The sequence below is a fragment of the Microbacterium sp. LWH12-1.2 genome, assembly GCF_040675825.1.
Classification (GTDB): domain Bacteria; phylum Actinomycetota; class Actinomycetes; order Actinomycetales; family Microbacteriaceae; genus Microbacterium.
The window spans coordinates 2,481,939-2,539,609 of sequence record NZ_JBEGIJ010000001.1 but is presented as its reverse complement, the minus strand read 5'-3'; the positions used below and the strand labels follow the sequence as shown (position 1 = coordinate 2,539,609).

General features: G+C 68.0%; 37 protein-coding genes (2 of these 37 cut by a window edge). 23 read left to right on the top strand and 14 right to left on the bottom strand.

Going from position 1 to position 57,671, the window contains the following annotated elements; all coding sequences use genetic code 11:
* The 3 genes from MRBLWH12_RS12060 to MRBLWH12_RS12050 all read right to left on the bottom strand — a co-directional run.
* A protein-coding gene (locus MRBLWH12_RS12060; RefSeq protein WP_341977361.1) for a carbohydrate ABC transporter permease crosses the window boundary here: on the bottom strand, positions 1 to 481 show its 5' portion. 467 nt of this gene lie to the left of the window's left edge; the window shows 481 of its 948 coding nt (coding positions 1-481); its start codon is at positions 479 to 481; its stop codon lies beyond the left edge, outside the window.
* Positions 478 to 1,824, bottom strand: coding sequence for an extracellular solute-binding protein (locus MRBLWH12_RS12055; protein ID WP_363549178.1), 1,347 nt, complete (start codon positions 1,822 to 1,824; stop codon positions 478 to 480). The genes MRBLWH12_RS12060 and MRBLWH12_RS12055 overlap by 4 nt, the downstream gene beginning before the upstream one ends.
* Before the next feature lie 151 nt (positions 1,825 to 1,975).
* Positions 1,976 to 3,022 (bottom strand): LacI family DNA-binding transcriptional regulator, encoded by a 1,047-nt coding sequence (locus MRBLWH12_RS12050; RefSeq protein WP_363549175.1) that lies wholly within the window; start codon positions 3,020 to 3,022, stop codon positions 1,976 to 1,978.
* Positions 3,023 to 3,093: 71 nt separating this feature from the next.
* Between MRBLWH12_RS12050 and MRBLWH12_RS12045 the strand changes: the two genes are divergently transcribed.
* On the top strand, positions 3,094 to 4,368 hold the full coding sequence (locus MRBLWH12_RS12045; protein ID WP_363549172.1) for a D-arabinono-1,4-lactone oxidase: 1,275 nt from the start codon (positions 3,094 to 3,096) through the stop codon (positions 4,366 to 4,368).
* 36 nt (positions 4,369 to 4,404) lie between these two features.
* Here the strand turns inward: MRBLWH12_RS12045 and MRBLWH12_RS12040 are convergent, their stop codons facing one another.
* The 6 genes from MRBLWH12_RS12040 to MRBLWH12_RS12015 are packed head-to-tail and all read right to left on the bottom strand — an operon-like array spanning position 4,405 to position 10,744.
* Positions 4,405 to 5,565 carry a Gfo/Idh/MocA family protein gene (locus MRBLWH12_RS12040; protein WP_363549169.1) on the bottom strand — a complete coding sequence of 387 codons (1,161 nt, stop codon included), beginning with the start codon at positions 5,563 to 5,565 and terminating at the stop codon, positions 4,405 to 4,407.
* Positions 5,562 to 6,344 (bottom strand): ThuA domain-containing protein, encoded by a 783-nt coding sequence (locus tag MRBLWH12_RS12035; protein WP_363549167.1) that lies wholly within the window; start codon positions 6,342 to 6,344, stop codon positions 5,562 to 5,564. Before MRBLWH12_RS12035 ends, MRBLWH12_RS12040 begins: the two co-directional genes overlap by 4 nt.
* Before the next feature lie 47 nt (positions 6,345 to 6,391).
* Entirely contained in the window at positions 6,392 to 7,276 is an 885-nt protein-coding gene (locus MRBLWH12_RS12030) for a carbohydrate ABC transporter permease (protein WP_363549165.1), read from the bottom strand.
* A gap of 9 nt (positions 7,277 to 7,285) precedes the next feature.
* Positions 7,286 to 8,206, bottom strand: coding sequence for a carbohydrate ABC transporter permease (locus tag MRBLWH12_RS12025; RefSeq protein WP_407359155.1), 921 nt, complete (start codon positions 8,204 to 8,206; stop codon positions 7,286 to 7,288).
* Positions 8,207 to 8,211: 5 nt separating this feature from the next.
* Entirely contained in the window at positions 8,212 to 9,465 is a 1,254-nt protein-coding gene (locus MRBLWH12_RS12020) for a sugar ABC transporter substrate-binding protein (RefSeq protein WP_363549162.1), read from the bottom strand.
* A gap of 58 nt (positions 9,466 to 9,523) precedes the next feature.
* Entirely contained in the window at positions 9,524 to 10,744 is a 1,221-nt protein-coding gene (locus tag MRBLWH12_RS12015) for a Gfo/Idh/MocA family protein (protein ID WP_363549160.1), read from the bottom strand.
* 181 nt (positions 10,745 to 10,925) lie between these two features.
* On the opposite strand from MRBLWH12_RS12015, the gene MRBLWH12_RS12010 reads away from it, so the two are divergent.
* The 5 genes from MRBLWH12_RS12010 to MRBLWH12_RS11990 all read left to right on the top strand — a co-directional run bounded on the left by MRBLWH12_RS12010 (position 10,926) and on the right by MRBLWH12_RS11990 (position 16,010).
* Positions 10,926 to 11,936 carry a LacI family DNA-binding transcriptional regulator gene (locus MRBLWH12_RS12010; RefSeq protein WP_363549157.1) on the top strand — a complete coding sequence of 337 codons (1,011 nt, stop codon included), beginning with the start codon at positions 10,926 to 10,928 and terminating at the stop codon, positions 11,934 to 11,936.
* 169 nt (positions 11,937 to 12,105) lie between these two features.
* Positions 12,106 to 12,762: a DedA family protein gene (locus MRBLWH12_RS12005; RefSeq protein ID WP_363551360.1), complete on the top strand. Its 657-nt coding sequence runs from the start codon at positions 12,106 to 12,108 to the stop codon at positions 12,760 to 12,762.
* Between the two features lie 296 nt (positions 12,763 to 13,058).
* On the top strand, positions 13,059 to 13,907 hold the full coding sequence (locus MRBLWH12_RS12000) for a sensor histidine kinase (protein WP_363549155.1): 849 nt from the start codon (positions 13,059 to 13,061) through the stop codon (positions 13,905 to 13,907).
* Positions 13,898 to 14,542 carry a response regulator transcription factor gene (locus MRBLWH12_RS11995; protein ID WP_363549152.1) on the top strand — a complete coding sequence of 215 codons (645 nt, stop codon included), beginning with the start codon at positions 13,898 to 13,900 and terminating at the stop codon, positions 14,540 to 14,542. The genes MRBLWH12_RS12000 and MRBLWH12_RS11995 overlap by 10 nt, the downstream gene beginning before the upstream one ends.
* A 202-nt stretch (positions 14,543 to 14,744) precedes the next feature.
* A complete protein-coding gene (locus tag MRBLWH12_RS11990; RefSeq protein WP_363549149.1) occupies positions 14,745 to 16,010 on the top strand; it encodes an HNH endonuclease signature motif containing protein in 1,266 nt (421 codons plus the stop codon).
* A 92-nt stretch (positions 16,011 to 16,102) separates the two neighbouring features.
* On the opposite strand, the gene MRBLWH12_RS11985 is transcribed toward MRBLWH12_RS11990, so the two are convergent.
* From MRBLWH12_RS11985 to MRBLWH12_RS11975, 3 genes are all read right to left on the bottom strand, one after another.
* On the bottom strand, positions 16,103 to 18,280 hold the full coding sequence (locus MRBLWH12_RS11985) for a family 43 glycosylhydrolase (RefSeq protein ID WP_363549147.1): 2,178 nt from the start codon (positions 18,278 to 18,280) through the stop codon (positions 16,103 to 16,105).
* Positions 18,274 to 21,174, bottom strand: coding sequence for an immunoglobulin-like domain-containing protein (locus tag MRBLWH12_RS11980; RefSeq protein WP_363549145.1), 2,901 nt, complete (start codon positions 21,172 to 21,174; stop codon positions 18,274 to 18,276). Before MRBLWH12_RS11980 ends, MRBLWH12_RS11985 begins: the two co-directional genes overlap by 7 nt.
* Before the next feature lie 91 nt (positions 21,175 to 21,265).
* Positions 21,266 to 24,220, bottom strand: a complete 2,955-nt coding sequence (locus MRBLWH12_RS11975) for an immunoglobulin-like domain-containing protein (protein WP_363549142.1) — start codon at positions 24,218 to 24,220, stop codon at positions 21,266 to 21,268.
* Positions 24,221 to 24,440: 220 nt separating this feature from the next.
* Between MRBLWH12_RS11975 and MRBLWH12_RS11970 the strand changes: the two genes are divergently transcribed.
* The 17 genes from MRBLWH12_RS11970 to MRBLWH12_RS11890 all read left to right on the top strand — a co-directional run bounded on the left by MRBLWH12_RS11970 (position 24,441) and on the right by MRBLWH12_RS11890 (position 55,171).
* On the top strand, positions 24,441 to 27,161 hold the full coding sequence (locus MRBLWH12_RS11970; protein WP_363549139.1) for a LamG-like jellyroll fold domain-containing protein: 2,721 nt from the start codon (positions 24,441 to 24,443) through the stop codon (positions 27,159 to 27,161).
* Positions 27,162 to 27,207: 46 nt separating this feature from the next.
* Positions 27,208 to 31,341, top strand: coding sequence for a beta-L-arabinofuranosidase domain-containing protein (locus MRBLWH12_RS11965; protein WP_363549136.1), 4,134 nt, complete (start codon positions 27,208 to 27,210; stop codon positions 31,339 to 31,341).
* Between the two features lie 204 nt (positions 31,342 to 31,545).
* Positions 31,546 to 32,190 carry a hypothetical protein gene (locus MRBLWH12_RS11960; RefSeq protein WP_102194537.1) on the top strand — a complete coding sequence of 215 codons (645 nt, stop codon included), beginning with the start codon at positions 31,546 to 31,548 and terminating at the stop codon, positions 32,188 to 32,190.
* Positions 32,191 to 32,256: 66 nt separating this feature from the next.
* A complete protein-coding gene (locus MRBLWH12_RS11955) occupies positions 32,257 to 33,309 on the top strand; it encodes a WxL protein peptidoglycan domain-containing protein (protein WP_363549133.1) in 1,053 nt (350 codons plus the stop codon).
* The gene (locus MRBLWH12_RS11950) at positions 33,306 to 33,569 is read left to right on the top strand and encodes an LPXTG cell wall anchor domain-containing protein (RefSeq protein ID WP_363549131.1); all 264 of its coding nucleotides are present in this window, start codon (positions 33,306 to 33,308) and stop codon (positions 33,567 to 33,569) included. Before MRBLWH12_RS11955 ends, MRBLWH12_RS11950 begins: the two co-directional genes overlap by 4 nt.
* 38 nt (positions 33,570 to 33,607) lie before the next feature.
* Complete coding sequence (locus MRBLWH12_RS11945; RefSeq protein WP_363549128.1) at positions 33,608 to 35,782, top strand: family 43 glycosylhydrolase; 2,175 nt, start codon at positions 33,608 to 33,610, stop codon at positions 35,780 to 35,782.
* Positions 35,783 to 35,827: 45 nt separating this feature from the next.
* A complete protein-coding gene (locus MRBLWH12_RS11940) occupies positions 35,828 to 38,494 on the top strand; it encodes an immunoglobulin-like domain-containing protein (RefSeq protein WP_363549125.1) in 2,667 nt (888 codons plus the stop codon).
* Positions 38,495 to 38,508: 14 nt separating this feature from the next.
* Positions 38,509 to 41,871: a family 43 glycosylhydrolase gene (locus MRBLWH12_RS11935; protein WP_363549122.1), complete on the top strand. Its 3,363-nt coding sequence runs from the start codon at positions 38,509 to 38,511 to the stop codon at positions 41,869 to 41,871.
* Between the two features lie 113 nt (positions 41,872 to 41,984).
* The gene (locus tag MRBLWH12_RS11930) at positions 41,985 to 43,004 is read left to right on the top strand and encodes a LacI family DNA-binding transcriptional regulator (RefSeq protein ID WP_363549120.1); all 1,020 of its coding nucleotides are present in this window, start codon (positions 41,985 to 41,987) and stop codon (positions 43,002 to 43,004) included.
* Between the two features lie 112 nt (positions 43,005 to 43,116).
* Positions 43,117 to 45,657 (top strand): glycoside hydrolase family 43 protein, encoded by a 2,541-nt coding sequence (locus MRBLWH12_RS11925; RefSeq protein ID WP_363549117.1) that lies wholly within the window; start codon positions 43,117 to 43,119, stop codon positions 45,655 to 45,657.
* A 152-nt stretch (positions 45,658 to 45,809) separates the two neighbouring features.
* Positions 45,810 to 47,543, top strand: coding sequence for an AbfB domain-containing protein (locus MRBLWH12_RS11920; protein ID WP_363549115.1), 1,734 nt, complete (start codon positions 45,810 to 45,812; stop codon positions 47,541 to 47,543).
* 69 nt (positions 47,544 to 47,612) lie between these two features.
* The gene (locus tag MRBLWH12_RS11915) at positions 47,613 to 48,632 is read left to right on the top strand and encodes a LacI family DNA-binding transcriptional regulator (RefSeq protein WP_363549113.1); all 1,020 of its coding nucleotides are present in this window, start codon (positions 47,613 to 47,615) and stop codon (positions 48,630 to 48,632) included.
* Positions 48,632 to 50,176, top strand: a complete 1,545-nt coding sequence (locus tag MRBLWH12_RS11910) for a sugar ABC transporter ATP-binding protein (protein WP_363549111.1) — start codon at positions 48,632 to 48,634, stop codon at positions 50,174 to 50,176. Before MRBLWH12_RS11915 ends, MRBLWH12_RS11910 begins: the two co-directional genes overlap by 1 nt.
* 190 nt (positions 50,177 to 50,366) lie before the next feature.
* The gene (locus MRBLWH12_RS11905) at positions 50,367 to 51,365 is read left to right on the top strand and encodes a substrate-binding domain-containing protein (protein ID WP_363549109.1); all 999 of its coding nucleotides are present in this window, start codon (positions 50,367 to 50,369) and stop codon (positions 51,363 to 51,365) included.
* 88 nt (positions 51,366 to 51,453) lie between these two features.
* The gene (locus MRBLWH12_RS11900) at positions 51,454 to 53,061 is read left to right on the top strand and encodes a sugar ABC transporter ATP-binding protein (RefSeq protein ID WP_363549107.1); all 1,608 of its coding nucleotides are present in this window, start codon (positions 51,454 to 51,456) and stop codon (positions 53,059 to 53,061) included.
* Positions 53,058 to 54,137, top strand: coding sequence for an ABC transporter permease (locus MRBLWH12_RS11895; RefSeq protein WP_363549104.1), 1,080 nt, complete (start codon positions 53,058 to 53,060; stop codon positions 54,135 to 54,137). The genes MRBLWH12_RS11900 and MRBLWH12_RS11895 overlap by 4 nt, the downstream gene beginning before the upstream one ends.
* Positions 54,134 to 55,171 (top strand): ABC transporter permease, encoded by a 1,038-nt coding sequence (locus MRBLWH12_RS11890; protein WP_102194521.1) that lies wholly within the window; start codon positions 54,134 to 54,136, stop codon positions 55,169 to 55,171. Before MRBLWH12_RS11895 ends, MRBLWH12_RS11890 begins: the two co-directional genes overlap by 4 nt.
* A gap of 61 nt (positions 55,172 to 55,232) precedes the next feature.
* Here the strand turns inward: MRBLWH12_RS11890 and MRBLWH12_RS11885 are convergent, their stop codons facing one another.
* A complete protein-coding gene (locus MRBLWH12_RS11885) occupies positions 55,233 to 57,092 on the bottom strand; it encodes a glycoside hydrolase family 127 protein (RefSeq protein ID WP_414684983.1) in 1,860 nt (619 codons plus the stop codon).
* Positions 57,089 to 57,671 carry the 3' portion of a carbohydrate ABC transporter permease gene (locus tag MRBLWH12_RS11880; protein WP_363549099.1) on the bottom strand. 308 nt of this gene lie beyond the right edge of the window, so only the last 583 of its 891 coding nucleotides appear in the window; its start codon lies beyond the right edge, outside the window; it ends in the stop codon at positions 57,089 to 57,091. Before MRBLWH12_RS11880 ends, MRBLWH12_RS11885 begins: the two co-directional genes overlap by 4 nt.

Below are 57,671 nucleotides of genomic sequence, written 5' to 3'. Positions count from 1 at the left end.
GGACGTTGTTCGCCGCGCCGATCTGAGGGTTGAAGATCCACACCCAGATCTGCGAGATGACGGTGGAGGCGAGCAGGTACGGCATGAAGAACGACAGTCGCCACAGCCACTGCCCGGGAAGCCCCCGGTCGACGAGCGCGGCCATCAGCAGGGCGATCGCCACCAGCGGGACCGTGGAGAGCAGGGTGAACCACACCGTGTTCCCCATCGACCGCCACATCACGGGGTCCGTCAGCGCCTCGGCGTAGTTCGCGAAGCCCACGAGCGATCCGCCGGCACCGGTGAGGGACTGGTCGGTGAAGCTGAGGTAGATCCCGTGCACGATCGGCCAGATGAGGAACAGGACGAACGCGACGACGAACGGCGCGAGGAACGCCCAGCTGACCAGCTGCTCGCGGCGCCCGGTGCCCGCCCGACGCGGACGGAGATCGGATGCTCCGCCGGTGACGATCGCACGTGTGGAGGTGGCGGTGTTCGTCATGGCTTCCACGTCCCTTCGGGGTCTGCCGGGTTGGGTTGCGCGAGCAGGGTGTTGACGCGGGCTTCGAAGCGGTCGATCGCGGCTGCCGGGTCGTCGCCGGAGAGCAGCACTCCTTGCACGGCGGCGCCGAATTCGCCCTGGAAGCTCGATCCCGACCCGGTGAACCAGGCCGTCGGGTCGTAGACGACGTGCTCGGCGGCTTCGGCGTAGTGCGCCTGAGGGAGGAGGTCGTCGTATTTCGGCGACTGCGTGACCGGCAGGAACGCGGGAACGTGCCCGGCCTCCGCCCAGCCGAACGAGCCCTTCAGCATGTCGGCGACGAACCGGTACGTGAGATCCCGCTTCGCCGGGTCCGGGTTGGTCTGATTCGGCAGGACGAAGGAGTGCGAGTCGGCGTACACGGCCGGAGTGCCGTACAGCGTGGGGATCATGGTGGCATCGAAGGGCAGCTTCGCGTTCTGCATGGTGCGCAGCTCCCAGACGCCGGTGAAGAGCATCCCGCTCTTGCCGGTCGCGAACTCCGCCACTGCGCTGCCGTAGTCGTTCTGCGCCGCGGCGATCTCGCCGTCGAGCAGGGTCTGCATGAATTGGAGCGATTCGATCGCGGCATCCTTGTCGATGACGGCCTTGCCGCCGATCGGGAGCTCCATCGCCAGCCCGTGCTGCGCGTACAGGCAGTAGAACAGGCGCCACATCTGGGCGCCGTCGCCCAGGTATCCGTAGGAGAGCGCGTGGCCTTCCGCCGTGCCGCTGACCGTTCGGAGCTGGTCGAGGAACTCTTCCGGGGAAGACGTCTTCTTCAGTGTGCCGTCGGAGTCCAGAACGCCGGCGGCGTCGCACACGTCGGTGTTGAACATCATCACGAACGGGTGGGCGTCGAGGGCGATGCTGTACATGTTCTCGCCGACGAAGCCCTTCTCCCAGATCGGATCCGGGAACTTCGAACCGTCGATGCCGAGCTCGGCGAGGCGGTCCAGGTCCCACGGGTCGAGCAGACCGCCCGGTGCCCAGCCGACGGTGCGGGTGGCATGCATGACGGCCACATCCGGAGCACGGCCGCCGGCCCCGGCCATCGCGAGCTTGGTGTAGTACGGGGTGCCCCAGGCGAGCACGGTCGGGCGGATGCGGAACGCATCCTGCGCGTCGTTCGCCTGTTGCAGAAGCGTCGACATCGTGACGCCGTCACCGCCGGAGAGCAGGTGCCAGAACTGCAGGGTCTGGGGGCCGGAGCCCAGGGTGGCGCCGGGGGCGCACCCGGCGAGGAGGGCGGTGCCGGCTGTCAGCCCGGCGACGCTCAGGAACTGTCGTCTGGATAGGCCTGCGGGTTCCATCGGGGGCGTCATCCGTCACTCCTTCGTGACTGCGGGCTGGGGGCGCACCCATCATTACATCGTGGTAATCCGAGCGCAAGAGCACCCGCTTTCAAAGAGCGCAAACGGCTGCATCCACGGTCCGAATGCAGCCGTTTGCGCTCTTCGAAAGCGGGGTGCGGGTTCAGGGATGGTGGCCGGCAGGGGGCCCGGCGGTGCTGGCGCGCTCGATGAGCCGGTGAGAGAGGGTCAGGCCTCGCGGCGCGGCGCTGCGGTCATCCATCCGCGATTCGAGGAGGCCCAGCGCGGCCTCGGCGAGCTCGCGGCGATCGAACGCGATCGTGGTGAGCGATGGCGAGGTGAACTCCGAGAACTCCACATCGTCGAACCCGGTCACGATCACATCTTCGGGAACGCGGATGCCGTGCTCATGCAGGGCATGCAGCACGCCGAGTGCGAGAGAGTCGGTGAGCGCGATGATCGCATCGAAATCGACGCCCCTCGAGAGCAGGATCCGCGCTGCTTCGGCGCCACTGGCCATCGACCACGGCAGGAGGTTGACCTCCAATGCGGGATCGGGCGCAAGGCCGGCGGCGCGCAGCGCATCGTGGACGCCTTCGAGCCTCAGCCGGCTCGTCGCCGTGGCGACCGATCGGTCTTCATCGGCGCCGATCACGGCGATGCGGCGGGCGCCGCGTGAGAGCACGTGCCGCGTCGCGTCGGCGGCCGCGAGGCGGCTGTCGATGCGCACATGATCGGCCCTGTTCTGCTCGACCTCGCCGATCACGACCAGCGGCGGCAGCCGGTCGGCGTATTTGACGACGCTGTCCTCGAGGCGGACCGGATTCAGGATCATGCCGTCGATGAGCTGGGCGCGGGCGCGCGACAGCAACTCCTTCTCGCGCTCCGGCTCCGACGCCGTCTCTTCGATCAGCACCGCCAGCCCGCGTTCATGTGCGGCTTCGACGATGCGGTGCACGAGCTCCGCCGAATACGCGGTGGCAAGGTCAGGGAGTGCGAGGGCGATGATCCCTGATCGCCCCTTGCGCAGTCCTCGGGCGCTCAGATTCGGGACGAAGTCGAGCTCCGCCATCGCCGCCTCGACGCGGGCCTTGGTCTCGTCGCGGACGGCCACAGTGCCGGTGACGACATTGGAGACGGTCTTCGGCGAGACGCCGGCGAGGGCAGCGACGTCCTTCATCGTGGCCCGCGGCGGCGGCATCGCTGTCATCCGGTCAGCCTAACGGGGAGCCTGGGCGATCGCGGAGTACAACGATGTAGTTGGATCGCTATCCTGACACGATGAGCATTGAGCGCAACTGGGCGGGCAACCTCGAGTATCGAGCCGCAGTGTCACACCCTGAGTCGGTCGATGAGCTGCGCGCGCTGATCGCGACCGGTGGCCAGACCCGGATCCTCGGCACGCGTCACTGCTTCAACGACATCGCCGACTCGGCGGGCGCGTTGATCGCGCTGGATCGGATGCCGGCGACGTACGAGGTCGGCGCATCACGGGACTCGGTTCGGGTCGCGGGTGCGCTCCGGTACGGCGACATCGCATCACGACTCGAAGACGAGGGGCTCGCGCTGGCGAACCTCGCCTCGTTGCCGCACATCTCGGTCGCCGGTGCGGTCGCCACCGGTACCCACGGATCCGGTGACGGGATCGGCGCGCTGTCCACTGCCGTGCGCGGCCTCAGCATCATGACCGCATCCGGCGATATCCGCACGCTCGCGCGCGGCGATGAGGGTTTCGACGGGGCAGTCGTGAGTCTCGGAGCTCTCGGCGCGGTGCTCGAGGTCACGCTCGACGTCGAGCCGACCTACCAGATCGCTCAGCACGTCTTCGAGCATCCCTCATGGGACGCGATCCTCGCCGACCTGGGCGCGGTCACCGGCGCCGGAACCAGCGTCAGCATCTTCTCGACGTGGCAGCAGACGGACGTCGCCGACCAGATCTGGATCAAGCAGCGGGTCGCGGCGACCCGGGCGGATGCTCGAGCCGGGCAGTCGCAGCGCGACGACCTCGCCGCTGCCCTGGGCGCGGCGGCCGCTGAGGGCAAGCGACATCCGATCCTCGGCGTCGATCCGGAGGCGTGCACCGAGCAGGGCGGCGTCGCCGGTGCCTGGTTCCAGCGGCTGCCGCACTTCAAGCTCGAGTTCACGCCCTCCGCCGGCGCAGAGATTCAGAGCGAGTACCTGGTGCCGCGGACCGACGCCGTCGCGGCGATCGAGGCGGTCCGCTCGCTCGCCGACCGGATCGCGCCGCTGCTGCTGGTAAACGAGATCCGCACGGTCAAGGCGGACGAACTCTGGCTGAGCTCCTCCTCCGGAACGGATGCCGTGGGCCTGCACTTCACGTGGAAGCCCGATGAGGCCGCCGTCCGGGAGTTCCTCCCGACCCTCGAGGCGGCGCTGCCGGCATCCGCCCGCCCGCACTGGGGAAAGGTGTTCACGCTCGACGGCGCCGCGGTGCGTGCCCGTTACCCGTGCTGGGACGACTTCGCCGCGCTCGCCGCGTCGTTCGACCCCGAGCGCCGGTTCGTGAACGAGTACCTGGGGCGCCTCGGTCTCTGAGTCCGGGGCCCCGGACTGACGGCGACCCGCCTCGGGTCAGGCGAGCCCGTCCGCAGCAGTACCCCAGGCGGCCAGCGCCTGACGGACATCGTCGCGCGGCTCGTCGGAGACCGCCTGCGCGTACGCCTGCTCCAGAACCTCGGCGATCGCGACGCGCACCCCCGACTCGGCGGAGCGGACGGCGGCCTCCACCATCGCGAGGCTCAGAACGTTCGCGTGCACCTCTCCCGACGGTACGCGGCCGTCGCGCAGGGCGCCGACGAACTCCACGAGGGACCCGGCGATCTCCGCGGGCACGGTGGCCATCGCCGTCGGCGTCTCGATCGCGACTGGCACGCCGTTCTGCGGGGCGAGCTGGCGCTGCGGCGCCGAATCGCCGTCCCAGGCGGCCGAACCGTGCTCGCCGTTGACCCGCCACATGCCGTTCCACGACGTCTCCAGCCCGTCGGCGCACCAGCTGCCGGTGTAGGTGTAGCGCACGCCTCCCTCGAACTCGAAGACCGCGGTGGCCGCGGCGTCGGCCGCGTACCAGCTCCACGGCGGGTTGAACTCCTCGCAGTAGACCGAGACCGGGTCGCTGTCGAGGAGGAAGCGCGCGGCGTCGAAGGCATGGATGGCCATGTCGACGAGCAGCACGTGCGGCATCTCGTCGCGGAAACCACCGAAATGCGGCGCCTTGAAGAACTCGGTCGTCGCGGATCCGAGCCTTCCCAGGGAGGCGATCTGCTCACGGAACGCGGCGATCGAGGCGTAGTACCGCCGTGACTGGCTGGTCATGAGCAGCTGTCCACTGGCCTCGGCCGTCGCCGCGAGCGAGAGCGCCTGCGCGACCGTCGGCGCGATCGGCTTCTCGCAGAGCACCGGCAGCCCGGCGAACAGCGCCTCCGTGTTCACCGGGTGGTGGGCCACGGGAACGGTCACGTTCACGACGGCGTCGGCACCGGTCGCACGGGCGACCCCCGAGACGCTGGTCCCGACGAGCACTCCGCCCTCGCCCGGCTGCAGCCCGGCGTCAGAGACGGCTGTTTCGGCGAGCGCCGTATCGAGGTCGACGACGCCGACGAGCTCGGTGTCCGGATTCGCGAGGATGGTCCCCAACCACGCGCGGCCCATTCCTCCGGCCCCGACGAGCACGAGTCGGACGGGAACTGTCGAGTCCGCGAGCGTGGCGAAGTCTCCGTTCAGCGGTGCACTCATCGGACGAGGGCTCCCTGGTAACCGCGGCCGTTGTAGAAGTCTTCGGTCTCATAGCGCAGCAGCACGGGGACAGCCCGCTCCGGGCGCAGGGTCACGGCCCAGCGGACGCCGTTCGCGAGCACGCGGCGCACGTGCTCGTGGTGGTAGACGGGGTAGTCCTGATCGCCCGGCGAGAAGAAGAAGATCTTCCCGAAGCCGCGCTTGTAGGTCATGCCGGAGCGGAAGACCTCGCCGCCGGTGAAGGTCGACAGGAAGATCAGTTCGTCCGGCGCCGGGACGTCAAAGAACTCGCCGTACATCTCCTGCGCGGGGATGATGAACGGGTGCGGGATGCCCTGTGCGATCGGGTGGGTGGGATCGACCGTCCAGACGATCTCACGGTCTTCTTCGGAACGCCACCGCAGCGTGCAGCTGGTGCCCATGAGCGTGCCGAAGATCTTCGACCAGTGGCCCGAGTGCAGGACGAGCAGGCCCATGCCGGCGAGCACATGCTGATGCACGCGCTCGACGACCTCGTCGGAGACCTCGTGGTGCGCAGCATGACCCCACCAGACGAGCACGTCGGTCGCGGCGAGGACCTCCTCGGTCAGGCCGTGTTCCGGCTCGTCGAGGGTCGTCGTGGTGACGATCGCCTCGGCGCCGAGGTGCTCCTCGATGCCCTCCTTGATCGTGGTGTGCATGCCGTCTGGGTAGATCGCGCGGACCTTCTCCTCCAGCTGCTCGTGGCGGTTCTCGCCCCAGACGAGAACCCGGATGGGGGTGGCTCGGGTGTCGGACATGGTCGTGCTCCTTCGGGGATGTGTCGGGTGGTCTGGTGTGTTCGAGGTCATTTCACGGCACCGCCGGTGGCGCCGGCCGCGATGAACCGCTGGGCGATGACGAGCAGCAGGATCGCGGGCAGCGATGACAGCACCGCGGTCGCCATGACGGCGCTCCAGTTCGAGACCTGCGAGCCGAGGTACTGGTAGATGCCGAGCGTCACCGGTCGCACGTCCTCGGTGGTGGTGAGGGTGAGGGCGAAGAGGAAGTCGCTCCACGAGAACAGGAACGCGAACAGGCCGGCCGTGATCAGCGCGTTGCGGCTCACCGGCACGACGATCGAGACGAAAGCGCGGACCAGGCCGGCTCCGTCCACTCGTGCGGCCTCGACGATGGATGGCGGGATGGTCTGCATCGACGCCCGCAGGATGAGGATCGCGAAGGGGATCGCGTGCGAGGCGTCGGCGAGGATGAGCCCGGGGATGGAGTTCAGCAGGCCGAGATCGTTGTAGGCCGAGTAGAGGGCGTTCGCGATCACGATGCCAGGGATCATCTGTGCGATCAGGATGACGAGCAGGGCGATGCTGATCCACCGGAAGCGGAACTGCGCGAGTGCATAGGCGGCCGGGGCGGCGATCGCGAGGGTCAGCACGACGGTCCCGAGGGAGATCGCGAAGCTCGTGAGGAGGTGGCCGCCCTGGTCGGCGAACGCCTTCTCGTAGCCGGCGAAGCTGGGGTTGACGGGGAAGAAGTCGCCCGTGAGCGTGTTCCCCGACGGCTGCAGCGAGGCGTTCACCATCCAGTAGACGGGGAAGAGCATGATCGCGAGGATCACGATGCCGATGAAGGTGTAGCCCAGGTGCCGCCGCGGGCCGGGTCGCCTGCGTGCGCCGGCCGGATCGAACGGCCGACGCCGCTGGGCCCCGCCGGTGACGATGCTGGTCGTGGTCATGGTCGGTCCTTACTCGTCGACGGCGCGGCGGTTGGCGCGCAGGTACACGATGGCGAAGAGCAGCGAGATGACGATCAGGATGTTGCTGAACGCCGCCCCGACACCGAACTCGAAGTTCACGAACGACTCCTGGTAGCTCCGGACCGCGAGGGTCTGGGTCGCGTTCGCCGGCCCGCCGTTCGTGAGCCCGAGGATGATGTCGAGCACCTTGATCGTGTAGACGACGCCGAGGACGAGGACCACGCTCACGACGGGCCGGAGGTTCGGCCAGGTGATGTGGCGGAACGCCTTCCAGCCGGTGGCACCGTCGAGTGCGCCCGCCTCGTACAGTTCGTCGGGGATGTCCTGCAGTCCGCCGTAGAGGATGGTGACGTTGAACGGGATGCCGATCCAGATGTTCACGAGCACCACGGCGAGCAGCGCGACCGACGGACTGGTGAGCCACGGGACTCCGGAGAGGCCGATCGACTCCAGCGCGGCATTGAGGACGCCGCTGTCCTGATCGAGGATCGAGCGCCAGGTCGCGCTCGAGACGATCAAGGGCAGCAGCCAGGGGAGCAGCAGCATCGCCCGCAGGAACGAGCTCAGCGGGAAACGCCTCTTGAAGAACACGGCGAGGGCGAGTCCGATGAGGAACTGCCCGGCGATCGAACCGATCGTGAACAGTGCCGTGTTCAGCAGGGCCGGCGTGAACAGCTGCGAACCGAACACGGTCGCGTAGTTCGCGAACCCGACCCAGGGCGCCTCGCCGGTGAAGAAGGTCTTCGTCGTGTACTCCTGCAAGCTCATCGTGATGTTCTTGACCACGGGGTAGCCGAAGAACAGGACGATGTAGAGCGCGGCGGGCAGGACGAAGCCGAGTTTCACGAGCTCCTCGCGCCGGAAGCGGCGGGAGTGCGTCCGGCCGCTTCCGGCGATGCTGCTGCTCACCAGGATCAGCCCGCCGCTGCCTGCTCGAACGCCTCGGCAGGCGTCGCCTGCCCGGTGAGGGCGAGCTGGATGGCGGTGTAGATCTCGGTGGCGGCTTCCGGCCAGTCCTCGCCGAGCTCGCCGGTGCGTGAACGGGCGTTCGCGACCTGCTCGGTGAAGGCTGCCATCTCGGGCACATTCGCCACATACTGCTCCGCCAGGGCGGTCTTCGTCGGGACGGTGAAGCGGGCCTCGGCGAGTGCGAGCTGGTTCTCGTCGCTCGAGATGCACTCGACGAACTCGGCTGCCTTCGCCTGCTTGGCGTCATCGCCTGTCACCGGGACGGTCCACACCTCGCCGCCGAGGGGTGCGACCGGTGTCTGGCCGGCCTGGTTGACCGGCACCTGGACGCTGCCGTAGTTCAGATCGGCGTCTGCGCTGAGTGCCGGAATCTGCCAGGGGCCGTTGATCATCATCGCGGCTTTGCCGGCCATGAACTGGTCGTTGACGTCGGCCTGCGACCAGTTGATGACGCTCTTCGAGGCGGAGCCGGACTCGACGAGATCGACTTGCAACTGGAGGGCTTCGGCGACGGCGGATGACGTGAGATCCGTCTCGTCGCCGCCGTTGGTCCACATGAACGGGAGGAACTGCCAGCTGCCCTCATAGGTGGCGATCGAGCTGAACGCCAGGCCGTACGTGTCGCCCTCGGTGAGCGCGGCCGCTGCGGTCTTGAGCTCGGCCCAGGTGGTCGGCGGGGTGATGCCCTTGGCGGCGAGGAGATCCTCGTTGTAGAACAGGCCGATGGTGTTCACGGTCGGGGCGAGTCCGTAGACCTCGCCCTCGTAGCTGGCGGCGTCGAGGATGCCCTGCGCGAACCCCGATGTGTCGACGTCGTAGTCGCTGAGCGGAGACAGGCCGCCCGTCGCAGCGATCTCCTGGACATCGGGGTTGTCGAGCATGAGCACGTCCGGCAACGTCTTGGACGAGGACTGCTGCAGCACCTTCTGGATGAGGTCCTTGCCGGGGACGGTCTCGCGCTTGATCGTGACGCCGATCTCGTCGGCACAGCGATCGAGCGCGTCGCCGACCAGAGTCTTGTCGGGTTCGTTGTTGTAATAATCGAGGATGGTGAGGGTGTCCGGGTCGCCGCCGGATGCCGCGCCGCCGCCGCCACAGGCGGTCAGGGCGAGCGGGGTGATCGCGAGGATCGCGAGCGAACCCATGACGTGCGGCCTGCGGATGGGTCGCCGGCGGTTCGATGTGCGGGTGGATCTCATATCGTGGCTCCTTTGCCTGGTGAGGGTGCGTGCGGCGTCGGTGGTGCGGGTCGTTCTGTCAGTGGGGGATCTCGGTCCACGCGGCGTCGGCCGCTGCGCTCGCCGCGACGGCGGTGAGGATGCGCTGCACGATGAGACCGTCGGCGAATCCGGGTGCCGGCGCGCGGCCGGCGGCGAGGTCGCGGGCGAAGTCGGCGACCTCGTGCACGAAGGTGTGCTCGTAGCCGAGGCCGTGGCCGGCGGGCCACCACGCTGCTGCGTAGGGATGCCCCGGCTCGGTCACGAGGATGCGGCGGAACCCCGCCTCCTCTGCCGGGAGCGTGTGGTCGTGGAACTGGAGCTCGTTCATCCGCTCGAAATCGAAGGAGATCGAACCGAGTGATCCGTCGACCTCAAGGCGCATGGCGTTCTTGCGTCCCGAGGCGAAGCGGGTCGCCTCGAAGGTTGCGAGTGCGCCGCCGTCGGTGCGGCCGATGAAGACGACCGCGTCATCGACGGTGACACGTCCCATCGCCCGGTCGTCGCCCGACCCGCTGTCTGCGGAGGCGCTCAGACCGCTGGAGGCGGTCGGAAGCGGGCGCTCCGTCACGAAGGTGGACGACAGGGCGCTCACGCCGGTGAGCTCGTGCCCGGTCACGAAGCGGGCGAGATCGATGATGTGCGCGCCGATGTCGCCCAGCGCCCCGGAGCCCGCCTGCTCGGCATCGAGTCGCCACACGAGGGGGAACTCGGGGTCGACGATCCAGTCCTGCAGGTACTGTGCACGGATGTGGCGGATGGTGCCGAGCCGCCCATCCTCGATCAAGCGCTTGGCGTAGGCGAGCGCGGGAGTGCGGCGGTAGCTGAAGCCGACCATCGCCTGCACGCCTTTCACTGCGGCGCGCTCGGCTGCGGCCGCCATCCGTTCGGCCTCCTCGACGGAGTTGGCCAGCGGCTTCTCGCAGAGCACGTGGATGCCGGCGTCGAGGGCGGCGATCGCGATCTCCGCGTGCAGATGCCCGGGGGTGCAGATGTCGATCACGTCGATGTCGCCGCGCGTCAGCAGTGCCCGCCAGTCGGTCTCCACGTCGGCGATGCCGAACTTGTCGGCGAAGGCGCGGGCTGCGTCGGCGTCGCGGCCGCTGACGGCCACGAGCTCGACGCCGCCAGCGAGGTCGAAGAAGCGGGGAGCCGTGGTCCAGGCCTGCGCGTGGATGGTACCCATGAAGCTGTAGCCGATGATCGCGACGCGGAGTGCGCGACCGGGACGAGGGTCGGTGTCGGGCCCGGTGGGCGTCATCGCGGCTCCTTCGCCGGTCGAGTTCGTGTACCCGTCACCGAAAAGTTAACCGGTTTACTGGGCGCTTCGGAGACCAGCTTGCCTCGGGGCTCAGCCAAAGTCAAGAGGAAATTTAACCGGTTTACTGCATCGGGATCCGTGAGAGACTGACCGAGGATCGACAGTGGGGAAATGAGGATTCATGGCAACGATGCGTGATGTCGCGCGGCTCGCCGGTGTCTCCGTCGCCACTGTCTCGTTCGTCGTGAATGACTCCAAGCCGGTCGCTCCGGGCACCAGGCTTCGCGTCGAGGCGGCGATGGCCGAACTCGATTTCCGTCGCAACGCCGTGGCGCGTGCGCTGGCCAGCCGCCGCACGCGCATCATCGCGCTGCTGTTCCCCGTCCTGCAGCACCGTCTCTCGGACACCGCCGCCCGGTTCTTCACCGGAGCCGCCGAGGCTGCGTCCGAACTCGGCTACACGGTCGTGCTCTGGCCGGTGGCGAACGACTCCGACTCCCTGCGCGAGCTCACATCGGACGGGCTCGTCGACGGGGTCATCCTCATGGAGGTGCAGCTCGACGACCACCGGATCGACCAGCTGCTCGCGGCGAAGACCCCGCTGACCCTCATCGGTCGCAACCGCGATCCGTCCGGCCTCGACTACGTGGACGTCGACTTCGAGGGCATGGTCGAGCAGTCGATCGACCGCCTGCAATCGCTCGGGCACCGGGACTTCGTCCTGCTCGAGGAGTCCGAGAGTCCGGGTCTCGAAGGGTATGGCCCGGCCGTCCGCGTGGACGAGACCTTCCACGCCATCTGCGCGGCGCGCGGGTTGCGCGGGCGGACGCTCCGGTGCACGGCGACTCCGGCCGCCGGGCGCGCATTCGCATCGACACTGATCGCTGAGGCGCCCGAGGCGACGGCGATGCTCGTCCTCAACGAACACGCCGCAGTCGGTCTGGTGAGCGGGCTCGGCCGGCTGGGCGTATCCGTCCCTCGCGATCTGTCGGTCGTCCTCATCGGGTCGACGATCGAGATCTCCGCCATGGCGGATCCCGAACTGGCTGTCGTGGTCTCGCCGGCCGCAGAGCTCGGTCGGCTGGGTGTCGAGACGCTCGTCGGTCGGCTCGACGGCACGCTGGGCGCCCTGCGCCAGGAACTCCTGATGGGGGAGTTCCACGAGGGCGAGTCGCTCGCGCCCGCCCCCTGAACGATCGTTTCTGGCGGTCTCGATCATGCCCCGGGGTGAGGGACCGCCGTCGGCGGCGCTGCGGGTGAAGGGGTGGGGATATCCACACCGCGAATGCTGCTGCGAGCCTCCCCGCACTGGGTGGTTTGCTCTACTGACGTGGCGGAAGCGGGTTTCTAGCGTTGCTTTCATGGACCTAGCCGCTGCGACTGACTCTGCATCTGACCTCACCGGGATCGCCGGGTGGGCGGTCGACCTCATGGAAACGCTCGGTGGGCCCGGTGCTGGCTTGGCGATCGCGCTCGAGAACCTTTTCCCTCCCCTTCCGAGCGAGGTGATTCTGCCGTTGGCGGGATTCACTGCGAGTCGGGGCAGCTTCACCCTCGTAGAAGTTCTTGTGTGGACGACCTTGGGATCGGTCATGGGTGCGCTCGCTCTCTACGGGCTCGGGGCGTGGCTCGGCCGCGACCGCCTGCGGCGGATCATCGCCCGAGTCCCGCTGATGACGTTGTCCGATGTCGATAAGGCTGAGGCGTGGTTCGATCGGCATGGGTACAAGGCGGTGTTCTTCGGTCGGATGATTCCGATCTTCCGGAGTCTGATCTCGATTCCGGCGGGCATCGAGCGGATGAATGTCGTTCGCTTCACTCTTCTGACCACAGCGGGAAGCCTGATCTGGAACGCGATCTTCGTGCTCTCGGGTTTCTACCTTGGCGAGAACTGGTCGGCCGTCGAGCCGTATGCCGATGTTCTCCAGAAGGGTGTCATCGTTGCGGTAGTCGCTGCGGTTGTTCTCTTCGTCGTACTCCGGGTGCGCCGTGTTCGGCGTGAAAAGATGACCGGATGAGTCGAGAACAGCACGAGCCACTGGCGGTGCTGAGGCGTGGCAGGTTCAAGCGGATCCCGTCGAGGCTGGCGGGTGTCGCGCTCGGGGTTGTGCTGGTCCCCGTCGACGTGCTCGCGGTCATCGGCGGGTTGGTCTCCCGGGTCGCGGCGAGACCAGTCGTCCGACTCGAACAGGCGCGGATCACTGCACTGATCGGTGGGCGTCTTCGGAACGAACCGCGAGGGTGGCGTGCGGTCGGATACCTTGCGGTCCGCTCGCTGCTGGGGATCCTGGGAGGGGCGGTCCTGGCACTCATCGTGGCGGGGGTCATCGTCGCCGTCAGTCTCACAGCGGGAGCAGTAACAGGAGACGCAGTACCTCTTTTCGATGCGCCTGCTGGACAGGTCACCTATCGCACCCTGGCAATCTTCGTGCTGCCTGGTTTGATCCTTCTCTTCCTCGCGGTTCAGGGCGTCATCGCTGTCGCGCAGCTGGAACCGAAGCTCTGGAATGCGTTCACTCGCCCGGGGAACGATGAACTCGAGAACCGCGTATCCCAGCTCACAGTGACGCTTGCGGATGTCGTCGATGCGATCGATGACGAACGACGTCGGATCGAACGCGACATTCACGACGGCGTGCAGCAGCGCGTCGTGGCACTGTCGATCCTGCTCGGTCGGGCCGAACGCCAGGGGGACCCCGAAGAACAAACCGCCCTCTATCGGCGCGCGCTTGCGGAGACGCGGCACATCCTCGACGATCTCCGAGACGTGTCCTGGCGCGTGTACCCGGCAATGCTCGCCCGCGACGGGCTGGGCCCTGCGCTGGAAGCGCTCCGGGAGCGAACGCACCTGCCCATTCACCTTGACTGTGACCTGACAGAGAGATCCCCCAAGGCCGTCGAATCGGCCGCATATTTCGTAGCCAGCGAGGCCGTGACGAACGTGGTCAAACATGCCGCAGCGCACAGCATCGACATCACCGTGCGCCAGCAGGGAGGGTGGCTGACCATGACGGTACGCGATGATGGGGTGGGCGGTGCGGACCCAGCCGGGCATGGAATCGCCGGCATCGCCTCGCGCGTCACCGCACTCTCCGGCACTTTCGACCTCGACAGTCCCGCCGGCGGCCCAACGACTATCCGGGTGGACATACCGTGCTCATAACCATTGCCGAAGACTCCGCTCTGCTTCGCGAGGGTATCGCCCAGCTCCTCGTCGCTGAGGGCCACGAGATCGTCGACGCGGTCGGTTCCGCCGGCGAACTGATCGATGCCGTGTCGGAGCGGCAACCGCAGCTGGTGATCGTTGATGTGCGGATGCCACCCGACTTCATCGACGAGGGCATTCGCGCAGCACTGACGATCCGATCTGCCTGGCCACAGGTCGCCGTGATGGTCCTCTCGCAGTATGTCGAGCGCCGGCACGCCACCGAGCTGCTCACCGGAGCCGGCGGGGTTGGCTACTTGCTCAAGGATCGGGTCTCCGACATTGCCGCCTTCCTCGACGCGATCGAACGTGTCGGTGGGGGCGGAACCGCATTCGACCAAGAGGTCATCCGCCAGCTGCTCCTTGCCGGCCCCGTAGACTCGCCCATCTCACGCCTCACCGACCGGGAGCGCGAAGTCCTGACGCTCATGGCTCAGGGGCACAGCAACGACTCCATGCGCCAGGAGCTCTTCGTCACCCAAAGCGCCGTCGAGAAGCACATCAACTCGATCTTCACCAAGCTCGACCTTCCGCATGGCACGACGTACAACCGGCGTGTTCTCGCGATCCTTGAGTTCCTTCGCGACTCCTGAACCCGCACAAGGTCCCGCACACCGATAACGATCGTTTTCGGTGCTCCGATGGCCGAGTCGTCAAACAGGTGCTCATCTGACCACTGGCCCGAGACGGAGCGAACGCATCCCGCGCGGGTCGCAACCCAGTTGTGATTTCTCGGGGCTGTTATGCGCCCGGATCTGGGGTTCGAATGTCGGTGGCCCCTGGTGTACTGGGGCTATGAGGGCGCTGATGGATGCGACGGTGGAGCAGGTGGCGACGCTGGGCGCGCTCACCGATTCGATCGCGGAGATCGAGCGCACGATCAGTAGTCTGCAGGCCGCCAGGGACGGGATGCTCGCGCTCGGCTCCCGTGTTGCTCTTGACGTCGCCCAGCAGGCCGGGCACCCCGATTACGGCGATATGGCGTTGCGGACGGTGGCGGCGGAACTCGCTGCCGCGCTACGGGTCAGCGATCGGACGGTGCAACGACGGATGGCCGAAGCGTCGTTTCTGGTGGAGCAGTTCCCGTCGGTGTGGCAGGCGCAGGGTGCCGGGCGGATCAGTGCCGGGCACGCCCGGGTCATCATCGATGCCGGCGAGCACCTCGTCGATCCCACCGACAGGGACGCCTACTCGGAGCAGATGATCGAGTTTGCAGAGCATGAATCCCCGAATCGGGTGGGTCGGATGGCCCGACGGGTCGCAGAACGGTTCCAGGTGCGTCCGATCCAGGACCGGCACCAGGATGCCCGCGACAAGCGGGGCGTGTGGGCGAGAGACGATGCCGATGGGATCGCGGAGTTCGGTCTGCGCGGGCCCGCCGCGCTCGTGCACGGAGCGTTCGACCGGGTCACCTCAATGGCGAAGGCGGTGCAGGGGCAGGCGGATGCCGGAGACGAGCGCACGCTCGACCAGATCCACTGCGACCTTGCCCTCGACCTCCTCCTCACCGCGACCCCCGCCGGACACGAAACCCCTGAGGCTCTCCTGGCCGGAATCACCGCACACGTGTCAGTGACCGTGCCGGTGACGACGCTGATCGGCGTCGGCACGACTCCGGCGGAGTTGAACGGTCGCACCCCGATCGACCCCGCCACCGCCCGGTGGCTGGCCGGCGCGGCTTCCGGGTGGGACCGGATCCTCACGCACCCGATCACCGGCGGATTGCTCGCGGTCGACCGGTACCGGCCATCTGCCCACCTCAAGCGACTGCTGCGTGCCCGGGATCAACGCTGCCGGTTCCCCACCTGCGGACTCCCCGCCACGGAGTGCGATCTCGATCACAATCAGGATGCAGCCTTGGGCGGGGCGACCAGCGAGGAGAACCTCGGAGATCTCTGCCGCCGACATCACGTCCTCAAACACAACTCCCCATGGCACGTCGAACAACTCGAAGGCGGCGTCTTCGCGTGGACCAGCCCCACCGGGCAGGTCTACCTCGATCGGCCACCACCGCCGAACACCGTCACCTTCACTGAAGACGACACCCCACCGCCCTTCTGAGTTCGCGGGTGGAGAGAGGTCGGGCCCGTCGATCGCGACCAGCCATGCGCGTAGGGCCGGCCAGGTTCTCCCCGGCCGGCCCGACGCCGGACTCAGCAGCCCTTCGCCGCGTATGCAGCAGACACGGTGGCGGCGCCGGACGGTCCCGTCGCGGTGACCTGCACCGACCCCGCCGGCAGCGAGGCCACCCTGGTGTTGAACGACGCACTGCGCGATTCGCCGGTCGCGAGAGCGAACGACTTCGTGCCGTAGGTGCTCGTCGCGGTGATGTCGAGCACGACTGCATCCGTGTTGCGCATCGTCGTGACGACGACCGCCTTGCCTGCCACGCACCGCGTCGCGGCTGTGGCCTCCACCGTGACGACCGGAGCCACCGGATCCGGCGCGATCGACGACACCCGGAACCGCTGGCAGTCGTTGTTCAGCACGCTGTACTGATGCACGCGCGTGCCGTCGGCGACGGCGCAGAACGAGAGATCCAGCGCCTTGCCGCTCGTGCCGTTGCGGAACTCGACGACACCGTCGCCCGACACCAGCACTCGCCACGTGCTGCCAGCGATGCCGCAGGCGCCCTGGGTGATGGCGACCGAGTCGCCAGTCGCCCCGCCGCTCACGGCGAGGCACTTCTCCGGTGCCGAGCCGAGGTGCATCTCGGATTCGCCGTTCGCCGCGGCCGTGAACGTCACGCTCTGGCAGGCAGTACCGGTGTACTCGCGCTGCTGCAGGATCGGACCGTCTGCACTCGAGCAGTTCGGCACTTCGAGCGCCTTGCCCGAGACGATCGAGGTGACCGCGACAGCACCGGCCGGGCGCAGCGCCCAGTCCTGGGCGGCCGAGGCATCCGCCGCCGACTGCACGATCGCCCCGTCGCCCGCCTCGAAAGCCTTGCCACTCGTGCGGTTCGTCAGCATCGACCAGCCGCCCGTCGTCGGGGTCACCGTCCACTGCTGGCACCCCGAGGTGCGGAACGGCGTCTGCTGCACGGCCGCGCCCTCGGCAGTGGTGCAATCGGCAGGGCCGACGGACAGGCCGCTCACCGCGCCGACGAGGCGCAGATATCCGTCACCGGTCGAGTCGAGCACGAAGCGCGACCGCGACGAGGAGCAGTCGCCGAGCACGAGGGAAGCTCCGGCGGCGTCAGAGGTCGCGCTGGCGCACTGACCGGTGCTGCGGCTGACGAGGTTCCAGCGCGCCCCTTCGACCTGCACCGTGATCGGCGCGTTCTCGCCGCTCGGCACCGTCACCGCGGTGGTAGTGGCCTGAGGGATGCCGAAGTCGGGCTCGCCGGCTGCATCCCAGGTCACCTCCTGCGCTCGCGCCGAGCGCTCGCGGCTGCATCCACCATCCGGTCGGGCGTTGGCGTGGTACAGATTCCACGTCTCGGTGCCGTCCGGCGAGGTGAAGAAGTCGTTGTGACCGGTGCCGTAGGCGCCGTTGGCCTTCGAGAACACCGGTCCGTCGCTCTTCTGCCACGATGACGACAGCACCGGATCGCCCCCGAGGTACTCGAGCGTGCCGAGCTGGTAGTCCTCGGTGCCGCAGAAGCTCGCCGAGTACGTGACCCAGGTTCGCCCGTCCTTCTGCAACGCGATCGGTCCCTCGTTCACGGGCTGGCCGATCGTCTCCCAGGCCTCGACCGGCTGGGACAGGATGTTCAGCGGCCCGGTCGCGGTCCAGGGGTCCGACATCCGGGCGATGTAGTTGCTCTGCAACCCGTCCGGCGCGAACGCCGACCAGAGCACGAAGAGCTCGCCGTTCAGCTCCATGTAGGAGCCGTCGATGTTCCAGTCGTCGGTCGGGATCGGCCGGCCCTTGTAGGTGTACGGACCCATCGGGTCATCGGCTGCACTCTCGATGACCTGCAGGTGCTGGGTGCCGTAGTTGCCCGCGACGCCCATCGTGTACATCAAATACCAGCGCGTGCCGTTCGGCCCCTCGATCCGCGCGAGTTCCGGAGCCCACATGTTCCCGTTGCGCCCGGCGTTGGTGTCGGAGTAGACCGTGACTGGCTTGGTAGTGCCGAGCGCGGCGAGCGTCGGCGCCTTGCGCATCACCACCCTGTTGTCCCACGTCGTCGACACCATGTAGTAGTTGCCGTCGTGGAACTCGATCGTCGGATCGGCCGTGTCCGGAGCGAGCGGATTGGTGAACGTGTCCTCGCCGACGGCCTGCGCGGCGGGCGCCTGTGCGACCCCGGCCGCGCCGAGAGCGCCCAGCGCGATCGCCGCGGTCAGCGCGATGTGCAGCGCGGTGCGGATGGGTTTCAGCATGAGCGACCTCCGTAGCTCGCGGTCGAGACGGCGCCGTCGACGGTGCCGGAGATCTCGCCGGCTGGTGCCGTGGCGAGACGGGATGAGAAGGATGCCGAGGCGCTCGCGCCTGCGGCGACGGTCAGCGTGCGCGTCCCGTACGGCGAGGCGACCACGACGGCCGCCGACTGCGACGCCTCGTTGGCCACCGTCGCGACCACGACCGCCTTTCCGGCGACGCAGCGCGTCGAAGCGACGACACGGATCCCCGGTGTCACGGTGACGGTCGCCGTCACCGGCATGCGCGATTCGTCCTGAGCAACGCCTCGAACGGTGAACGTGCCGGTGGTCGCGTAGTCCTCCGGATCCATGCCCTCCCAGGCGACGGATGCGGTCTTCACCGTGCCGTCGGCCGTGGTCAGCCGCGCATCCGGCAGCACCGGTGCAGTGCCTGCCCGCGTCGACACCGCGATCGGGTCGACCTGCGCGACGGCGATCGCCGGCGCGTACGCCTCGAGCACCTTCTCGTATTCGGATCGGGTCACCGGGAGCACAGTGCCGTGACGCGGCTTGCCCCCGTCGCTGTTCTGCGGCAGGTTCGCGCGCAGCGTCTCGCCCAACGGCTGCCAGGAGTCGCCGTCCGTGATGTCGGTCGAGCCGAACGGGATGTAGTGGTTCGGCCCGCCGTGGTACGACGGCTGGTCGATGAACAGGTACCAGTCGAAGCCGTTCACATCACCGGGGTTCGACGGGAACACGCTCGGTCCCTCCCCGTGGGTGTAAGTGCCGCCCGGTTCGCCGTTCGGCAGGCCGGTGGCCACCTCGTCCTTGATCAGCGTCCACTCGTCGGCCGGCCCGGTCGTACCGGGGTACGTGCCCGAGATCGGTGCGAGCAGGTCGGTCGACTTCTCCAGGCGCAGCGTCATCGACGACTCGTCCTTGCTGAAGCGGTAGTACGTGCCGTCCTTCTTCGCGACGGTCGAGTCGATGGTTCCCCAGTTGTTGGTGACGACGTCCGTCCAGACCTGCGGTTCCGAGAAGGTCACGAAGTCGTCGGTCGTGACGTACATCATGCGGTTGTAGGTGACGCCGGTGCGGTCGGCGGGATCGGCGGTGGGGTACAGGTTCGACGCCCAGAACACGACGTAGCGGCCGAGTTCGTCATCCCAGTACGCCTCGGGCGCCCAGGTGTTCCCGGCGAACGGCGACGAGACCTCGACGTGCCGTTGCGCCGACCAGTTCACCAGGTCGGTCGACTCCCACACCTCGATCGAGCGGGAGCCGGAGATCTGCGCCGTCGTGAAGCCGCCGGGGAGTCCGGCCACCTTCAGGTCGGTGGCGAGCATGTAGAACTTGTCGCCCTCGTGCGAGCGGATGATGAACGGGTCGCGCAGTCCCTGCGTGCCCTGGGTGGAGGTGAAGATCGGCTCGCCGTCGTTCAGGGTGTTCCAGCGGAGCGCGTCGTTCCCTTGAGACGCGGCGAGGCTGACGCGTTCGGCGCCGGCCCCCTCACCGGTGAAGAAGGCCCACACGTAGGCCTCCGGATCGTCGGAGGCCGCCGGCATCGGGCGCACAGTCAGCGTGAACTCGCGGTCGGCTGTCGCAGCGCCACTGGTCGCGGTGGCCGTGAGGACCACGTCGACGGCCGCGGCATCCGCTGCCGGACGGGTGATCGACACGGTCGCCGAACCCGCCTTGACCCCGTCGCGGATCTCCGCGTGCGCGGAACCCGACGTGACCGACCAGGTCAGCGTCGAGCCGTGCGCCCCCGTCGTGGGGACGGCGATGCTGGTGCGGATGTCGTTGGTCGCGCCGAGGTCGACGGTGGCGATGTCGGCCTCCGCCTTTGCGGCATCCGTGAGCTCAGCGGGGATCGTGACCGTGTAGGTGCGGGTCGTGCTCTCCCCAGCGGCGGTGAAGGTCGCGGTGAGGGTGGCGGTTGCGTCTGCCGACCCCGCTGCGGGCCGGACGACCGCGGCATCGCCGCCGGTGATCGTGACGGCGGCATTGTCGGATGCCCACGAGATCGTGGCACCGCTGGCAGCCGTCGGCAGGGTGAAATCGGCATCGGCGGTGGCCGGCACCGTCACCGCGGCGACCGCGCGCTCGAGCGCCTGATCGGCGAACACCTGCTGCACGTCGGCGGCGCTGAGCGCTTCGCCGTACACCGCGAAGTCGTCGACGTCGCCGGCCCAGCCGGGGTCGTTGTAGGTCGATCGGCCGAGGTACGAGACCAGCTGCGAGCCGAACGACGACACGTCGCGGTTCAGCGCCTGCTGCGAGATCTGGGTGCCGTTCACGTAGACGGTGAGCTGCTTGCTCGCCCCGTCGATCACGGTCGTGTACAGCGACATCGTCGACGGCGTGCGGATGCCGGAGGTGGCGGCGTTCGTCGAGCCGGGGCCGACTTCGGTGCCCCAGGGCGCACCGGCGTTCACGGTGCCGGTGACGACCGACTTCACGTACCCGCTCGGATTCGCGGGGTTGAGCAGCCAGTACCCGCTGGAGTACGAAGCGCCAGAGGCGACCGGGGCGCCGATGAAGGCCGCTGCCGTGTTCCCGGGGCCGGAGCGACCGGCGAGCCATGTCGACACCGTCAGCTGCTGCTTCCCAGTGAGCTGCGCCGTCGGGATCTCCAGATACCCGGCGGTGCCGCGCGTTCCACCCGGCAGCGACAGTCGGCCGTCTGCGACGGCGGCTCCGCTCTGCCGGATGACGCCGTCGTTGCCGTTGCCCGATGAATCGGCCACGATGCCGCTCTCGGCGGCGTCGAAGGTGTAGTGGATGAGCGGGGTGGGGCCGTCGGCGGCGAAGGTCGCAGATGGTGACGTGGTCACGCCGATGGCGATGACCGTCGCGGCGGCGGCGGTGAGGGCCGCCGCTCTGCGCACGCGCTGGCTGAAGGTGCCGTTCATGATCTCCTCTGATCAGTCGGGGGTGTTCGGGTTCGGGCGGATTCAGCCACCCATGGGCGCATCCGTCGGACGACGGATGCGCCCGAGTGGTTCAGCCGCAGGCTCCCGGAGGTATCGGCGCGGAGCCGTCGTAGCGCTGGCCGTCGGCGGCGATGCCGGTCACGGTCGCCGTACCGCTCGTGATCGACGCGAGGCGCGTCGGGAACGACGACGAAGCCGCAGCCCCCGCGGCGATGGTGGCGGTCTTCGTGCCGAACGGGGTGCGGATCACGGTGTCGGCGGGCACGGTGTCGAGGTTGCGAACGGTGACGACGACCTGCGCCTTGCCCGCGACGCAGCGCACGGCGGTCGAAGCGGCGAGGTCGAGGTCGCCGGCCACGGTCTCGACGGTCGACGTCGAGGTCGCGACGGCGCCGTCGGCGTATCCGTCGTAGGTGGCCGTGACGGAGGTCACGCCGGCGGGCACCGTGACGGTGGCCGCCGCATCCGCGAGCGTCGCAGACTGCGTCCAGCCGTCACCCGAGAACGTGACGGTGCCCACGACCTCGCCGTCGTCGGCCGCCGTCACCGTGGCTGTGGCCTCGCGGCCGTTCACCGTGAGCTCCGTCGCGGAGGCGACAGCCGCGATCGAGGTCCAGTCGTGCATCGCGGTGAGCACGGTCTGGGGCACGCTCACGAACGCACCGTGACGCGGGCTCGTGGGGAGTCCGCCGGCCGGGCGCACGTTCCACTCCGGCCGCTTCGACAGTCGATCGGCCTGCGTGCTCGACGCGATCTCGTCGCCGGTGGTCACGAATGCCCGGTAGCCCCCGGCGCCGTAGTTGTCGACGAGGAAGACGTAGCCGTTGCCTGAAAGGTTGCTCGGGTCGCCGGCGTTCAGCTTGACGATCTCCGGGCCTTCGCCGGCCTGCCCCGTCTCGAGCCCCGTCATCCGGGTGTCGGTGAGCTGCCAGGTCTGCGTGGGATCCGCGTTCCAGTTCGAGGTCGTGGTCGGCGCGGTCAGCACCTTCGACCGCTCCAGGAAGATGTCCTTGCCCGCCTCGAGGGGGCCGGCCGCGCCGCCGTCCTCGTTCTTGGTGAACCGGTAATAGTACTCGCCGATCTTGGTGACGGTCGAGTCGATGCGGGCGAACCCTGTGTCCTGCCACGTCGCCGGCGGAGACGTGAAGGTCTGGAAGTCGCGCGTCAGCACGGCGAACATCCGCGCGTGCAGGTTGTCGGAGTTCGTGTGCGAGGCGTCCGAGTACAGACGCGAGGCGAAGAAGACGACATAGGACTGCAGGTCATCGTCCCAGTACGCCTCTGGCGCCCAGGTCATCCCGGCTTCCGGCTGATTGATCGTGATGCCGGTGTTCTCGCCGTTGGTCCGGTCCCAGTGCACGAGGTCAGTGGATTCCCAGACCTCGACCTTGAGACTCCCCTGGGATTGCGCGGGTCCCCAGCCGGTGCCGCAGCCGATGCAGAGGTCGGTGGCGATCATGTAGTACTTGTCGCCGTCGTGCGAGCGCAGGATGTACGGGTCGCGGAGTCCCCGGGTGTCGGTCGTCGATGTGATCACCGGAGCGCCGCCGTTGACGGGCGAGAAGGTGAAGAAGTCGTTGCCGCTCGTCGCTGCCTGGTAGATCTTCTCGTCGGAGTCGGAGCGGAAGTACGCCGCCGCATAGCCGGCATCCGGGGCGGTGCGGGCGCGTTCGGCCACCGCGACTGTGAATTCGCGTTCCATCGTCGTGCCGCCCGCCGTCGCGTGCGCGGTGAGGGTCACGGACCGGTCGCCCGCTCCGTATGCCGGCCGGCTGACGATCCCGCCGCCGCGGTACGGGTCGGACATCCCGGCGGCCGGGGACGTGTAGTCGGGGGCGGTGGGGGAGACCAGCGACGCATCCGACGACGTCCAGGTAATCTGAGAGCCGTCCACGGATCCGGTGGTCACGAGCGGGAGGTTCTCCGTCGTGCGCGGTGCGAGGGCGATGGCGTCCAGGTCGGCGGATGCCGATGGTGCGACGACCACGGCTGTCAGCTGGATGCTGGTGCCGAGCGACGTGGTCGCCGTGAGCTGCACGGAGGTGTCGGACGAGATGGCGCGGGAGACCGTGCCGGTGGCGGAGATGACGGACGGGTCGGAGCTCGACCAGGTGAGCGTGATCCCGTTCGACGACGCGGGCAGCACGAGGTCGCTGCGGACCGCATCCAGCGAGGCGTTCTCTCCCCGCACGACGGCCGGCAGATCCAGTCGCAGCAGGGCGTCGGTGCTGGCAGCCTTCCGCTCGGCGGTGGGCATGCTCGCGGTCACCTGCTCGGGGGTCAGCGAGGTGTCCCAGAAGCGCACGTCGGTGACATCCGCCTGCAGCAGCGGGTCGGGCGCGTAGAGGGAGCGGCCGAGGTAGCCGAGGGTGCTGCCCGTCGGCACGATCGAGGAGAGGCTGTAGGCGTGCGTCACCGTCGAGATCTGCTGGCCGTCGCGGTAGAGCGTGATCCGGTCACCGCTTCCGACCATCGTGATCGTGGAGAATCCGGGGTTCAGGCCGCCGCCGGCAGGAACACGGACCTCGCCGTTGCTCGAACCGGTCTTGACCCGGATGCCGGAGAGGACCTGACCGTTGTACGAACCCTCTGCCGAGCGCGGATTCACGAACACGTGGTTGCCGAGTGCGGTGGTGTTCCACGCGCCGACGCCGTCTCCGATGACCCAGCCGAACTGGTTGCCTGACGTCGATGCGGACACGGTGTACTCCACAGTGAAGGCGTTGTCCGTGCCGGTCACGAGGCCCTGCGGCAGCGCCGCATATCCGTCCCGCTTGAAGCGCAGCACCGCATCGCCGTCGGCGTCGGTGAATGAGGCGTCCGTCAGGCCGGTGAGCGTCGCGTCGCGGCCGTTGCCGGAGACATCCAGCAGAGTGCTGCCGGAGTGGGACATGTCGTAGTGCGCCGTCGGCGCGGGGAGGTCGGCCGCCGAGGCGGCAGGGGCGAGGGTGCACAGCGAGGCTGCCAGCCCGGCGCTGATCCCGGCGGCGAGCAGTCGCCGGGAGCGGGTTTCGGGTGTTCTCATACGAAAGTCCTTGTCATCGTTGACGGTCGGCCGCACGTGGTCGGGTCGTGCGATCCAATGCGCGGGGTACGTGAATGTTACCGGACACAATGGCGGAAACATAGGAGTTTTTCGTAGGTGAAGATTGCAGAAACAAACCCTCGCGAGACGCGGCGAGGCTGTGCTACGGTTCCTGGTTACCGGTAACAGCGAGTGTTGCCGCTGCACTCAGGAGTCCTCGATGGCGAAGTCCCCTTCCCTCCGTGTCGGCCCGGCGCGACGACGCTTTCCGCTGTCTCTGCGCGGCGCCGGTGCGGTCGCGCTCGCCGCGGTCATCGCCCCTGGGCTGATCGGTCCGACGAGCGCGTCCGGTGCCGAGAGCGCCGCTCCGCGCACCGGACTCGTCGCCGAGTACCTGTTCTCGCAGGAGGCCGGAACAGTCGTCCCGAACACCGCAGGCAGTGCCGTCGGCGCCGCCACGGTCGTCAATGGGGCGGATGCGCACTGGACCGGATCGTCTCTCGTGCTCACCGGCGGGGACAAGGGCGGCACCGGAGACTGGGTGCGGCTGCCCGACAGCCTGCTCGCCGGCGAGGAATCGGCCACGATCACGGTCGAGACGAAGTTCGATGCGTCGATGGCATCCGCCTGGCACTTCCTCTGGAACATCGGCAGCGAGGGCACCTCGGCGTACTGGTTCGCCTCGCTGAAGGACACCGCGCGCACCGCGATCACCACCGGCGGCGGTGGCGCAGAGGTGAACGCGCGCGGCACCGCGCCGCTCACCCCTGACCGCTGGTACAGCGTGACCAGCGTGATCGACGGTGCCGCCGACGTCATCACCTTCTACGTCGACGGCGTGCGCGCGGGCAGCGCCCCGACGACGCTCACGCCCGACTCCATCGCCGCGCAGACCATGAACACCATCGGCCGTGCGCCGTACCCCGACCCGCTCTACAAGGGTGAGGTCGCCGCATTCCGGGTGTACGACCGGGCCCTGAGTCAGGAAGAGGTCGCAGACGTGTCGATCGCAGACGCCGTAGCGCACGCCGACGAGATGGAGGCAGCGGCGCAGACCGCGGTGGACGCGCTCGCCCCGGTCACCATGGACGACGCGCATGTCACGCTGCCGGGGTCGACTTCCGCGGCCGTCACCTGGACGTCGTCGAGCGACGACATCGTGATCGGCGCCGACGGCCGCTCGGGCACCGTGACGCAGCCGGCGGCGGGGTCCGCGCCCGTGGAGACCACCCTCACCGCGACCGCGACGGTGCGCGGAGTCGCAGCGACGAGAGAGATACCCGTGACGATCCAGCCCGCGGCGACCGAAGCAGACGACTACGGATACCTCATGGTGCACTTCATCGAGGATGCCGACGGATACGCCGAGAAGATCTACCTCGACGTCTCGCGCGGTGACGACCCCGAGAAGTGGGACCCGCTCAACAGCGGCAAGCCGATCCTCGCCTCGCAGCTCGGGACGACCGGCGTGCGTGACCCGTTCCTGACGCGCAACCCCGAGACCGGCCGGTACTACATCATCGCCACTGACCTGCGGGTGTTCGGCGGTGATGGCGGCTCCGGCTCGTGCACCAGCTGGTGCCACTGGACGACGAAGGGCAGCACCGATCTGGTCGTCTGGGAATCCGACGACCTGGTGAACTGGGGCGAGCCGCGCACGTTCGACACGGCGCTGGACAACAGCGGCGCCCAGGTGGCCGAGCTCGGCATGGCCTGGGCTCCCGAGGCGCTGTGGGTCGACGACTACCACCCGGACGGTCGGGGCGCGTTCGTCATGTACTGGTCGTCGAACGTGTACCCGGATGCTTCGCACACCGGTCCGAGCCACAACCGGGTTCTGTGGGGTGCCACCACCGACTTCTCCCAGGAGACCTATTCGTACGGCGGCGACTTCGTCAACACCGGCGCCAACACGATCGACACGACGATGATCCAGAACGACGGCACGACCTACCGCGTCACCAAGGACAACGGCCTCGGCAAGGGCATCTACATGGAGTCCACCACGGCCGAGCGCTGGTGGGAGCAGGGCACATCCTGGACGACCCTGCAGACGAAGATCGGCGCGGCATGGGCAGGCGGAAACGCCGGCGGAGTCGAAGGGCCGGCCGTCTTCAAGAGCCACAGCGACGAGAAGTGGTACCTGTACGTCGACGTGATCCCGAGCACCGGATACCGGCCGATGGTCACCGCGGATCTCGATGCCGGGTGGACGCAGCTGAACGACCCTTCGTTCTCGATGGCCCCGCACACCAAGCACGGCGGCATCGTCTCGCTGACCAAGGGCGAGTACGACCGGGTGCGGGCCGCGGATGCCGTCTCCGTCGTCACGGCGGATCTCGGGGTGGTCGAGGTCGAAGCGGGCTCCGGTGCGGGAGACCTCGTCGCCGCGCTTCCGCAGGAGGCCGACGTCTCGCTCGCCTACGGCCGCGGCACGGCTTCGCAGCCGGTCTCGTGGGACACCTCGTCCGTCGACCTGTCCGCACCAGGAACCTATGAGGTCACCGGAATCGTGCAGACGCTCGGCGCCAACCTCGACTCGTGGACCGGCGCCGGCGGCTCGACCGCCTGGAACGCCCCCGATCGTGCGCTCTCCCGCAGCGGGGCACTCACGGTCACCGCGCAGGTCACCGTGACGGATGCCGCCACGCCGACCATCACCGCGACCGAGATCACCCGTTGCGTCGCCGGCAAGGTCGTGCTCGTCACCGAGGTCCACAACGCCGGGACGACGCCGGTCTCACTGACCGTCACCACGGCGTTCGGTGTGACGGATGCCGGAACCCTCGCCGCAGGGAAGTCCGTCAGTCGCAGCACGAGCACCCGCCTGGCCGCGGTCGAATCCGGCGAGGTCACGGTGACCGCATCCGCCCTGATCGACGGAGCAGTTCGCACCACCAACGCCGTCGCCGAGTACGCCGCGCGAACCTGCGCTCGCTGATCCGTCAGCCGCCCGAACTGTCATCACCCACCTGAGGAGCGTCAGCATGTCACGGAGAACCCGCGTCGCGGCATCCGCCACCATCGCATGCCTGGTCGGCGGTGCTCTCGTCGTCGGTTCCGCACCAGCCGCGGTCGCCGCAGAGGAGATCAGCATCGAATCGTCCAAAGTCCTCGAGCTCGGTTTCGACGGTGCCCTGACCGACACCAGCCCGCGCGGAGCCGCCATCGGCCTGCAGAAGGGATCGGCGGTGTATGCGGCCGGCATCCGCGGGCAGGCGTTCGCGTTCGACGGTTCCACCGCGCTGCGCCTCGGCACCGATGCTTCCCTGCAGCCGCAGGACCTGACCGTTTCGTTCTGGTACAACCCGAGTGCGCCGATGACAGGCGAGCAGGTGTTCTCGTGGAACAAGGCCGCCTACAACTCCGACGGCTGGTACCTCACCAGCGAGAACGACACCGCCCCGCTCGCGCTGTCGATCGGACCGTCGTCGGGTCAGCCGTACAAGGTCGCGGTCGAGGGCACCCGCTCGACGTTCTTCCCGGCCGGCCAGTGGACGCACATCGTCGCCACCTACGACCACCAGAGCAAAGCGGTGACGTTCTACCGCAACGGCGTACGGCAGGTGTCCTCGGTGAAGTATCCGGTCAGCGCCGCCGCGAGCGGTGTGCTGGGCTCCGAGAGCACCACCGTGAAGACGATCGGCTACAACGGGCCGCAGTACAACGGCTCGCATCTGAAGGGCTTGCTCGATGAATACGCGGTGTTCGACGGCGTGGCCACGATCGACGATGTCGTTGCGCTCACGCAGCGCGGTACCGCCGACTTCGACCCCGCCACCGTCGCTGGCGCCGACCTCGCAGCGCTGACGCTGCCCGCCACGGTCAGTGTCGACTTCCCCCTGCCGACCGAAGGTGCGAGCGGCAGCGCCGTCGCCTGGTCTTCGTCGGACACCACCCTGATCGAGGTCGACGGCGCGACAGCGCACGTCACCGTTCCGGCTGAGGGGGAAGGCACTGCCACCCTCACGGCCTCGGCCACGTATGGTGCGAGTGCGCCTGCCACCCGGGAATTCTCGGTGACCGTCACACCGCCGGCCGGCGCATCGGAGTACCTGCTCGATGCGGGGCTCGAGAACCTGGCTGTCACCGACGAGTATCTGGGGAACGCGAACGGTCAGACGATCGACTATCTGCTCAGCCTCGATCCGGAGAAGTTCCTGTACGGCTGGTATCAGCAGGCGGGGCTCACCCCGACCACGGCCTCCGGCTATGGCGGCTGGGAGCGCACCAGCGGCACCCGGTTCTCCGGACACTTCTTCGGCCATTATCTGTCGGCGCTCGCCCAGGCCTACGCGACGACGACGGATGCCGAGGTCAAGGCGCAGCTTCTGGCCAAGCTCACCGCGGGTGTTGAAGGACTCAAGCGATGCCAGGACGCGTGGGCGGCCGCACACCCCGAGAGCGCCGGTTTCATGGCGCCCTTCCCGATCAGCGCCCTCCCCAGCGGTCAGGACGGATTGCTCGTGCCGTTCTACAACCTGCACAAGGTGCTCGCCGGGCTCATCGACGCACACCAGTACGCCCCCGAGGGTCTCGCCGACGATGCGCTGTCCGTGGCATCCGGATTCGGCACCTGGGTGCGCGACTACGCCGCGTCCCTCCCCAACCCCGCCACGATCCTCAACACCGAGTACGGCGGAATGAACGAGGCGCTCTACGAACTGTACGAACTCACCCGCGACCCGGCGCACAAGCGGGCGGCGGAGTACTTCGACGAGGTCGCACTGTTCCAGAAGCTCGCGAACGGGCAGGACGTCCTGAATGGCCTGCATGCGAACACGACGATCCCGAAGCTGATCGGCGCGCTGAAGCGGTACACCCTCTTCACGAGCGATGCCGGGCTCTATGAGACGCTGAGCGACGCCGAGAAGGCGGCTCTGCCGATGTATCTCGCGGCGGCGAAGAACTTCTGGCAGATCGTCGTCGACGACCACACCTACGCCAACGGTGCGAACAGCCAGTCCGAGCACTTCCACGGGGCGGACAGTCTGTACGCGTACGCCACCAACGGGGTGACCACCGGCTACGGCGAGAACTCCACCGCCGAAGGGTGCAACGAGTACAACATGCTCAAGCTCACCCATGCGCTGTTCGCCGTGGAGCCGCAACTGAAGTACGCCGACTACTACGAGTCGACGTTCATCAACACGATCCTCGCTTCACAGAACCCCGAGACCGGGATGGTCACATACTTCCAGCCGCAGACCGCCGGTTACGCCAAGGTCTTCGGCACTCCGCTCGACCAGTTCTGGTGCGACCACGGCACCGGCATCGAGAGCTTCACGAAGCTCGGCGACTCGATGTACTTCACCGACTCAGACGGCGTGTGGCTGAACCAGTTCTACAGCTCCGAGTTGCGCGATCCGGCGCATAACCTGCGCGTGACGCAGGCCGCGAACGTACCGGCAGATCCGCTGGTGAGCATCTCCATCGACGCGCTCGACGGCACCACCGTCGCCGAGGGAACGCTGCTGCGCCTGCGCGTGCCGTCGTGGGCGGCATCCGCTCCCACGCTCACGGTGAACGGCACTCCAACCGAGATCGCCCCTGTCGACGGCTACATCACGTTGGAAGTGGCTGCCGGAGACGAGCTCGCGTACACGCTCCCGGCGCAGGTCACGGTGGATGACGGCACCGAGAACGCGAACTGGGTCGCATTCAAGTACGGGCCGGTGCTGCTGGGCACCGAGCTCAGCCGTGCGAACGTCGAAGCGAGTTACACCGCAGGGGTGCTCGTGCAGATGGGCGTGGCCGACAAGTCACTGAACGCGAACGTCGTCGTCGATGACGCGCCCGCATGGAAGGCCGCCGTCGCGCAGAACGTCGAACGCCTCGCCGACGGCGTGAACGCGAACGGCCGCACCACGATGCGCTTCGCCCTGCACGGCGTCGACCCGGCGGCATCCGCCCTCACCTTCGAGCCGTACTACAGCCTCTACGGCGCGCGCTACGCGACCTACATGACGCTCGTGCAGCCGGACTCGGCCGAGGCGCAGGCGCTGATCCTGAGGGAGAAGCAGCAGCTGCGCATCGACGAGACGACGATCGACGCGCTGACGTCGTTCGACAACAACAACAGTGAGGCCGATAAGAACCACCGCTACAACAAGTCGTCGGTCGGTGTCTTCAATGGTCAGCCGTACCGCGACGGACAACGCGCGGCCGACGCCTTCTTCCAATACGACATGATCGTCGATCCCGCACTGCCGGCGAACCACCTGGGCGTCCGCTACTACGGCGGCGACGTGGGGCGCACGTTCGACGTCTACCTCAACGACGTCCTGCTCAAGCACGAGCGGATCACCGACGCGCACGGCGCGCAGGACTGGTACATCCAGTACGACAGGATCCCGCAGGAGGTGCTCGGCGGCATCGCGGCGAAGGACAGCTACAAGCGCGATCAGAACGGCCAGTACGTGCTGGATGCTGAAGGGCAGCGCATCCCGATCGTCACCGTGCGCTTCCAGAGCAACGGGACGAGTTTCGTCGGCGGCGTCTTCGGGGTGTACACCTCGGCGGTCGACCATTATGCGACGGATTCCGAGCTCTCGGCACTCGCGGTCGACGGCGGAGCCCTCAGCCCTGCGCTCACCGCAGGGGTGGTCGACTACACGGTCACCGTGCCGGTGGGAGCGACCGAGGTGGCGCTGACGCTGACGCCGGCCGCTCCGAGCGGACTCGTCCACGTCGACGGGATCCTGATCGACGACACCCTGCCGCGTACGGTGGCGGTGGCGCCGGGGGAGGCCCCCACGGTCGTCGCCGTGAAGGCGACCGCGCAGGACCATGTCACGACCGCCGAGTACTCGATCCGCATCGTCCGCGAGTCCGAACTCGAGGTGACATCCGAGGCCTCCGTGCGCTGTGTCGCCGGCAAGGCCGTACTCGTGGTCAAGGTGCGCAACGGTGCGGACGCCCCGGTGAACGCCGTGATCACCAGTGCGTTCGGCACTGCCCGGCTGCGCGTCGGTGCCGGCGGCACTGCTTCGACGTCGATCGCCACCCGTCAGCCGGCGATCGCGGCCGGCGAAGTCGCGGTCGAGGCCTCAGCGACGATCGACGGCCGGTTGGTCGTGACTCGGACGACCGCGAGCCACCCGGCCGCGACCTGCCGCTGAACGGACGCTTGACGGATGGATGGAGGTTACCTAATCTAACTTTGTTCCCGCTAACATAAGGGCGGGAACGTGGTCCACAGACGGAACACGAAGAAGGCGACGATGCCGACCGAGGTCGCATGTGAAGCCTGAGAAGCGAACCGACAGCCTGGGGCTGATCGCTGATTCGGCACGGCTGACGCCGACCGAGGAACTGGAGTAACCATGAAGATCACCAAGGGAACCGCGGCACGTTGCGCCGCAGGCATCCTCGGCGGAGTGCTGCTGGCGGGCGTCGGCAGCGCCGCCTTCGCGGCATGGCCGGACGAGGAGGACAGCTCGGGCGTCGACGTCAAGGTCGACATCGCCCCCGTGGCGGGCGGCGCGCTGAGCCTGACCGTCGACGGCACCGAGTCCGTGCTGACCGAGACCGGCTCGACTGCCACGTACCGCCAGTTCACCGGCACCCTGCCGAACGTGACGGTGACGGACACCCGTACTGACGTGCCGGCCGGCGTGTACTGGTACGTCACGGGTCAGGCCGGTGACTTCACCGGAGCCGCCGGACAGCCGAACATCACGCCTGACCACCTCGGCTGGACCCCGGCCCTGGTGACCACCGGCAACGGCGAGGTCACCGCCGGTGACGCCGTCGCCACGTCGAAGGACGACCCGACGCCGCCCGTGCCGAACAACGTCGGCCTCGTCGGCCAGGAGATGCTGCAGCTCGCGCTCGACTCGGCTGAGGCGAAGGCCGCCGCCGGGCAGTGGACGGCGAACGCCGGCCTCGTGCTCAAGACCGACGTGAACGTCGCTCCGGGCAGCTACACGTCGCTGCTGACGCTGTCGCTCTTCGAAGACGCGTTCTGAGCACCATCCCGACGAGGGGCTGGGTCCGGGTGACCGGCCCAGCCCCCTCACCTGATCAGGACTCCCGTGAACTCTGTGCGATTCCGCCCGCTGCTGGTGACTGCGCTGGCCGCTCTCACCCTGCTCGGCGCACCCGCCGCGGCGGCTGCCGCCGAGGGCGATGCGCCGATCTCGTGGTCGGTGACACCGGCGGACGAGTCAGGGCCGGACGGTCGCGTGTTCGTGGAGCACGCCATCGACCCCGGTGAGACCGTCGACGATCACCTGGCCGTGCGCAACCTCGGTGCCGAGCAGGTCACCTTCCGTCTTTCCGCAGCCGACGGCTTCTACAACGCGAACGGCCGATTCGACATGCTCCGCTCGGATCAGGAGTCGGTGGCGGCAGGAACCTGGATCACGCTGCCGGAGAGCGTCACCGTCGCACCGGGCGCGACAGCCGTGGTTCCGTTCTCCCTGACCGTCCCCGAGGATGCGGAGCCGGGCGATCATGCCGCAGGCATCACCGCGTCCGTGATCTCCGGAGCGCACGGCGAGGGCACCGGAGTGGGCGTGGAGAGCCGGGTCGGGTTCAAGGTGATGACTCAGGTCACCGGCCCGCTGATGCCTGCGTTCTCCGTCGAGAAGGTGCAGACCGACTATCTGCTCTCCTGGAACCCGTTCCGGCCCGGCGACATCACGACGACGTTCACCGTGGTCAACACGGGCAACACCCGGCTGATGGTCGAGGGTGCGCTCGACGTCGCCGGTCAGACGATCGCCTTCCCGGCCGAGGGGGAGCGTCGTAGTGAGCTCCTGCCGGGCGAGGAGAGGTCGTACGCGCTGGCCGTCGGCGACGTGTGGCCGCTGTTCGGCTTCCCTGCCGATCTCACCGTCGCGCCGGTGGTGTCGTCATCCGCCGAAGAGGTGACTGTCGTCACCGCCGCGACCACCACGCAGTTCCTCTGGGCCATGCCGTGGCCGCATCTCCTGGTCATCCTGGGTCTCGCACTTCTCCTGGTCGCGCTGCTGTGGAACCGCATCCGTTCGCGTCGGCGGATCGACGGCCTCATCGAGAAGGCCGTCGAACGTGGACGTGAGCAGGCGCTCAGTGAATCCCACGCCCGGGCGGAGAGCGTATGAATCCGTTCGCGATCGCGGCCCTGGAGCGCGAGGGCGGTGAACTCGCAGACGGAACGGTCGGCGTCTACATCCATGTCGAGATCCTCCCTCGCACGTGTCTCGAATCCTGCGGCGGACTCCCGGCGACGGGCGGCGAGGTGCCAGCGGTTCTGCTGGCCATCGGCCTCGTGCTGATCGTCGTCGGCGTCGCATTCCTGGCGATCAGGAATGTTCGCCGTCGCATCCGGACTGACCAGGCAACCTCGGGCGCCATCCTCTGATCCTCACCCCGGCGGCTGCCGGATACCCAGGAAGTGCAATGATGCAGACTTTCACCAGACGGACCATCGCGGGTCTCACCGCGCTCACGCTCGGCCTCGCAGGTGCTCTGATCGTGACGCAGCCCGCCCTCGCAGCCGCACAACCGGAGCCCATCGCCGAATACGACTTCGACGACGGCACGCTTGCGGACTCGATCGGCGGAGCCGACCTCACCGCGAGCGGCACGGCCGTCGTCGCCACCGACGCGGAGAAGGGCAAGGCGTTGCGGCTGGACGGTACAACCGACGGCTTCGCCGCATTCCCGGTCGGATTCTTCGACGGGCGCAGCACCATGACCGTGTCGATGGACGTGAAGTCCGAGAAGACCAGCGGCAACTTCTTCACGTTCGCGTTCGGTGCAGACTTGAACAAGTACCACTTCCTTCGGGTGCGCGGTTCCGATGTGCGCAGCGCCATCACGCAGTCCTCGTGGCAGAACGAGTCTGCAGTGGCCGGCACCGTGTCGAGCGGGCAGTGGCACAAGATCGATGTCGTCTTCGACGGCACCGCCATGACGGTGTACGCCGACGGTGTGAAACTCGGTGAGAACGCCGCGCTGGGCACGACGGTGGAACAACTGGGTACCGACCTCGCCGGATACCTCGGCAAGTCGTTCTACGCGGGTGACGAGTACTTCAAGGGCTGGTTCGACGACGTGCGCATCTACGACCGGGCGCTGTCGGCCACCGAGGTGCTGGGCAACGCCGGCGTGACGGATCAGCTGATCGATGTCTCGCTCGATGACCCCGCAGCGCTCAAGCTGGCTCCGATCGTGAACGCGGCAGCGCACACGGTCGTGCTCCCGGTGCTGAAGGGGACGGACGTGACCGCGCTCGCGCCGACGTTCGGCGCGGCCGACGGCGTCACGGTTTCGCCGGCATCCGGCACCGTCGTCGATCTGAGCGCTCCGGTGACCTACACGCTCACTGCCCCGGGAGGGGAGACCGCGACTTGGATGATCGAGGCGCGCGTGGTGAACAGCCCCGTCCTGCCCGGTCTCTACGCAGACCCCAACATCGCCGTCTTCGGCGACACGTACTTCATCTACGCGACCTCCGACGGCTATGCCGGGTGGGGAGGCAAGGAGTTCTACGTCTGGAACTCGAAGAACCTGGTGGACTGGGTCCGCTCCGAGCAGCCCTTCCTGACACTCGACGGCGCCAATGGCAACGTGCCGTGGGCAACGGGCAACGCGTGGGCGCCGACCATCATCGAGCGCGACGGGAAGTACTACTTCTACTTCAGTGGCCACAACGCCAGCCTAAATCGCAAGACGATCGGCGTCGCCGTGGCGGACAGCCCGTACGGCCCCTTCGTCGCGCAGCCGACCGCGATGATCCTCAACAACGAGGCGGTCACCTCGGGCCAGGCGATCGATCCCGCTGCCTTCCATGATCCGGCGACCGGCAAGTGGTACCTGGGCTGGGGCAACGGATCCCCAGTCCTCGCCGAGCTCAGCGACGACATGGTCTCGATCAAACCGGGGAGTTACCAGCGGATCACGGGGCTGACCGATTTCCGTGAAGGGGTCTTCTTCAACCATCGCAATGGGCTGTACCACCTCACCTACGCGATCGACGACACCGGCTCGGAGAATTACCGCGTCGGGTATGCCACGGCGACGAGCATGAACGGGCCGTGGACCTATCGCGGCGTGATCCTGCAGAAGAACCTGGGCCTCGGCATCAAGGGCCCCGGTCATAGCTCAATCATCAACGTCCCGGGCACGGATGACTGGTACATCGCCTATCACCGGTTCGCGATCCCCGGCGGCAACGGCAACAACCGCGAGACGACCATCGACAGGCTCGAGTTCGGCGCCGACGGCCTCATGAAGCCGGTCGTTCCGACGCTCGAGAGCGTGCCCGCCCAGATCGTGGAGTTGCCGCCGACCGGTCCTGACGTCGAGCTCGCCCTCAGTACGCGCTGCACCGCAGGAAAGGTGACGCTCGTCGCACAGACCGGGAACACCGGCGACGCTGCGATGAGCGTGGTGATCAGCACGCCTCACGGCACGAAGACCGTCGCACAGGTGAAACCGGGCACGTCTTCTTCTGTGGCGGTCTCCACGAGGCTCGCGTCGATCGATGCGGGCACCGCCACCGTGATGGCGACGGACGAATCGGGCACGACCGAGATCACCGGGTCCTACTCCGCCCGCGCCTGCGGCTGAATCACTGACACATACACCGATGCACGAAAGAACGAAGGGGTTCTCATGATGAGTTCTGAACAGACGCGCAGCCGCGGCCGGCGCGTGATCGCGGGCGCACTCGGCGCGGCGCTGGTGGGGGGCCTGGCCCTGTCGGCACCGGTGTCGGCGACCGCTGCACCGGTGCGTACGGCAGCAGCCGACGAACCGGCCTCGCTCGTGGCGCTGTACGACTTCTCAGAGGAGAGCGGCACGATCGCGCACGATGCGAGCACGCACGGCAACGACGCGACGGTGGTCGGCGGTGACGCCTGGAACGGCGGATACATGCAGTTCACCGGCGCCAACCACGTGAAGATGCCGAACGACCTGCTCGCCGGACGCAGCGCGGCGACGATCGTCATCGAGACCTCCCCACAGGCGCTCACCGGTGCGAAGTTCCTCTGGAACATCGGCGGCACGGCCGCCCCGTCGAGCGGACAGGGGCAGTTCTTCATTCAGCCGGTCGCCCCCCGCGTCGCGATCACCAAGACGAACTGGTCCGGTGAGCAGACGGTCACGTCGGCGACGAAGCTCGTCGAAGGGCAGTGGCAGTCGGTCGCCGCGACCATCGCGAAGAACCCCGACGGCACGACCTCGACCCTGCGGCTGTTCATCGACGGTGCGCAGGTGGCCGAGAAGACCGACTCCAGCGTCAACCTCTCCGACCTGCTGACGCACACCGTCAACTACATCGGCAAAAGCGCTTACCCCGCAGACACCCTGTATCAGGGCAAGGTCTCGACGTTCCGGGTGTACGAGGAGGCACTGCCGGGGGCGACGCTGACCGAGATCGCAGCGACGGATGCCGCGAGCGCCGCGACCGAGACGGTCGCAGCGATCGATCTTGACGCCGTGAACGCGCAGAGTCTCGACGCCGTGGAGACGAACCTCACGCTGCCCACCGCGGGCGGCGTCACCTGGACCTCGTCGGAACCCGGCATCGTCGCCTCCGACGGCACCGTGACGCAGCCGGAATCCGATACCGTCGTGACCCTCACCGCGGTCTCCGCCGTGCGCGGAGTGCAGAGCACCCCGCGCACCTTCCAGGTCACCGTGCTCAGGGATCCCGCGGCCTCGGACAAGGCCCAGCGCGACCTCGATGCGATCAGCATCACGGACGCCGACGACATCCGCTCGAACTTCGCGCTGCCCGCATCCGGATCCCGCTACGGCTCCGCGCTGACCTGGCAGAGCTCCGCTCCTTCGATCGTCGATGTGGCCGGCACCGCGCAGACCGCACCCGGAATCGTGACGCGTCCGGAGGGCGGCGACGCCAAGGTCGTACTGACCGTCACCGCGACGATCGATGACGAGACCGCCACCCGCGAAATCGCGCTCGTGGTTCGTGCGGCCTACGACATGCCCGCGACGACCGACTACATCTTCGCCCACTTCACCGGCACGGAGGGCTCTGCGTCCGACGAGCAGATCTACTTCGCCACCAGCCGCGACGCCAAGGTCTTCACGGATACCCGCCCTGCAGGCGCCCCGGTGCTGTCGACCGAACGCAACGCAGGAGAGGGCGAGGGCGGCGTGCGCGACCCGTTCCTGGTGCGCTCGCCGGAGGGCGACCGGTTCTACCTGATCGCCACCGACCTGAGCATCTACCACCGCGGCGGCTGGGGCAACGCCCACGCCACCGAGGACGGCTCGACCGAGCTCGTGATCTGGGAATCCACCGACCTCGTGAACTGGAGCGAGCCGCGTCTCTCCGACGTCGCCGGCGAGATCCCGAACGCCGGGATGGCCTGGGCGCCCGAAGCGATCTGGGATGAGGTCACGGGTCAGTACTACGTGTACTGGGCGACCCGCGCTGACGGGAACACCGCATTCGGGGACAGCGTCGACATCTATCTCTCGACCACGCGGGACTTCCGTGCCTTCTCGACTCCGGTCAAATGGATCGACCGCGAGCATTCCATCATCGACACCACGGTGATCAAGGTGGGCGACTGGTACTACCGTGCCTCGGGCGACGGTGAGATCACGATCGAGCGGTCGAAGAACCTCGCCGCGACCACGGCATCGGCTCTGCCGGCCGCCACGGGCACCGATCAGCAGTGGGTGCTCGTCGGCACGCTGCAGTCGATCCTGCAGGGCAGCGGCACCTGCGCCGCCGGCACGAACTACACCGGCGCCTGCCTCGAGGGTCCGGAGTTCTTCCAGTACAACGACGACGATCGTGCCGGCGCGCAACAGCTCTACGGGCTGCTCGCCGACCAGTACGCGACCGGTCGCGGTTATGTGCCCTTCCGCACGACCGACCTCGCCTCCACGTCGAACACGGTGTGGAGCAAGGCGAGCGACGTCAACCTCGGTGCGATCAAGAAGCGTCACGGCGGCATCGTGCCGATCACCGGGGCGGAGTACCAGCGCGTGATGTTCCACTACGCCGGAGTCGGGACCGACCCTGACCTGAAGCTGAGCTCGGCCGTCACCACGCGCTGCGTGGCAGGCAAGGCCTCTATCGCCATCTCCGTCACGAACGATGACACCCGGGCGGCCGATGTCGTCATCTCGACGCCCTTCGGCGTCAAGACGGTGAAGGCCGTGCAGCCGGGCAAGACGGTGACGCAGACCGTGTCGACCAGGCAGAACGCGATCGGGGCGGCATCCGTCGTCGTCGACGGCACCGCGAGCGATGCCTCGTACTCCGCAAGCACCTTCTACGACACCCGCACCTGCGGCTGACGGGAGATCAGAACATGAGATTCACGAAGACCCTCACTGGCGCGGTGCTCGCCGGATGCCTCGCCGTGCTGACGCCGTCCGCTGCGGGTGCAACGGTCGTGCGCCCCACGGCTCTGACCGAGCCGGCATCGCTGCTGGCCCTCTACGACTTCTCGGAGTCGAACGGCACGGTGCTGCGCGACTCGAGCGCGGCACATCGTGACGCCGCGGTCGTCGGCGGGGCCGCCTGGCGCAGCGGCGCCATGCAGTTCACCGGCTCGAACTACGTGCAGCTGCCGAACGACCTGCTCGCGGGCAAGAGCGCGGCGACGATCGTGATCGAGACCACGCCGCAGGCGCTCGCCGGAGCGAAGTTCCTCTGGAACTTCGGCGGGTCGGGCGACAGCTCGACAGGGCAGTTCTTCATCCAGCCGATCGCCCCGCGGCTGGCGATCTCGAAGACGAACTGGTCGGGTGAGCAGACCGTCACCTCGGCGACCAAGCTCGTCGAGGGGCGGTCGCAGTCGGTCGCGGCGACGATCGAGAAGAACACCGGCGGCACGACGTCGACCCTGCGGTTGTTCATCGACGGCACGCAGGTCGCGGCCAAGACGGATTCGACCGTGCACCTGAGCGACCTGTTGACGCACACGATGAACTACATCGGCAAGAGTGCGTACGGCGGCGACAGCCTCTACCAGGGCAAGGTCTCGACCTTCCGGGTCTACCAGGAGGCGCTGCCGGTCACGACGCTGGTCGAGATCGCGGCGACGGATGCTCAGCAGGTCGCCGCAGAGACGGCGGCCGCGATCGACCTCGCCGCCGTGAACGCGCAGAACCTCGACGCGGTCGCGAGCAACCTCGTGCTGCCCACCGCGGGCGGTGTCATCTGGAGCTCCTCGCAGCCCGGTGTGGTCGCCGCCGACGGCACCGTCGTGCAGCCGGCGTCCAACACGGTGGTCACGCTCACCGCCGCCGCATCCGTGCGCGGACAGAGCGCGAGCCGCGAGTTCACCGTCACCGTGCTGGCCGCGCCGGACGCCGCCGAACAGGCGGCCAGGGCGGCTGCCGCCCTCGTCGTGCCCTCGGTGCTTGAAGAGGGATACGTGCTTCCCGCTACAGCGCTCGGGCTTCCGGTCGTCTGGTCGCACGTCTCCGGTGCCGGCTCCATCGAAGACGGAGCCATTGCCGGTGGGCCTGAGAGCGGCATGGCCGACGCCACCCTCGAGGCGACGGTCGGGTCCGGCGCGGATGCCGCGACGGCACAGTTCCAGGTGCGCATTATCGAAGTCGGAGCTGCGCGCATCGCCACGTACACGACGTCGAAGAACACGCGCGGCGGCGACGATCCGGAGGTCACCCGCTCGGCGCACCTGGCACTGAGTGTCGACGGAGGCGCCTTCGCTCCGTTGAACTCGGGCGCGGGCGTGGTGTTCCCGTCGGTGAGCGGGATGACCGAGCAGGTCAACGGCATCAAGCGGTACCTCGCCGATCCCTACCTGTTCCGGTTGAAGGGCGATGAGGGCTTCGGCATCATCGCGCGCCGGGTGAATGCCGCCGGCGCTGCGGACGGCAGCGGGGCACTCGTGTTCACGTCGCCCGACCTCGTGCACTGGACCGAGATCGACTTCCTTCCGCTGACCGGCCAGGCGGCCGGACCAGTGTCCGCCGAATGGGATGCCGAGGAGAATGCGTACCGCGTCATCTGGACGGCTCCGAACGGCTCGGCGCTCGCGGGGACCACGACGTCCTTCGACGCCGTGCAGTACCTCGGCGTGGGTCAACACCCCAGCGGTCGCTCAGCGGGCATCGGGGTCGGCTTCGCCGAGACCGCGACGGTCATCCCGCTGACGGCGGCCGAGGCCGGCAGCACCGACGGACTCCTCGGGCGGGTGCACAACACCGCCGTGCAGGCGCCGGCGTCTGTCACCGTCGAGGTCGGCGGGTCTCTCGAATTGCCCGAGAAGGTCGCCGCGGAGTACTCCGACGGCGGCACGCACGACTTCCGGGTGACGTGGGACACATCGGGCGTCGACCTCTCGACACCCGGCGAGTACACGGTCTCCGGCAGCCTGAAGACCACGGACACGAACTTCCCGCTGTTGAAGAACCGCGCAGATCCGCACGTGCTGCGCTATACCCGCGCCGACGGTGAGAAGACCTGGCTCTTCATCGCCACCGATGACGCCGGGCAGGACGAGTTCTTCATCCGCAGCGCCGACACCGTCGCGGGGCTGGCCAGCGCGCCGGACAACCGCATCCTCGGCTACGGATTGTCCGGCACCTCGGTCAATGCGCAGCTCTGGGCGCCGGAGCTGCACGTCGTCGACGGCGATCTCTTCGTCCTCTTCGCCGCGAACGCGAACAGCGTCAACGGCTGGAACGGGGTGCAGTCCTACACGATGCGTCTGAAGCCGGGCGGTGACCCGCTGGTGCGAGCCGACTGGCAGGCACCGCAGCGCGTGGTGGATGCCGCCGGCAACCCGCTCACGACCTACGGAACCGGCATCACTCTCGATATGACTCACTTCGAGGACCAGGGCGACGACTACGTCGTGTGGTCGGAGCGGAACGTCCCGTCGACGGGCATCGGGCCCGCGGTGCTGAAGATCGCGAAGGTCGCACCGTCGGCCACCGGAGCGTGGAAGCTGATCGGCGAGCGCTCCACGATCGTGCAGCCCGACAAGGGATGGTCGGCGAACACTGCCGAGGTCGCCGAGGGGCCGTTCGTGATCCAGCGCGACGGGAAGATCATGATCACGTTCTCCGGATCGGGCATCGACTGGACGTACGCTGTGGGGCTTGCGACCGCCGCGTCCGGAGCGGATCTGCTCGACCCGGCATCCTGGGGCATCCGCGACTATCCGATCTGGCACTACGAGGGCGCCTTCACGAACAACTGGGGGCCGGGGCACAACTCCTACACCTACGACGACGACGGCAACCTGCTGAACGTCTTCCACGCCAGAGCCACACAGAACGGGTCGCGCGATGCGGGAGTGCGCATGGTGTACTTCCGGCAGGACGGCAGCCCGATCCTCGATATGACGGATGCCGAGTGGCTGGCCGCCGAGAACCGCACCGTGACGACCACTGTCACCGTGGAGGGGCCGGCGCTGGACGTGTCGGCCTCGGCGGCCACGCGCTGCGTCGCCGGGAAGGTAGTGCTCGCGGTGCGGATCGGGAACGCGGGCGAGACTGCGGTGGATGCCACGATCTCGTCGGGCTACGGTCAGGCGACGGCATCCGGGATCGAAAGCTCGAAGACCGTCTCGATCGCGACTCGGTCGGCGTCGATTCCCGGCGGCGATGTGACCGTCACGGTCACCGGAGACGTCGACGGGCAGGCCGCGACGGTCCAGCGGGAGGTGTCCTACCCGGCACGCGCCTGCAGCTGAGCACGACTGCACCGCACTGAGCCGCGCTGGGAGAATCGCCCCAGCGCGGCTCAACGCGCCCTTCCCCGCCAGCCGGGTAGTCTTGCGATGTTCACGGTCGTGGGAGGGGAAGCATGAGCAGTGGTTCGGCGCCCTCAGGCGACTCGGCACGTCCGAGCATCTACGACGTCGCGGATCGCGCCGGCGTCTCGCACATGACCGTGTCGCGCGTGCTCAACGGCCACCCCAACATCCGGGAATCGACCAGGCATCGCGTCATGGATGCGATCGAGCAGTTGAACTACACCCGCAGCTCGATCGCCCGCGCCCTCGCGACCCGCCGGTCGATGCGGATCGGCGCGATCGTCGACAACCCCGAGCAGTTCGGTCCGAACAGCACCCTTCGAGCAGTCGAGACTGCGGCGCGCGCTGAGGGCTATGCGGTCAGCGCGTTCTCGGTCGTCGACGCCGAGGCCGGGGGCATCGACGCCGGGGTGCTGGAACTCGTCACCCAGGGCATCGACGCACTGTGCGTGATCGCGCCGCGTGCATCGTCTCTGGATGTGGTGCGGCTCGCGACCGTCCCCACGCTCGTGGTGAAGGAAGAGCCGGATGACCGCATGCACACGGTCGCCGTCGACCAGCGGGCCGGCGCGACGGCCGCGGTACGGCACCTCATCGACCTCGGGCACCGGGTGATCCTGCACGTCGCCGGCCCGCAGGACTGGCTCGATGCAAAGGCGCGGACCGAGGCATGGCGGAGCTGCCTCGAACAGGACGGGCTTGAGGTGCGCGACCTCGCCATCGGCGACTGGTCGTCCGACTCCGGATACGAGTTCGGGCGGACGCTCGAGCTGGGCGACGCCACCGCCGTGTTCGTCGCGAACGACCAGATGGCGCTCGGCTTCATCCATGGACTCGCCGAGCGCGGCCTCCGGGTGCCCGAAGACATCAGCGTCGTCGGCTTCGACGACCTCCCCGACGCTCGCCACTATCTGCCGCCGTTGACCACTGTGCGGCAGGACTTCGCCGCGCTCGGACGACTGGTGATGCGCGAGCTGCTGATCGCGATCGACGGCGGCGAATCGGATCTGCGCGAGCTCATCCAGCCCGAGCTCGTTGTGCGTGCCTCGTCGGCGCCGCCGCGCGCCTGAGCACCGCACGCGAGCGCTGTCAAGGCTTTTCGAAACCGTTGCTCCGCGTTTTCTGATACCGGTAACATCCGAGCTGTCGGCGTCTCGCGCCGCATCTCGAAGAGGAGACCGCATGAAGAAGATCATCGACGGCGCCAGGACGGCGCCGCATACCGGACGGGCGCGAGGCAGGTCGATCCGACTCGCCACGGCGCTGGTGGGCGCCGCCGCGCTCGTCGCATCGCCGATGGCGGCGTTCGGCAGCAGCGCGGCGTACACCGCACCAGCCGGCATCGTCGAGAACGGCGTGCTCTCCGGCATCGTGCCGGCGGCCGGCGCCGTCGTGACGGCCGTGGCCGACCCGCCGGCCGTACCGGGGAACCTGCTGCCGGACGGTCGCTTCGTCAGCGACTTCGCCGGTTGGACCGCTCCGCGCGGGGGCACGCTGGCATTGAGCGAGGATGCCGCGAGCGGTGCGCACTCATTGCAGGCGACGGCCCGCGCGAACACCCAGTCCGGTCCCTTCGCCAGCGTCACCGGCAAGATCGAGCTCGGCGCCGTGTACCGGTTGACCGGAAAGCTGAAGTTCGACGAGGGCAACGCCACGCAGCAGTTCAACTTCACGTTCTGCCCGGCGAATTTCAACGGCTGCGCCGACTATGGCCAGACCTTCACCAAGGGTGAATGGGGCAGCTTCTCGCGGGAGTTCACCGCCGAGGCGAAGCACGTCGCCGCGGACTGGCTCTTCGTCGAGACGCCGTGGGGCTCCAGCGCGCTGCAGGCGTTCAGCGTCGACGAGGTCTCTCTCATCAAGATCGCCGATGCGCCGGAAGGCCCCGACTTCGCAGGCCTCGAGAACGTGCAGACCAAGCCGATCGGCGACCACAACCCGCTGGTCGGGCACAAGTTCGGCGCCGATCCTCACCACCTCGTCTACGACGGCCGCCTGTACATCTACTCGACGGACGACACGCAGCAGTACGACCTGAACAGCAAGGACGCGAACGGGCTGCCGACGCAGTCCAATGGCTACGGCGGGATCACCCGGCTGAACGTGATGTCCACCGGCGACATGGTCAACTGGGTCGATCACGGCACGGTTCCCGTCGCGCGTGAAGGCGGCGCGGCGCCGTGGAGCCGGAACTCCTGGGCGCCGGCTGCGATCGAGAAGGACGGCAAGGTCTACCTGTACTTCTGCGACAGCGGAACAGGAACGGCCGTGGTCGTCGGCGGTTCGCCGCTCGGGCCGTGGGAGGACCCGCTCGGGAAGAAGATCATCCCGGACACCGTGTCGCCCGAGTACATCGCCGGCGGCGGATTCCCCGCCGGGATGTGGCTGTTCGACCCCGAGGTGTTCATCGACGACGACGGACAGGGATATCTGTACTTCGGCGGCAACTCGCAGATCGGCACCTCACCGAACGTGCAGGGACCGCAGAACCCGAAGTCGACGAGAGTGGTCAAGCTGAAGGACGACATGGTCACGCTCGACGGCGACCCGGTCGAGATCGACGGACCCGGCATGTTCGAGGCCTCGAGCATGTTCAAGCACGACGGTAAGTACTACTACTCGTACTCGTCGAACTTCCAGGTCAATGAAGTGCCGGGGGCGTACCCGTCGCGGGGCGCGATCGCGTACATGATGACCGATGACCCGATGGATCTCACGGCCGCGCAGTACGCGGGCGTGGCATTCCAGAACCCGTCGACCTTCTTCGGCGCAGGCAACGGGGGCAACAACCACTCCGACATGTTCGACTACAAGGGCGGCACGTACTTCACCTACCACGCCCAGACCAGGGGTGCGGCATGGGCGGCGGCGCTGGGAACGCCGGGCGCGACTCAGGGTTACCGCTCCGTGCACATCGACAAGCTCGAGTTCAACGCGGACGGCACCATCAAGCCGGTCACCGGAACCCGGGCCGGCGTCGAGCAGGTCGAGAGCTTCGATCCGTATCGCACCTTCGAGGCCGAGACCCTGGCGTGGCAGCGCGGGATCACTACCGCGAAGACGGATTCCGCCTCGGTGGAGTTCCCGAAGCACAACGGCGGCGGCAACATGATGCTCTCCGCCATCGATGACGGGGACTTCGCCGGAATCGCCGGAGTCGACTTCGGGGCAGGCGCCGCGACGGTCTCGGCCACGGTGAAGCCGCTCGTCGCCGGCGGCAGCATCCAGGTGCGCCTGGATGACGTCGACGGTCCGGTCGTCGCAGAGATCCCTGTCGGCGGCACGGTCGGTGAGTGGACGAGCGTGCAGGCGGCCGTGACGGGCGCCACCGGGGAGCATGACGTGTTCTTCGTGTTCGCCGGTCCGGAGGGTGCCGAAGCGACGGCCGATCTCGTCGAGGTAGACAACTGGTCCTTTACGGCCGCCGCGTCGCTGGAGTTCTCGGTCGAGGTGACCACGCGCTGCGTCGCGGGCAAGAACCTGACCCAGACCGTACGGGTGGTGAACGAGGATGTGGTGGGGATCGCCTTCACCGCGGTGTCCGACTTCGGGCGTCGCGATCTCGGCACGGTGCTGCCGGATGCCGGAAAGTCCGCCGCGATCAACACCCGCGCGGCGACCATCCCGGCCGGCGAGGTCACGGTCGAGGCCACGGCCACGGTCGGCGGTGAACAGGTGCAGGTGCAGCGGCAGGTCGACACCGAGGCGGCCACATGCGGCTGATGCTCTGACGCTCTGACGCGAGGAAGGACCCGGGCGCCGCCCGGGTCCTTCTGCCAGTGCGGGGGGTGGATTGCTTGACCAGGAGTGTTTGTTAGCGCTAACTTCGAGCGCAGGCGCGGCAACTGGGCCCGCCGATGCGAGAGGGAGCGACGATGGAGTCGACGAACATGAATGCCGCTGCGGCGGAACGAGGGATCACGCGGCGGGGTCTGATGGCACGCGTCGCGCTGGCGACGGGGGCTGTCGCACTGGGCGGGGCCGGGGTCAGCACACTCGTCGCCACGCCCGCATCGGCGGCTGTCTCGGCCTCGCGGCACCCACATCTCGCGCACACAGCGCTGTTCGACTCGACCTACGCGCACCCCGGGCTGCTGCACACGGCATCCGACCTGGCGGACATCGCCGGCCGGGTCGGTGCGCAGGCCCAGCCCTGGTTCGCCGGGTTCCAGCGGCTCGCCGCGAACGGCCGTGCGAATGCCGCCTGGCCGCCGCGACCGCTCGCCGACGTGATCCGCGGTGGCACCGGTCAGAACTACATGCAGATGGCGTACGACATCCACGCGGCCTACCAGAACGCGCTGCGGTGGCACGCGTCGGGGGTGGAGGAGCACGGCGCGGCGGCGGTGCGCATCCTCAACGCCTGGTCGTCGAACCTGCGTTCGATCGGCGGGAACGCCGACCGGTTCCTGGCCGCCGGCATCTACGGCTATCAGTTCGCGAACGCCGCCGAACTGGTCCGTGACCGGCCGGATTTCCAGCGGGATGCGTTCCGCACGATGCTGCTGAACATCTTCCACCCGATGAACGAGCAGTTCCTCACCCACCACAACAATGCCGTCATCACGAACTACTGGGCGAACTGGGATCTGTGCAACATGGCGTCCATCATCGCGATCGGCATCTTCGCCGATCGCGATGACCTCGTCGACCGCGCGGCGGACTACTTCCACAACGGTGCCGGCAACGGGTCGCTGCCGCACGCGGTCCCGTTCGTGTACGAGAGTGAGGGGCTCGCCCAATGGCAGGAGAGCGGCCGTGACCAGGGCCACACGGTCATGGGAATCGGCCTGATGGGCGCCATATGCGAGATGGCGTGGAACCAGGGCATCGACCTGTGGGGCGCCGATGACAACCGCTTCCTGAAGGCGGCGGAATACGTCGCGAAATACAATCTCGGAAACGATGTGCCCTTTACCGCGTACTCCTGGCAGTCGGGGCCGAACACGAACGCCCCGCACGTCGGCTGGCAGACGCAGACAGTGGTCAGCGAGAACTCGCGCGGGCAGCTGCGCCCGGTGTGGGAGCTCATCCTCGGCCACTACGCCGGAAGGCGCGGACTCAGCGCTCCGTGGACGGAGCAGATGGTGACGGCGGTGCGTGCGGAAGGCGGCGGCGGCGACTACGGGCAGACCTCCGGAGGGTATGACCAACTCGGATTCGGTACTCTGACGGCGGCCGCTGCCGTTAATGGCGTCCGCACCTCGCGGCTGCAGGCGCTCACGCATCCGGGGCACTGGCTCTCGGCATCCGGGACCGCCGTCGCACTCACCCTCTCACCGACGCTCGCCCTCTCTCGCTTCCGGGTCGTGCCGGGGCGCGCCGGCGCCGGCGGAGGCCGGGTGTCCTTCGAGTCCATCGATCAGCCGGGGCGCTTCCTGAGGCACAGCGGCTACCGGGTGGTGCTGCACCAGGATGACGGGACGGCGCTGTTCGCCGGAGACGCGACCTTCCTGCCGGTCGCCGGGCTCGGGCACTCGATGATGACGTCGTTACAGTCGCACAACTTCCCCGACCGGTACCTGCGTCATCGCAACTTCCAGGTCTGGGTGGACCCGATCGTCACCGACGGCGATCGTGCCGACGCGACCTTCCGGATGGTCGACTGAGACGCGCCGATTGCGCCTCCGGAGCTGTTCTCGGTAACATCATCGAAGGCGGGGCCGACGGAGGTGCGCATGGTGAACGTCGGCTCGGACAAGCCCAATATCCGGCAGGTGGCGGTGATCGCCGGCGTCTCGCACATGACCGTCTCGCGGGTGCTGAACGATCACCCGAACATCAAACCGGACACCAAACGGCGCGTGCTCGAGGCCATCGAAGAGCTCGACTACCGTCCCAACCTCGTCGCCCGCGCGCTTGCGACTCAGCGCACCAGGCGCATCGGCGTCATCATCGAGAGTCCGGTGGCCTTCGGTCCGACCAGCATCCTCCGGGCCGTCGAACTCGCCGCCAGGGCCGCCGGTTACTCGGTCACAGCGGTCGCGCTGCACGAGGGCGATGCGCTCACCCCGCAGGATGCCGTCGACAACCTCGTCACGCAGGGCGTCGACGCGCTGTGCGTGATCGCGCCGCGATCGTCGTCGGTGGCCGCGTTGCGCAGAATCTCGCTCAGCGTGCCGATGCTCGTGGTGAAGGCGGATGCCGACCCCACGTTCCTGACGGTATCGATCGACCAGCACGCCGGCACGACGCTCGTCGTCGACCACCTCGTCTCGCTCGGACATCGCGACATCCTGCACATCGCAGGTCCCCTGGATTGGCTGGACGCTCGGGCCAGAGAACGCGCCTTCCACTCCAGGGCGAAGTCCTGGGGCATCCGGGAGCGACCGATCGTGGTCGGCGACTGGACCGCGGACTTCGCCTACGACTTCGCCATGGGACTGAACCGCCTCCCCGACTACACCGCGATCTTCGTGGCCAACGACGACATGGCGATCGGGCTGATCCACGGGCTCCATGACAAGGGATTCGAGGTGCCGAAGGACCTCAGCATCGTGGGCTTCGATGATGTGCCGCTGGCGCGCCATTTCCTGCCGCCGCTGACGACCGTGCGCCAGGACTTCCACGCGCTGGGCGGCGCCGTCGTCGAGATGCTCCGCGCTGCGATGGAGGAGCGCGAGATCCCGCCGCTGACCCGCATCCCGACCGAACTCGTGCCGCGGGCGTCTTCTGCCGCACCGCGGGAGGTGCGCTGATGGCGCTCCCCGACCCGCAGCCGCTGGTCGAGCTCGAAGGAATCACCGTGGATTTCCCCGGGGTGCGCGCTCTCGACGATGTCGACTTCCGGCTGTTCCCCGGCGAGGTGCACGCGCTGATGGGGGAGAACGGCGCAGGCAAATCCACGCTGATCGCCGTCCTCACCGGTACCTGCGCACCGGTGGCCGGAACGGTCAGCGTCGCCGGTGAGCAGCGCCGCTTCGCGGGTGTGGCCGATGCCCGTGCCGCGGGGATCGCGACCGTCTTCCAGGAGACGCAGCTGAGCCCGAACCTGAGTGTCGGTGAGAACGTCATGCTGGGGCGCGAGCGCCGCGGCATGTTCGGCATCGACTGGCGCCGGACGAGAGCGGATGCGGCTGCCGCATTGGCACGGCTCGGCCTCGACGACCTCGACCCGAAGACTCCGCTGTCGATGCTCTCGCCGGCGCAGAAGCAGCTCGTGGCGCTTGCGCGCGCCGTCGTCGATGACCCCAGGGTGCTGGTGCTCGACGAACCCACTTCGAGCCTTGATCAGGCCGAAGTCGCCATCCTGATGCGCGTGATCCGGGGCCTTCGGGAACGCGGGGTCGCGATCCTCTTCGTCTCGCATTTCCTCGAACAGGCCTTCGCGATCAGCGATCGGATGACGGTGCTGCGCGGCGGGCGCTGGATCGGAGAGCACGCGACCCGCGACCTCGAGCGCGCCGACCTCATCTCGCAGATGCTCGGCAAGGACATCGAGAGCCTTCGAGCGCTGAAGTCGGAGCGCAAGGCCCACCACTACGCCTCGGACGCCACACCCGTGCTGCAGGCGACGGATCTGGGACGCCGTGGCGAACTGGACCGGATGGATGTCGAGGTGCAGCGCGGCGAGATCGTCGGCCTCGCGGGTCTGCGCGGCTCCGGGCGCACCGAGCTGGCCTCCCTGCTGAGCGGATCCGTCCGGGCGGACAGCGGCGAGATATGGGTCGACGGCGCGAAAGTCGACATGCGCAGTCCCTCGACGGCACTGCGGCACCGCATCGCGATGACCGCCGAAAGCCGCCGCACGCAGGGGTTGATCGGCGAGCTCACGGCGCGCGAGAACATCGTGCTGTCTCTGCAGGCGCTGCGCGGCTGGTCGCGACCATTGTCGCCGTCTGAGGCCGCGACGTTGATCGACACCTACGTGGAGGCGTTGCACCTGGACCCCGCCGACCTCGATCGGCCGGTGAAGCTGCTCTCCGGCGGTACCCAGCAGAAGGTTCTGCTGGCCCGCGCCCTCGCGGTGCGCCCGCACGTGCTGATCCTCGACGAGCCGACGCGTGGCATCGACATCGCCGCGAAGCTCGACATCCAGCGCCGGATCACACAGCTCGCCGGCGACGGCGTGGCGGTGGTGTTCATCTCCTCCGAACTCGAAGAGGTGGTGCGCTTGAGCGATCGCATCATCGTGCTGAAAGACCGGGAGAAGATCGGCGAGCTCAGCAACGGCCCCGGGGTGACCGTCGACACGGTCGTCGAGATGATCGCTGCAGACAGGGGATCGACCGACGAATCGTGATCGGACTGTGACCGGTAACGAGAACGCGGCCGCGACTTTGAAAGAACTTTGCGAGAAATGTTGTGTTCCACGAATTGTTCCCGGTAACATCGCGGCAGGGCGCTCGACCAGGCGTCCTGCAATCACGCAGGGGACCACGTCGGTCCGCACGCTTGCCGGGGGAGAACCCCGGCCTCTCAAGGAGGAGAACATGTCCGTGAACACGCGCATCCGCACCGCACTGGGGCTGGCCGCAGTCGGCGCGCTCGCATTGGGTCTTGCCGCTTGCTCGACCGCGGCCCCGGAAGAGGGCAACGGAGGTGGCTCCGGTGAGCTGACCACCGTCGGCTTCGTCGCCGTCGGCCCCGAGGGAGCATGGCGCGAGGCGAACGAGCAGAACATCCAGGACACCTTCACCGAGGACGCCGGATACGAGCTCAAGTACGCACCAGCCACCAACCTCGACCAAAAGTCGCAGATCGACGCATTCACGTCGTTCGTCGACGAGGGTGTCGACGTCATCCTGCTGTCCGCCACCGAGGCGTCCGGCTGGGAGGACTCGCTCAAGCGTGCGCAGGAGGCCGAGATCCCGGTCATCCTGCTCGACCGCGGCATCGAGCCCGATGACGACAGCCTCTACGTCACCCGTATCGCCCCCGACAACGTCGAGGTCGCCAAGGAGGTCGGTGCCTGGGCTGCAGCCACGTTCCCCGATGGCGGCAACTACGTCGTCCTCGAGGGCCCGGCCGGCGTCGGCGTCGTCAACGAGCGCAACAAGGGCTTCGACGAGGGCCTCGGAGACACGAAGCTGACCAAGCTCGACGCGCAGACCGCGAACTGGTCTGCCGAAGAGGGCAAGAGCGTCTTCGAGACGATGCTGAAGGCCAACAACAACAACATCCAGCTCGTGTTCGCCCAGAACGACGAGATGGGCCTCGGCGCCGCTCAGGCAGCTGAAGAAGCGGGCCTGGTCGTGGGCAAGGACGTCAAGATCGCCACGATCGACGGCACCAAGAACGCCATGACGGCGCTCGCCGACGGCCAGCTCAGCTACGTGCACGAGTACAACCCGCTGTTCGGGGAGACCGCCCTCGAGGTCGTCGAGAAGGCTCTCGCCGGCGAGAAGGTCGATTCCTACATCGTCGTCCCGAGCGAGGAGTTCGACTCGGCCGAGGCGGCCAAGGCCGTCCTGGCGGACCGCAAGTACTGATCACTCCGCCGGAGCGATCCGGCGACCGGCCCGGGTGGCGGCGCGTCCGCCACCCGGGCAACACCATCTTCGAAACTGAGAGTCAGCGATGAACGAAGAACTCCCCATCGTCGAGATGCGCGGGATCTCCATCGAGTTCCCCGGCGTCAAAGCCCTCGACGGCGTCGACTTCCGGCTTTTCCAGGGCGAGGTCCATGCGCTCATGGGCGAGAACGGCGCCGGCAAGTCGACCCTGATCAAGGCGCTCACCGGTGTGTACCGGATCGATGCCGGCTCGATCGTCGTCGCCGGCGGCGAACGAAGCTTCGCGGGCACGGCAGATGCGCAGGAGGCCGGCATCTCGACGGTCTACCAGGAGGTCAACCTCGCGCCGAACCTGTCGATCGGCGAGAACGTGATGCTCGGACACGAGATCCGCGGCCCGTTCGGCATCAACTGGCGTGCGACCCACCGCGCGGCGACCGAGGCCCTCACGCGTCTCGGTCTCGAGCACCTCGACACGCACAAGCCGCTCTCGACGCTCTCGATCGCCCTTCAGCAACTCGTCGCGATCAGTCGTGCGATGGCGATCAAGGCCAAGGTGCTGATCCTCGACGAGCCCACCTCGAGCCTCGACGCCGCCGAGGTCGAAGGCCTCTTCACCGTCATGCGGACCCTGCGCGATCAGGGCGTCGCCATCCTCTTCGTCTCCCACTTCCTCGACCAGATCTATGCGATCAGCGACCGGCTCACGGTGCTGCGCAACGGACGGTACGAGGGCGAGTACCTCACGCGCGATCTCGATCGGCATGCGCTCATCTCGACGATGATCGGCAAGGACCTCGACACCCTCAAGTCGCTGGGCGGCAACCGCCGCCGCGCACCGCGCGAAGCGGGAGAGAAGCCGGTGCTCTCGGCATCCGGCATCGCCCGCCGCGGTGCTGTCGAAGCGACGGACCTCGAGATCCGCCCGGGAGAGGTGGTCGGCTTCGCCGGCCTGCTCGGCTCGGGCCGGACCGAGCTCGCCCGGCTCCTCTACGGCGCCGATCGCCCCGACGAGGGCACGATCACGGTCAAGGGCGCGAAGGCCGATCTGAAGTCGCCTGCCGAAGCGCTCGCCCGGCGCATCGCATTCTCCACCGAGAACCGCCGCGACGAGGGCATCATCGGCGATCTCACCGTTCGCGAGAACATCATCCTCGCCGTCCAGGCCGAACGCGGCTGGGCGCGGCCCATGTCGCGCAAGGAGCAGGATGCGATCGTCGAGAAGTACATCGCTGAACTCAACGTGCGCCCGGCCGACCCGGAACGCATGATCAAGAATCTTTCCGGCGGCAACCAGCAGAAGGTGCTGCTCGGACGCTGGCTGGCCACCAAGCCAGAGCTGTTGATCCTCGACGAGCCCACCAGAGGAATCGACGTGGGTGCGAAGGCCGAGATCCAGGAGGCTGTCGCGATGCTCGCCGAGGAAGGCGTGGCCGTGGTGTTCATCTCCTCCGAACTCGAAGAGGTCGTGCGCCTCTCCGAGCGCATCGTCGTCCTCAAGGACCATCGCAAGATCGGCGAGATCCAGAACGGCCCGGACATCACCGCGCAGGAGATCGTCGACGTGATCGCCGCCCACGGGGTGGATGCGGCCGCTGAGACTCTCGAGGAGACCGACGGCGCGGCACCCGATACGATCGCCCACATCACCGAGAAGGAGGAGGCGCGATGACCGCCGCATCTCGCACGTCGCTCTGGCGTGAACTCATCCACAAGCCGTTCTTCTGGGGGATCGTCGCGATCGTCGCGCTGCTCGCGCTGAACGTGGTGAAGGACCCCGCGTACCTCGCGATGTCGGTCAACCCCAACAACGGCAACCTCGTCGGAAACCTCATCGACATCCTGCGCCAGGCCGCGCCGATCATGATGATCGCGATCGGGATGTCGCTGGTCATCGCCACCGGCGGCATCGACCTCTCGGTCGGATCGCTGATGGCCGTCGCCGGTGCCGTGTCGATGGAGTTCCTGAACGCCGCCGGCGACTCTGGCTCGGTGGGGGTCGCATTCGCCGCCGCCGGTCTCGCGCTGCTGATCACCGCCATCCTGGGCGCCGTCAACGGTGTGCTGGTGGCGTACGTCGGACTGCAACCTTTCATCGCCACGCTCGTGCTGATGCTCGCCGGCCGCGGAATCGCGAAGGTGATCACCGGCGGGCAGAACACCGCGGCATCCAACGATCCGTTCCGGTGGATCTCGAACGGCTACCTCATCGGCATCCCCGTCGTGTTCATCCTCGCCGTCCTGATCGTCATCCTCGTCGGCTGGGTCGTGCGGCGCAGCGCGCTCGGTCTGATGATCGAAGCGATCGGCATCAACCCTAAGGCCAGCCGGATGGCGGGCATCAAGCCCAAGGGCCTGCTGCTGACCACCTACATCCTGAGCGGCATCCTCGCCGGGATCGCCGGCATCATGTCGGTCGGCAGTGTGATGACCGTCGACATCTCCCGCACCGGCTACCAGCTGGAGCTCGACGCGATCCTCGCGGTCGTGATCGGCGGAGCCTCCTTGGCCGGCGGAAAGTTCTCGCTCAGCGGGGCATTCGTCGGCGCCCTGCTCATCGCGACCCTGGACAAGACCGTGCTGTTCCTTGGTGTCTCCTCGTCGGCGACTCCCGCGTTCAAGGCGATCGTGATCGTGGTGCTCTGCCTGCTGCAGTCGGAGCGCGTTCGCAGCTGGTTCCGCACGCGTCGGCGGGAGAAGCCGGCAGCATCAGAGCTGAAGACCATGAAAGAGGAGGTGCAGGCATGACCGCCCTGACCGCGGCACGCGTGCGCGACGAACCGGTGGCCATTCTGGACCGGGTGCGCCGGATGATCCAGGCGAACCCTTCTGTCCTGCCGACGATCGCCTCCGTCGTGATCTTCGTCGGCATGGTCGTCTACGGCGAGGTGGCCTATGGGCGCATCCTCCAGGCGAGCACCCTGTCGAACCTGCTCATCAACAACGCGCACCTGATCGTGCTCGCCGTGGCTCTGACGTTCGTCATCATCACCGGCGGCATCGACCTGTCCGTGGGCTCGATCATCGCGTTCTCCTCCGTGGCCGGCGTGATGCTGGCCAACGCGGGATGGAACGCGATCGCGGTGATGGTCGTGATGGTCGGCATCGGCGCGCTCTTCGGCGTGGTCTCCGGCGTGCTGATCCGGTACTTCAACGTGCAGCCGTTCATCGCCACGCTGGCGATGATGTTCCTCGGACGCGGCCTGGCATCGCTGCTGAGCACCAAGCCGGAACGGCTCGGCGAGGACTCCCCGATCCGTTGGATCGGCGTCCAGCTCAAGGTCGTCGACGGCCCGAAGGTGAACGACCTGGTGATCACGCCGGCCGTCATCATCGCGGTCATCGTTGTCCTCGCAGCGTTCTTCGTCCTGCACCGCACCCGCACCGGCCGCACGGTCTACGCGATCGGCGGCTCCGAGAGCTCCGCCCTGCTGATGGGCCTGTCGGTGCAGCGCACCAAGGTTCTCGTCTACGTCATCAGCGGCGCCCTCGCCGGTCTCGCCGCCGTCCTCTACACGGCACGCCTCGGCACGGCGCAGAACATCACGGGCATCGGCTGGGAGCTCGACGCGATCGCCGCGGCGGTCATCGGCGGCACGCTGCTGACCGGCGCCTACGGCTACGTGCTCGGCTCGGTCATCGGCGCGCTGGTCCTCGGGCTCATGAACGTGCTGATCACGCGCGACGGCGGGATCCCTCCGGAGATGACGACGATCATCACGGGCGGCATCCTGCTCGTCTTCGTGCTGCTGCAGCGCGCGGTGACGCGCAAGAAGGAGTAGCGCAGACGACGCAGAAAGGGGCCTCCTGCACATCATGCGCGGGAGGCCCCTTCTCTGTCGGTCAGCGGGTTGGGATCCAGACCCGCATGGTCGACGGGCCGCGCTGGGCCCAGTCGTGATACGCCACGAGGGGGACGTCGGCTGCGGCATCCGTCGAGCGATCGCGGAGCGGCAGGACGACCCGGCCGTCCCTCTCGACAGGCGGACCGATGACGACCGCATCCACCACGTCGGCGCCGAAGTCCACGGACTCGAGGGCCAGCACCTCCGGCCCGCGTTCGACGGCGATGCAGCCGCGGGCGGCGTCGACACGAGGGTCGGGCGCGGTGGTGCGCGGATGCATCGGCAGGACGAGTTCGATGACATCGCCGCGCCGGAAGGCGCGCCGGACCTCGATGACGCCGGGCTCTGCCGCCTGTTCGGTCTCGCCCTGCACGCGGAGCTTCGCATCGGATGCCCAGGCCGGAACCCGCAGGGTGAGGGTCCACTCCCCGTCCTCCGTGATCGTGATCCGGATGAGCCCGTCCGCCGGGTACGCCGTCGTGACGTCGAAGGCGACGGCTCGGCCGTCGGGCAGGGCCGTGCGCACTTGGGCAGACGCGTACTGGTGCAGTTGCACGCCCTCGTCGTCGGCGGTCGCGATGTACGCGTCGAGACTCGCGAAGGTGCGTGCCACGTTGGGCGGGCAGCACGACACCTCGAACCAGGGCGCGCGCAGCGAGGACGAGGCGCGCTGCGAGGTGGCCTCAGGGTCCGCAGGGACGCCGGGGACCCGCTGGTGCAGGGTGTTCGCGTAGTAGAAGGAGCGTCCGTCGGGTGCCGGCGACGTCGCCACCACATTGAACAGCGTCCGTTCGATGAGGTCGGCATATCGCGGTGAACCCGTCGCGAGCAGCAGCCGCCAGGAGAACATGATCGAGCCGATTCCGGCGCAGGTCTCCGAATACGCGCGATCTGCGGGGAGCTCCCAGTCGTCGCCGAATGCCTCGTCCTGATGATGCGAGCCCTGCCCACCGGTCACGTAGGTGCGTCGTTCAACTGTGCGATCCCACTGGCTGCGCAGCGCATCCAGCAGGACGTCGTCGCCACCGTCGACGGCGACGTCGGTCGCGCCGGCGGAGAGGTAGTTCGCGCGCACGGCATGCCCGCGCAGCGCATCGGCCGCGCGCACCGGTACATCATCCTGGAAATACTTCCGGCTCCACTCGATGTCGCGCAGGGTGCCGCGACCGTGCCGCTCCACGAAGAGGGCGGCCTGGTCGATGAGTCGCTGCTCGCCGAGCGCGCGACCGAGTTCTGCCAGGCCCACCTCGACCTCGGCATGCCCGCAGATCGCATCACGGCCGGCGGAGCCGAACTCGCGGCAGACCAAGTCCGCTGCGCGCTGCGCGATGCCGGCCAGCCCGTCCTCGGCATCGGGACGGGTGCGGATGCGGGCGACCGCGGCCTGGAACAGGTGGCCGAGGCAGTACAGCTCGTGCCCCCACTCCAGATCCGACCAGCGCTCGCGCTGTCCGGGGCGCCCGAACATCGTGTTCAGATAGCCGTCGGCTTCCTGGGCGGCCGCGATCCGCGCCACCACCGAGCGGAAGCGCTCCTCGAGCGCTGCGTCGGCCGCGGCATCCGTCCGCCCGATCTCCCATGCCAGCGCCTCGAGGTACTTGTAGACCTCCGAGTCGGCAAACTCGCGTCCGCGGCGCCCGGAGGGAAGGGTTCCGGCGGCCGCGAGATCGAAGTTCGGCAGCCATCCCTCGGATTCGAGGCGCGCGTGGATGTGTGCGAGCGTGGCTTCGCCGTTCACCCGCTGCCGATCGCCCCAGAAGCCGCCGGTGATGGTCGCCTCCGAGAGGCCGAGGGGGCGCAGTCGCCCGCGGGCGGGGACCACGGGAGCTGCCGGTGCAGTGGTGTCGAACATCGTCATCCTTTGAAGGCGCCGGACATGAAGCCGCGCACGTAGTGGCGTTGGAGGATCAGGAAGAGAAGGATGCAGGGGAGGGCCAGGACGACCACTCCCGCTTCGGTGGCGCCGTAGTCGACGACGCCCTGCACCTGGCCGCGGAGGTTCGCGACGGCCAGGGGCAGCGTCATCCGGTTGGAGTCGTTGATGAGGATCAGCGGTGCCATGAAGTCGTTCCAGGCGGTGAGGAAGGCGAAAAGGCCGACCGTCACGAGTCCCGGCTTCACGGCGGGGAGCAGCACCCGCCACAGGGCACCCCAGCTGGAGCATCCGTCGACCATCGCCGCCTCGTCCATCTCCTTCGGGATCGATTCGAACGAGATGCGCATCATGAACATCGAGAACGGGAGCTGGAACATAGTGATCACGAGCGCCACGCCGACCAACGAGTTCTGCAGTCCGACCGCGTTCAGAATCACGTACAGCGGGATGAGCAGGGTGGCGTAGGGGACCATGAGGATCGCCAGCGTCAGCAGGAACAGGGCGTTCTTGCCGGGGAAGGAGAAACGGGCGAACGCGTATCCGCCGAGCAGCGAGATGAAG

Coding starts and splice junctions, on each gene's coding strand:
- MRBLWH12_RS12055 (WP_363549178.1), bottom strand. CDS start 1,824: ATGACGCCCCCGATGGAACCCGCAGGCCTATCCAGACGACAGTTCCTG.
- MRBLWH12_RS12050 (WP_363549175.1), bottom strand. CDS start 3,022: ATGACAGCGATGCCGCCGCCGCGGGCCACGATGAAGGACGTCGCTGCC.
- MRBLWH12_RS12045 (WP_363549172.1), top strand. CDS start 3,094: ATGAGCATTGAGCGCAACTGGGCGGGCAACCTCGAGTATCGAGCCGCA.
- MRBLWH12_RS12040 (WP_363549169.1), bottom strand. CDS start 5,565: ATGAGTGCACCGCTGAACGGAGACTTCGCCACGCTCGCGGACTCGACA.
- MRBLWH12_RS12035 (WP_363549167.1), bottom strand. CDS start 6,344: ATGTCCGACACCCGAGCCACCCCCATCCGGGTTCTCGTCTGGGGCGAG.
- MRBLWH12_RS12030 (WP_363549165.1), bottom strand. CDS start 7,276: ATGACCACGACCAGCATCGTCACCGGCGGGGCCCAGCGGCGTCGGCCG.
- MRBLWH12_RS12020 (WP_363549162.1), bottom strand. CDS start 9,465: ATGAGATCCACCCGCACATCGAACCGCCGGCGACCCATCCGCAGGCCG.
- MRBLWH12_RS12015 (WP_363549160.1), bottom strand. CDS start 10,744: ATGACGCCCACCGGGCCCGACACCGACCCTCGTCCCGGTCGCGCACTC.
- MRBLWH12_RS12010 (WP_363549157.1), top strand. CDS start 10,926: ATGGCAACGATGCGTGATGTCGCGCGGCTCGCCGGTGTCTCCGTCGCC.
- MRBLWH12_RS12005 (WP_363551360.1), top strand. CDS start 12,106: ATGGACCTAGCCGCTGCGACTGACTCTGCATCTGACCTCACCGGGATC.
- MRBLWH12_RS11990 (WP_363549149.1), top strand. CDS start 14,745: ATGAGGGCGCTGATGGATGCGACGGTGGAGCAGGTGGCGACGCTGGGC.
- MRBLWH12_RS11985 (WP_363549147.1), bottom strand. CDS start 18,280: ATGCTGAAACCCATCCGCACCGCGCTGCACATCGCGCTGACCGCGGCG.
- MRBLWH12_RS11980 (WP_363549145.1), bottom strand. CDS start 21,174: ATGAACGGCACCTTCAGCCAGCGCGTGCGCAGAGCGGCGGCCCTCACC.
- MRBLWH12_RS11975 (WP_363549142.1), bottom strand. CDS start 24,220: ATGAGAACACCCGAAACCCGCTCCCGGCGACTGCTCGCCGCCGGGATC.
- MRBLWH12_RS11970 (WP_363549139.1), top strand. CDS start 24,441: ATGGCGAAGTCCCCTTCCCTCCGTGTCGGCCCGGCGCGACGACGCTTT.
- MRBLWH12_RS11965 (WP_363549136.1), top strand. CDS start 27,208: ATGTCACGGAGAACCCGCGTCGCGGCATCCGCCACCATCGCATGCCTG.
- MRBLWH12_RS11960 (WP_102194537.1), top strand. CDS start 31,546: ATGAAGATCACCAAGGGAACCGCGGCACGTTGCGCCGCAGGCATCCTC.
- MRBLWH12_RS11950 (WP_363549131.1), top strand. CDS start 33,306: ATGAATCCGTTCGCGATCGCGGCCCTGGAGCGCGAGGGCGGTGAACTC.
- MRBLWH12_RS11945 (WP_363549128.1), top strand. CDS start 33,608: ATGATGCAGACTTTCACCAGACGGACCATCGCGGGTCTCACCGCGCTC.
- MRBLWH12_RS11940 (WP_363549125.1), top strand. CDS start 35,828: ATGATGAGTTCTGAACAGACGCGCAGCCGCGGCCGGCGCGTGATCGCG.
- MRBLWH12_RS11935 (WP_363549122.1), top strand. CDS start 38,509: ATGAGATTCACGAAGACCCTCACTGGCGCGGTGCTCGCCGGATGCCTC.
- MRBLWH12_RS11930 (WP_363549120.1), top strand. CDS start 41,985: ATGAGCAGTGGTTCGGCGCCCTCAGGCGACTCGGCACGTCCGAGCATC.
- MRBLWH12_RS11925 (WP_363549117.1), top strand. CDS start 43,117: ATGAAGAAGATCATCGACGGCGCCAGGACGGCGCCGCATACCGGACGG.
- MRBLWH12_RS11920 (WP_363549115.1), top strand. CDS start 45,810: ATGGAGTCGACGAACATGAATGCCGCTGCGGCGGAACGAGGGATCACG.
- MRBLWH12_RS11915 (WP_363549113.1), top strand. CDS start 47,613: ATGGTGAACGTCGGCTCGGACAAGCCCAATATCCGGCAGGTGGCGGTG.
- MRBLWH12_RS11910 (WP_363549111.1), top strand. CDS start 48,632: ATGGCGCTCCCCGACCCGCAGCCGCTGGTCGAGCTCGAAGGAATCACC.
- MRBLWH12_RS11905 (WP_363549109.1), top strand. CDS start 50,367: ATGTCCGTGAACACGCGCATCCGCACCGCACTGGGGCTGGCCGCAGTC.
- MRBLWH12_RS11900 (WP_363549107.1), top strand. CDS start 51,454: ATGAACGAAGAACTCCCCATCGTCGAGATGCGCGGGATCTCCATCGAG.
- MRBLWH12_RS11895 (WP_363549104.1), top strand. CDS start 53,058: ATGACCGCCGCATCTCGCACGTCGCTCTGGCGTGAACTCATCCACAAG.
- MRBLWH12_RS11890 (WP_102194521.1), top strand. CDS start 54,134: ATGACCGCCCTGACCGCGGCACGCGTGCGCGACGAACCGGTGGCCATT.
- MRBLWH12_RS11885 (WP_414684983.1), bottom strand. CDS start 57,092: ATGACGATGTTCGACACCACTGCACCGGCAGCTCCCGTGGTCCCCGCC.